This is a genomic window from Streptomyces sp. NPDC055239 (assembly GCF_053606205.1).
In genome coordinates this window covers 165,102-216,144 of the sequence record NZ_JBSGRD010000015.1, presented here as the reverse complement: position 1 = coordinate 216,144, position 51,043 = coordinate 165,102, and the positions used below count along the sequence as shown (strand labels likewise).

At 71.0% G+C, this 51,043-nt stretch carries 45 protein-coding genes (1 of these 45 running past the window's edge); 24 read left to right on the top strand and 21 right to left on the bottom strand.

What is annotated here, in order from left to right; all coding sequences use genetic code 11:
- The first annotated feature begins 62 nt into the window (after positions 1-62).
- The 3 genes from ACWFRJ_RS37230 to ACWFRJ_RS37220 all read left to right on the top strand — a co-directional run bounded on the left by ACWFRJ_RS37230 (position 63) and on the right by ACWFRJ_RS37220 (position 4,562).
- Positions 63-1,451 (top strand): NAD(P)/FAD-dependent oxidoreductase, encoded by a 1,389-nt coding sequence (locus ACWFRJ_RS37230; protein ID WP_453541466.1) that lies wholly within the window; start codon positions 63-65, stop codon positions 1,449-1,451.
- A gap of 416 nt (positions 1,452-1,867) precedes the next feature.
- The gene (locus ACWFRJ_RS37225; protein WP_453541463.1) at positions 1,868-3,448 is read left to right on the top strand and encodes a hydantoinase/oxoprolinase N-terminal domain-containing protein; all 1,581 of its coding nucleotides are present in this window, start codon (positions 1,868-1,870) and stop codon (positions 3,446-3,448) included.
- Between the two features lie 34 nt (positions 3,449-3,482).
- On the top strand, positions 3,483-4,562 hold the full coding sequence (locus ACWFRJ_RS37220) for a DUF917 domain-containing protein (RefSeq protein ID WP_453541460.1): 1,080 nt from the start codon (positions 3,483-3,485) through the stop codon (positions 4,560-4,562).
- Here the strand turns inward: ACWFRJ_RS37220 and ACWFRJ_RS37215 are convergent.
- From ACWFRJ_RS37215 to ACWFRJ_RS37190, 6 genes are all read right to left on the bottom strand, one after another.
- The gene (locus ACWFRJ_RS37215; RefSeq protein WP_453541457.1) at positions 4,532-6,886 is read right to left on the bottom strand and encodes a penicillin acylase family protein; all 2,355 of its coding nucleotides are present in this window, start codon (positions 6,884-6,886) and stop codon (positions 4,532-4,534) included. The genes ACWFRJ_RS37220 and ACWFRJ_RS37215 overlap by 31 nt on opposite strands.
- Positions 6,886-8,427: a sodium:solute symporter family protein gene (locus ACWFRJ_RS37210; RefSeq protein WP_453541454.1), complete on the bottom strand. Its 1,542-nt coding sequence runs from the start codon at positions 8,425-8,427 to the stop codon at positions 6,886-6,888. Before ACWFRJ_RS37210 ends, ACWFRJ_RS37215 begins: the two co-directional genes overlap by 1 nt.
- Positions 8,424-8,813, bottom strand: coding sequence for a DUF3311 domain-containing protein (locus tag ACWFRJ_RS37205; RefSeq protein ID WP_453541451.1), 390 nt, complete (start codon positions 8,811-8,813; stop codon positions 8,424-8,426). The genes ACWFRJ_RS37210 and ACWFRJ_RS37205 overlap by 4 nt, the downstream gene beginning before the upstream one ends.
- A 30-nt stretch (positions 8,814-8,843) precedes the next feature.
- The gene (locus tag ACWFRJ_RS37200) at positions 8,844-9,647 is read right to left on the bottom strand and encodes an SDR family NAD(P)-dependent oxidoreductase (protein ID WP_453541448.1); all 804 of its coding nucleotides are present in this window, start codon (positions 9,645-9,647) and stop codon (positions 8,844-8,846) included.
- Between the two features lie 71 nt (positions 9,648-9,718).
- Positions 9,719-11,176, bottom strand: coding sequence for an aldehyde dehydrogenase family protein (locus tag ACWFRJ_RS37195; RefSeq protein WP_453541445.1), 1,458 nt, complete (start codon positions 11,174-11,176; stop codon positions 9,719-9,721).
- Positions 11,173-12,408: a M20 family metallopeptidase gene (locus tag ACWFRJ_RS37190; protein WP_453541442.1), complete on the bottom strand. Its 1,236-nt coding sequence runs from the start codon at positions 12,406-12,408 to the stop codon at positions 11,173-11,175. Before ACWFRJ_RS37190 ends, ACWFRJ_RS37195 begins: the two co-directional genes overlap by 4 nt.
- A gap of 194 nt (positions 12,409-12,602) precedes the next feature.
- Here ACWFRJ_RS37190 and ACWFRJ_RS37185 point away from each other — a divergent pair, with 194 nt between their 5' ends.
- Complete coding sequence (locus tag ACWFRJ_RS37185) at positions 12,603-13,391, top strand: FadR/GntR family transcriptional regulator (RefSeq protein WP_453541439.1); 789 nt, start codon at positions 12,603-12,605, stop codon at positions 13,389-13,391.
- Positions 13,392-13,409: 18 nt separating this feature from the next.
- Here the strand turns inward: ACWFRJ_RS37185 and ACWFRJ_RS37180 are convergent, their stop codons facing one another.
- Positions 13,410-14,045, bottom strand: a complete 636-nt coding sequence (locus tag ACWFRJ_RS37180) for a MarR family winged helix-turn-helix transcriptional regulator (RefSeq protein ID WP_453541436.1) — start codon at positions 14,043-14,045, stop codon at positions 13,410-13,412.
- Between the two features lie 37 nt (positions 14,046-14,082).
- Positions 14,083-15,810: an FUSC family protein gene (locus tag ACWFRJ_RS37175; RefSeq protein ID WP_453541433.1), complete on the bottom strand. Its 1,728-nt coding sequence runs from the start codon at positions 15,808-15,810 to the stop codon at positions 14,083-14,085.
- A 168-nt stretch (positions 15,811-15,978) separates the two neighbouring features.
- Between ACWFRJ_RS37175 and ACWFRJ_RS37170 the strand changes: the two genes are divergently transcribed.
- The 4 genes from ACWFRJ_RS37170 (at position 15,979) to ACWFRJ_RS37155 (ending at position 19,110) form a co-directional block, all read left to right on the top strand.
- Positions 15,979-16,566, top strand: a complete 588-nt coding sequence (locus tag ACWFRJ_RS37170; RefSeq protein WP_453541430.1) for a DUF5134 domain-containing protein — start codon at positions 15,979-15,981, stop codon at positions 16,564-16,566.
- Between the two features lie 103 nt (positions 16,567-16,669).
- Positions 16,670-17,605, top strand: a complete 936-nt coding sequence (locus ACWFRJ_RS37165; protein WP_453541427.1) for a M56 family metallopeptidase — start codon at positions 16,670-16,672, stop codon at positions 17,603-17,605.
- A 46-nt stretch (positions 17,606-17,651) separates the two neighbouring features.
- Positions 17,652-18,350 (top strand): phosphatase PAP2 family protein, encoded by a 699-nt coding sequence (locus tag ACWFRJ_RS37160; protein WP_453541424.1) that lies wholly within the window; start codon positions 17,652-17,654, stop codon positions 18,348-18,350.
- Between the two features lie 58 nt (positions 18,351-18,408).
- Positions 18,409-19,110, top strand: coding sequence for an HAD family hydrolase (locus tag ACWFRJ_RS37155; protein WP_453541422.1), 702 nt, complete (start codon positions 18,409-18,411; stop codon positions 19,108-19,110).
- A gap of 46 nt (positions 19,111-19,156) precedes the next feature.
- Here the strand turns inward: ACWFRJ_RS37155 and ACWFRJ_RS37150 are convergent, their stop codons facing one another.
- Entirely contained in the window at positions 19,157-19,402 is a 246-nt protein-coding gene (locus ACWFRJ_RS37150; protein ID WP_453541419.1) for a DUF2630 family protein, read from the bottom strand.
- A 193-nt stretch (positions 19,403-19,595) separates the two neighbouring features.
- Here ACWFRJ_RS37150 and ACWFRJ_RS37145 point away from each other — a divergent pair, with 193 nt between their 5' ends.
- On the top strand, positions 19,596-20,276 hold the full coding sequence (locus ACWFRJ_RS37145; RefSeq protein WP_453541416.1) for a TetR/AcrR family transcriptional regulator: 681 nt from the start codon (positions 19,596-19,598) through the stop codon (positions 20,274-20,276).
- 23 nt (positions 20,277-20,299) lie between these two features.
- Here ACWFRJ_RS37145 and ACWFRJ_RS37140 read toward each other — a convergent pair whose 3' ends face one another.
- On the bottom strand, positions 20,300-21,802 hold the full coding sequence (locus ACWFRJ_RS37140) for an LVIVD repeat-containing protein (protein WP_453541413.1): 1,503 nt from the start codon (positions 21,800-21,802) through the stop codon (positions 20,300-20,302).
- A gap of 186 nt (positions 21,803-21,988) precedes the next feature.
- Between ACWFRJ_RS37140 and ACWFRJ_RS37135 the strand changes: the two genes are divergently transcribed.
- Positions 21,989-22,651: a DUF305 domain-containing protein gene (locus ACWFRJ_RS37135; RefSeq protein ID WP_453541410.1), complete on the top strand. Its 663-nt coding sequence runs from the start codon at positions 21,989-21,991 to the stop codon at positions 22,649-22,651.
- 32 nt (positions 22,652-22,683) lie between these two features.
- Here ACWFRJ_RS37135 and ACWFRJ_RS37130 read toward each other — a convergent pair whose 3' ends face one another.
- Positions 22,684-23,970, bottom strand: a complete 1,287-nt coding sequence (locus ACWFRJ_RS37130) for an MFS transporter (protein WP_453541407.1) — start codon at positions 23,968-23,970, stop codon at positions 22,684-22,686.
- A gap of 178 nt (positions 23,971-24,148) precedes the next feature.
- Between ACWFRJ_RS37130 and ACWFRJ_RS37125 the strand changes: the two genes are divergently transcribed.
- From ACWFRJ_RS37125 to ACWFRJ_RS37115, 3 genes are all read left to right on the top strand, one after another.
- Complete coding sequence (locus ACWFRJ_RS37125; RefSeq protein WP_453541404.1) at positions 24,149-24,580, top strand: Rrf2 family transcriptional regulator; 432 nt, start codon at positions 24,149-24,151, stop codon at positions 24,578-24,580.
- An 84-nt stretch (positions 24,581-24,664) separates the two neighbouring features.
- Positions 24,665-25,426, top strand: coding sequence for an SDR family NAD(P)-dependent oxidoreductase (locus tag ACWFRJ_RS37120; protein WP_453541401.1), 762 nt, complete (start codon positions 24,665-24,667; stop codon positions 25,424-25,426).
- Between the two features lie 105 nt (positions 25,427-25,531).
- Positions 25,532-25,960, top strand: coding sequence for a nuclear transport factor 2 family protein (locus tag ACWFRJ_RS37115; RefSeq protein WP_453541398.1), 429 nt, complete (start codon positions 25,532-25,534; stop codon positions 25,958-25,960).
- 88 nt (positions 25,961-26,048) lie between these two features.
- Here ACWFRJ_RS37115 and ACWFRJ_RS37110 read toward each other — a convergent pair whose 3' ends face one another.
- Complete coding sequence (locus tag ACWFRJ_RS37110; protein WP_453541396.1) at positions 26,049-26,495, bottom strand: DUF6214 family protein; 447 nt, start codon at positions 26,493-26,495, stop codon at positions 26,049-26,051.
- A 179-nt stretch (positions 26,496-26,674) separates the two neighbouring features.
- On the opposite strand from ACWFRJ_RS37110, the gene ACWFRJ_RS37105 reads away from it, so the two are divergent.
- A complete protein-coding gene (locus ACWFRJ_RS37105) occupies positions 26,675-28,021 on the top strand; it encodes an FAD-dependent oxidoreductase (RefSeq protein ID WP_453541393.1) in 1,347 nt (448 codons plus the stop codon).
- Between the two features lie 97 nt (positions 28,022-28,118).
- Here the strand turns inward: ACWFRJ_RS37105 and ACWFRJ_RS37100 are convergent, their stop codons facing one another.
- On the bottom strand, positions 28,119-28,484 hold the full coding sequence (locus ACWFRJ_RS37100) for an ArsR/SmtB family transcription factor (protein WP_453541390.1): 366 nt from the start codon (positions 28,482-28,484) through the stop codon (positions 28,119-28,121).
- A 156-nt stretch (positions 28,485-28,640) separates the two neighbouring features.
- On the opposite strand from ACWFRJ_RS37100, the gene ACWFRJ_RS37095 reads away from it, so the two are divergent.
- Entirely contained in the window at positions 28,641-29,738 is a 1,098-nt protein-coding gene (locus ACWFRJ_RS37095; protein WP_453541387.1) for an NADH:flavin oxidoreductase/NADH oxidase, read from the top strand.
- Positions 29,739-29,774: 36 nt separating this feature from the next.
- Here the strand turns inward: ACWFRJ_RS37095 and ACWFRJ_RS37090 are convergent, their stop codons facing one another.
- Both ACWFRJ_RS37090 and ACWFRJ_RS37085 read right to left on the bottom strand, forming a co-directional pair.
- Positions 29,775-30,770 (bottom strand): transporter substrate-binding domain-containing protein, encoded by a 996-nt coding sequence (locus tag ACWFRJ_RS37090; protein ID WP_453541384.1) that lies wholly within the window; start codon positions 30,768-30,770, stop codon positions 29,775-29,777.
- A 15-nt stretch (positions 30,771-30,785) separates the two neighbouring features.
- Positions 30,786-31,508 carry a hypothetical protein gene (locus ACWFRJ_RS37085; protein WP_453541381.1) on the bottom strand — a complete coding sequence of 241 codons (723 nt, stop codon included), beginning with the start codon at positions 31,506-31,508 and terminating at the stop codon, positions 30,786-30,788.
- 243 nt (positions 31,509-31,751) lie between these two features.
- Here ACWFRJ_RS37085 and ACWFRJ_RS37080 point away from each other — a divergent pair, with 243 nt between their 5' ends.
- From ACWFRJ_RS37080 to ACWFRJ_RS37070, 3 genes are all read left to right on the top strand, one after another.
- Positions 31,752-31,961: a hypothetical protein gene (locus ACWFRJ_RS37080; RefSeq protein ID WP_453541379.1), complete on the top strand. Its 210-nt coding sequence runs from the start codon at positions 31,752-31,754 to the stop codon at positions 31,959-31,961.
- Positions 31,962-32,116: 155 nt separating this feature from the next.
- Positions 32,117-34,948 (top strand): helix-turn-helix transcriptional regulator, encoded by a 2,832-nt coding sequence (locus tag ACWFRJ_RS37075; protein ID WP_453541376.1) that lies wholly within the window; start codon positions 32,117-32,119, stop codon positions 34,946-34,948.
- A 127-nt stretch (positions 34,949-35,075) separates the two neighbouring features.
- Positions 35,076-35,822, top strand: a complete 747-nt coding sequence (locus ACWFRJ_RS37070; protein WP_453541374.1) for an AfsR/SARP family transcriptional regulator — start codon at positions 35,076-35,078, stop codon at positions 35,820-35,822.
- 324 nt (positions 35,823-36,146) lie between these two features.
- On the opposite strand, the gene ACWFRJ_RS37065 is transcribed toward ACWFRJ_RS37070, so the two are convergent.
- The 6 genes from ACWFRJ_RS37065 to ACWFRJ_RS37040 all read right to left on the bottom strand — a co-directional run bounded on the left by ACWFRJ_RS37065 (position 36,147) and on the right by ACWFRJ_RS37040 (position 43,887).
- Positions 36,147-37,496, bottom strand: coding sequence for a hypothetical protein (locus ACWFRJ_RS37065; RefSeq protein WP_453541371.1), 1,350 nt, complete (start codon positions 37,494-37,496; stop codon positions 36,147-36,149).
- The gene (locus ACWFRJ_RS37060; protein ID WP_453541368.1) at positions 37,480-38,550 is read right to left on the bottom strand and encodes a hypothetical protein; all 1,071 of its coding nucleotides are present in this window, start codon (positions 38,548-38,550) and stop codon (positions 37,480-37,482) included. Before ACWFRJ_RS37060 ends, ACWFRJ_RS37065 begins: the two co-directional genes overlap by 17 nt.
- A gap of 40 nt (positions 38,551-38,590) precedes the next feature.
- Positions 38,591-40,096: a hypothetical protein gene (locus ACWFRJ_RS37055; protein ID WP_453541365.1), complete on the bottom strand. Its 1,506-nt coding sequence runs from the start codon at positions 40,094-40,096 to the stop codon at positions 38,591-38,593.
- 82 nt (positions 40,097-40,178) lie between these two features.
- Positions 40,179-41,009: a transporter substrate-binding domain-containing protein gene (locus ACWFRJ_RS37050; protein ID WP_453541362.1), complete on the bottom strand. Its 831-nt coding sequence runs from the start codon at positions 41,007-41,009 to the stop codon at positions 40,179-40,181.
- Between the two features lie 89 nt (positions 41,010-41,098).
- The gene (locus tag ACWFRJ_RS37045) at positions 41,099-42,673 is read right to left on the bottom strand and encodes a M81 family metallopeptidase (protein ID WP_453541360.1); all 1,575 of its coding nucleotides are present in this window, start codon (positions 42,671-42,673) and stop codon (positions 41,099-41,101) included.
- Positions 42,670-43,887, bottom strand: coding sequence for an ROK family protein (locus tag ACWFRJ_RS37040; protein ID WP_453541357.1), 1,218 nt, complete (start codon positions 43,885-43,887; stop codon positions 42,670-42,672). Before ACWFRJ_RS37040 ends, ACWFRJ_RS37045 begins: the two co-directional genes overlap by 4 nt.
- Positions 43,888-44,056: 169 nt before the next feature.
- On the opposite strand from ACWFRJ_RS37040, the gene ACWFRJ_RS37035 reads away from it, so the two are divergent.
- From ACWFRJ_RS37035 to ACWFRJ_RS37010, 6 genes are all read left to right on the top strand, one after another.
- The gene (locus ACWFRJ_RS37035) at positions 44,057-45,928 is read left to right on the top strand and encodes a peptide ABC transporter substrate-binding protein (protein ID WP_453541354.1); all 1,872 of its coding nucleotides are present in this window, start codon (positions 44,057-44,059) and stop codon (positions 45,926-45,928) included.
- Positions 45,925-46,875 carry an ABC transporter permease gene (locus tag ACWFRJ_RS37030; RefSeq protein ID WP_453541351.1) on the top strand — a complete coding sequence of 317 codons (951 nt, stop codon included), beginning with the start codon at positions 45,925-45,927 and terminating at the stop codon, positions 46,873-46,875. The genes ACWFRJ_RS37035 and ACWFRJ_RS37030 overlap by 4 nt, the downstream gene beginning before the upstream one ends.
- Positions 46,872-47,786 (top strand): ABC transporter permease, encoded by a 915-nt coding sequence (locus ACWFRJ_RS37025; protein ID WP_453541348.1) that lies wholly within the window; start codon positions 46,872-46,874, stop codon positions 47,784-47,786. Before ACWFRJ_RS37030 ends, ACWFRJ_RS37025 begins: the two co-directional genes overlap by 4 nt.
- A gap of 15 nt (positions 47,787-47,801) precedes the next feature.
- Complete coding sequence (locus tag ACWFRJ_RS37020) at positions 47,802-49,844, top strand: ABC transporter ATP-binding protein (protein ID WP_453541345.1); 2,043 nt, start codon at positions 47,802-47,804, stop codon at positions 49,842-49,844.
- A complete protein-coding gene (gene mmuM / locus ACWFRJ_RS37015) occupies positions 49,841-50,761 on the top strand; it encodes a homocysteine S-methyltransferase (RefSeq protein ID WP_453541343.1) in 921 nt (306 codons plus the stop codon). The genes ACWFRJ_RS37020 and mmuM overlap by 4 nt, the downstream gene beginning before the upstream one ends.
- A 132-nt stretch (positions 50,762-50,893) precedes the next feature.
- Positions 50,894-51,043: the beginning of a WD40/YVTN/BNR-like repeat-containing protein gene (locus tag ACWFRJ_RS37010; RefSeq protein ID WP_453541340.1), read on the top strand. The gene runs 942 nt beyond the window's last position; the window shows 150 of its 1,092 coding nt (coding positions 1-150); it begins with the start codon at positions 50,894-50,896; its stop codon lies off the right edge, out of view.

Genomic DNA, 51,043 nt, shown 5'->3' with positions numbered 1-51,043 from the left:
GCCGGGCAGCCCTTCGTCGGAGGATTGACCGGACCCCTCGCCCAACCCTGGAGCGATCTCTTATGCAACGTCCCCGGATTCTGATCATCGGCGGTGGCTTCGCCGGTATGGAGTGCGCGCACAAGCTGGAGCGGACGCTCAAGGCGCAGGACGCCGAACTGCGGCTGATCAGCCCGCAGGACCATCAGCTGTATCTCCCGCTGCTCCCCCATGTCGCGTCCGGCGTGCTCACCCCGCAGTCGGTCGCGGTGCCGCTGCGCCGCATGCTGCGCCGTACGGCGATCGTGCCGGGCGGGGCCATCGGGGTGGATCCGCATGCGAAGGCCGTGGTCGTACGGAAGATCAACGGTGACGAGGTCATCGAGCGCTACGACTACCTCGTCCTGACCCCGGGCAGCGTGACCCGGCAGTTCGACATCCCCGGTGTCGACCTGCATGCCGTGGGCGTGAAGACGCTGGCCGAGGCCGCCTGGATCCGCGATCACGTGATCTCCCAGCTCGATCTGGCCGCCGCGAGCTCGGACCGGGCCGAGCGGGAGGCCCGGCTGCAGTTCGTGGTCGTCGGCGGCGGGTACGCAGGTACGGAGACGGCGGCGTATCTGCACCGCCTGACGAGTAACGCCGTCAAGCGCTACCCCGGGCTCGATCCGTCGCAGATCAAGTGGCATCTGGTCGATGTGGCACCGAAGTTGATGCCCGAGCTGGGCGACCGGCTCGGCGAGAAGGCCCTCGCCATAGTGCAGCGGCGCGGGATTCATGTGTCGCTCGGAGTGACGGTGGAGAAGGCGACCGAGGACACCGTCACGCTGACCGGCGGGCGTACGCTGCCCTGCCACACCCTTATCTGGACCGCCGGTGTGGCGCCGAGCCCGCTCATCGCCACGCTGGGCGCCGAGACCAACAGGGGCCGCCTGGTCGTCGGGCCGAATCTGACGGTGCCGGGGCTCGACGGCGTGTTCGCGCTCGGCGACGCGGCGGCCGTGCCCGACCTCGTCAAGGGCGGCGACGCGATCTGCCCGCCGACCGCGCAGCACGCGATGCGCCAGGGATGGGCCGCCGCGAAGAACGTCACCGCGGCCCTGAAGGGGCAGCCGCTCACCGCCTACCGGCACAAGGACATGGGCCTGGTCGTCGACCTCGGCGGCATTCAGGCCGTATCGAAGCCGATGGGCGTGGAGTTGACGGGGCTGCCCGCTCAAGTCGTGGCACGCGGCTATCACTTGGGGGCACTGCGCACCCTCACCGCACGCTTCCGCACGGCCGCCAACTGGGGGCTCAACGCGCTCGCGGGCGACGACTACGTACGGACCGGGTTCCAGAGGCAACGTCCTGCCACGCTCAACGACTTCGAGATGACGGACGTCTATCTCTCGCCGGAGGAGATTCACGCGCGGGTGGCGGCGGAAGTGGCGGGGCGCTCGATGGCTCCGGAGAAGCCGCGGTTCCCGTAGCGGCGGCGGCCTGAGAAGACTGAGGGGACTGAGAGAGCGACGCAGGTGGTGACCGGGGTGGCTTCGGCCACCCCGGCATGGGGCCGATACGCGCCAACGGGGGACGCGCGCACGCCGGAGGGGCCGCTTCCGCCCTGTTGTACGGCTCGGGGGCGGCTGACAGTGGTGGAGTAGGCGCCGCTTCGATTTCCCGGAGTCCTCGCTGCGGCGACGCGAGGGGGTGGCCCGACGGCCGGCACGGAGGCCGGGCCGACACAGAGGGCTCCGAACAGCCGCGGCCGCCGTCCGACAGTCGATGCCGCCGTCAGACGGCCGGAAGACGCCCTTGACGGCGGTCTCGCGCCGCCCGGTTGATCGCGGCGTGCGTCACGTCCGTACTACGCATCATCCGTCGTCACACGAAGGACTCCACCACTATGCGTATCGGCATCGATGTCGGTGGGACCAACACCGACGCCGCCCTCCTCGGGCACGACGACCGCGTGCTCGCGGCCGCCAAGTCACCGACCACCCCCGACATCACCTCCGGCATCACCGCCGCGGTCCGGGCCCTCGCACCGCCCGTCGAATCCGTCACCGCCGTGATGATCGGCACCACGCACTTCCTCAACGCACTCGTCGAGGGCGCCCGGCTCACCCCCGTGGCGGCCGTACGTCTCGGTCTCCCCGCCACCGCGGCCCTGCCGCCCATGGCGGACTGGCCCGCCCGGCAGCGTGCCGCCGTCGGCGGGCACGGCTATCTCTGCCACGGCGGGCGGGAGTTCGACGGACGGCCGCTCTCGCCGCTCGACCCGGCGGAACTGCGGCGCACGGCCGCCGACATCGCCGCGCGCGGGCTCACCTCGGTCGCCGTGTCGTCGGTGTTCTCGCCGGTCGCGGAGGAGGACGAGCGGCGTGCCGCCGAGATCCTGGGGGCCGAGCTGGGTGAGGGCACGCACATCTCGCTCTCGCACGGTCTCGGCCGGGTCGGGCTGCTCGCGCGCGAGAACGCCACGATCATCAACGCGTCGCTGCGCGATCTGGCGACCGTCGTCGTCGAGTCGTTCGGGAAGGCGCTGGCCGAGCTGTCGATCACGGCGCCGTTCTTCCTGTCGCAGAACGACGGGACGCTGATGGACGTCGACTTCGCGCGTACCTGCCCCGTCGCCACGTTCGCGTCGGGGCCGACCAACTCGATGCGGGGCGCGGCCCTCCTCTCCGGGCTCGGGGACTGCGCGGTCGTCGACGTGGGCGGCACGACGGCCGACATCGGCATCCTCGCAGGGGGCTTTCCGCGTGAGACGGCGGGCGAGAGCGAGGCAGCGGGCATCCGCACCAACTTCCGCATCCCTGACGTGCTCTCCCTAGGGATCGGTGGCGGGTCCCTGGTGTCGAGCGACGGCGGGACGGGCCCGCGGTCGGTCGGCTATCTGCTCACGGAGGAAGCACTCGTCTTCGGCGGTACGCGACTGACGGCGACGGATCTCGCGGTGGCCGCGGGCCGGGCGGACATCGGAGACAGCGCCCAAGTCGCCCACTTGGACCCGGAGTTCACCGAGCGCGCCCTTGCCCGCATCGCCGAGCGGCTCGCTGAGGGCGTCGACCGGATGCGGACCTCGGCGGCGGCCCTTCCGGTGGTCGCCGTCGGCGGCGGCTCCGTGCTCGTGCCCGACGCGCTGCCCGGCTTCGCCGATGTGCGCAGGCCGGGGCAGTTCGACGTGGCCAACGCGGTGGGCGCGGCGATCGCGCAGGTCGGCGGGGAGGTCGACCGGGTCTTCCGCGTGCCCGAAGGACGCAGGGACGCGGTGCTCGCCGAGGCCCGCGACGAGGCCGTCGGGCGGGCGCGGGACGCCGGGGCACGCCCCGGCAGCGTACGCGTCGTCGACATCGAGGAGGTGCCGCTCGCCTATCTGCCCGGCGGCGCCACGCGCGTCCGCGTCAAGGCGGTGGGCGATCTCGACCTGGGGCGGATCGGCGAGACGACGGGGTCGGGCGCCGGGGTCGTCTCCGATGCGTGAGGTCCCCCTTGCGGTGGGTGAGACATCCCTTCCGATGCGTGAGATCACGCTCGACAACCTCGACGACATCGCCCGGGGCTCGGGCATCCTCGGTACGGGCGGCGGGGGCGATCCCTACATCGGCAAACTGCTCGCCCGTGAGGCGATCCGGGCGCACGGCCCGGTGCGGATCGTCGGCATCGACGAGGTCGACGCCGACGCGACCGTCGTCCCCATCTCGGGCATGGGCGCCCCCACCGTCCTCCTGGAGCGCGTACCCAACGGCAACGAGCATCTGGCCGCGCTGCGCGCCCTGGAGAAGCACATCGGACGCCGGGCCACTCACCTCACGCCGCTGGAGGTCGGCGGGGTCAACTCGATGCTGCCGATCGCGTGCGCGGCACGGGCCGGGCTTCCCCTCGTGGACGGGGACGCGATGGGTCGGGCGTTTCCCGAGGCGCAGATGGTGCTGCCCGGCCTTGCCGGGATCGCCAACTCGCCGATGGCGCTCGCCGACGACAAGGGCAACACGGTCATCGTGGAGGCCGTCGACAATCACGCGGCCGAACGGATCGCCCGCGCGGTGTGCGTGGAGCTCGGCTGCCAGATCAGCTGCGCGGACACGGTGCTGCGCGGCGATCAGCTCGCCGACGGCCTGGTTCCCGCGACGCTGACGCTCGCGCGGCGGCTCGGCGCGGTGGTGCGTGAGGCGCGGGCCGCGCACGGTGATCCGGTGGCGGCGGCGCGGGCGATGCTGGCCGGCATCCCCCTCCTGACGGGCAAGGTGGTCGACGTGGTCCGTCGTACGGAGGGCGGCTTCGCGCGCGGGCACGCCCGTATCGAGGGAACGCGAGACGACGCCGAGCGGGTGCTCGAACTCGGCTTCCAGAACGAGCACCTGCTCGCCACGCTCGACGGGGTGACCGTCGCGACCGCGCCCGACCTGATCTGCGTCCTGGACAGCGAGACCGGTGACCCGGTGACCACGGAGGGCCTGCGCTACGGCCTGCGTGTCAGCGTCATCGCCGCGCGCTGCGACCCCCGCTGGATCACTCCGGGCGGGCTCGCGCTCGCCGGTCCACGCTGCTTCGGGTACGAGGTGGACTACCTGCCCTTCGGTTCGGCCACCCCCTGAGTTTTCGCGGCGGCGGACGGTCGCAGTGTGATCGTCCGCCGTGTGTGCTTCTCCACCGCGTCGCGGGAGTAGAGGAGCGGGAAGGAACCGTCGGCGGCCCAGCTCGCGAACAGGTCGTCGTAGTGCGGGCTGCCCGGAACGCCGGACTGCCCCGGCGAGTTCATCGCCACGGAGTCGTCCCAGGAGCCGACGTCCACGACGATCCGGAAGGTGGCTCCGGCGGTCTGCCGGAACCCGGGCCCGTAGGCGGCGGCTCCCACGGTGTCGCCGCTGCCGCCGCGCGGTACGGGCCCCACGGAGGCCCACTCCGGGGCGGGACCGTCGAGCAGGGCGGCGATGGGGTGGTGCGGGTGGGCGTGGTGAAGGGCGCCCCAGGACCAGCCGCCCGGGTCGGCGCCCAGGAGCCCGCTGAGTTCGTCGATCGCCTCGGCGAGCGTGCCGAGCAGCAACCCGGGATCCGGGTCGCCCTCCAGGAGCTCCAGATCGATGCGGGCGTCCGCTGCCGCGTCCTCGACGGGCAGGACCCGCGCCAGGGCCCGCTCACGCTGCCCCTCGCCCACTACCCCGTCGAGGGCCCGCGCCAGCAGGGCGGGTCGCAGATGCCGCCGGTACCAGACCTCGAAGAGGGCGGCGGCCGGGGAGTCGACGGTGAGCCGGGCGTCCCAGTCACGGAGGAGGGCGAGGGCGGTGGCGAGGGGGTCGCCGGGGGCGGAACCCTCGGCCACCGCGTCCTCGCCCCGCAACCCCGCGAGGAGCGCCCGCACCCGTCGCCCCGGCAGGCTCACGTAATCCGTCTGCAGTCGTACGCAGTCCTCGACCGTCCAGGCCGCGTGCGCGCTCAGTTCCTCCGTGATGCGGTCGTGGCGTGTCGGTGCGTACCAGTCGTACGTCACCGTCTTCTCCGCGTTCGGATACGTGGGCGGCAGGTTCAGCTGGTTGGCCGTGGCGAACCAGCCCTGGGCCGGGTCGCGGACCGAGGGGAGTTCCTCCACGTCCAGGAAGCCGTCCCATTCGTAGCGGCCGTCGCCCGGCACGGGCAGGGTGCCGTCCCAGCCGGGGCGGACGGGGACACGGCCCGCGGGGCGCCAGCCGATCGTGCCGTCGGGGGACGCGTAGACCTGGTTCTCGCCGGGTGCTCCCCAGCGGCGCATCGCCGTGACGAACGCGTCGGGGTCGGCCGCCCGCATGTAGTCCATGCTGCCCAGGTAGGGGGCCATACCGGGGCCGAGCCAGGCCGCGCGGACTGCGAACGCGGTTTCCTGGTCGGTCAGTTCGCGGATTACCGGGCCGTGGCGTGTGAACCACAGGTCGGCCGGGACCGCGTCGCCGCCGCGTACCGGGATCGACTCCCTGACGTGCGTCATCGGCTCCCAGCGGTCCTGGTACCAGTACTCGTACGGGTTCGCCGGGTTCGTGCGGTAGACGTACAGGTCCTCCTGGTCGATCGGGAAGATCGTCAGGCCGAAGGCGACCTGGCCGTTGTGGCCGATGGAGATGCCGGGCAGGGCCGGTTCGCCCGCCCCGATGGCGTCGATGCCGGGCGCCGAGAGGTGCGTGAGGTAGCGCAGGGCGGGCAGGGCGATCCCGCGGTGCGGGTCGTTGGCCAGGAGAGGGCGGCCGGTGGCGGTCCGGGAGGGGGCGATGACCCAGTTGTTGGAGCCGTCCAGGCCCTGCCGGGGTGCCGCGCCCGCCGCCCATGGGGGCGTGGTGGCCATGTCGTACACGCGCAGGACGTCGGAGGGGATGACGGAGAGGTCGAGCCCTTCGGGGACCCGCAGCCGGTGCGGGGCGGGCTCGCGGCGGCGGCGCAGCTCCTCCGCTTCGGGGCCGTGCTCGCGCAGGGTGAGGGCGCGAGCGACCTCGTCGCGGAGGTTGTACTGCAGGCCGTGGCTGCGGATGCGGGCTACGTCGGAGGGGTGCCAGTACGCCGGTTCGTACTTCAAAAGGGCGAATTCTGGAGGGAGTTGGTCAGCATCCGTGCGGCACAGCGCCACGTACGCGTTGATGCCGTCGACGAACGCCGTCGTCACCCGTTCCGCGTCGTCCCCGTACGCACGCCACTCCTCTGCCATGTCACCGCGGTAGAGGAACAGCCGCGCCGCCCGGTCGTGTTCGGCGTACCGCTCCCCCAGCACCTCGGCGAGCAGACCGAGTCCGCGGCGGCGCCACAGGTCCAGCTGGAAGAGGCGGTCGCGGGCGGCGTTGAATCCCTGGGCCAGGAAGAGGTCGTCCTGCGACGCGGCGTACAGATGCGGGACGCCCCACTGGTCGATCCGGATCTCCACGGGCTCCTGGAGGCCGGGCACCTCGTAGACATCGCTCATCAGCTCTCCTTCAAGGCGGCTTTCGCCGCGCTCTCGTCCGGGACGGCCGGGGTCGCGGACGAGACCGCGGCAGGCCCCGGCCCCGGTGCGAGCCAGACGACCGCGAGGAGCACGACGAGGTTGGCGGCGAGCGCGATGATGCCGCCGTTCACCCCGTGGTACGGGTCGTTGTCGGTGGCCCACAGCAAGGTCATCACCGCGAGCCCGGTGAGCATTCCGGCAACAGCGGCCCGCGCGGTCAACCGCCGCCAGAACAGGGCGAGCAGCACGACAGGAACGAGCTGCGCCAGACCCTCGTACGACAGGACGGAGAGCTCCACGAGGGTGTTGGGATAGAAGAGGCTTCCCGCGAGGGCGATCAACCCGGCGATGACGCACACCAGTTGGGAGAGCCGCTTGGCCCGCATGTCATGGGCGTCACCGGACGTGCCGAGCGCACGGCGGCGCGCCCGCGGGTCGGCGCCGTTGCCGCCGCCGAGAATCGTGCGGCCCCACAGCGTGCCGATGGAGAGCATGAAGACGCTCATCGGCACGATCGCCGAGAGGGCGCCCGCGACGCCGATGAGCGCGACGACGGGTGAGGGCAGGGAGTCGGTGACGAGGCTGAAGAGGGCCAGGTCGGGGTTGCCCAGGGTCGGCATCACGAACAGCGCCGTGGCGCCGACCACCATCGGGACGAAGAGAAGCAGCTGGTACCAGGGGAGGAGCAGCGCGTTGCGGCGCAGGGCGTTGGGGCTCTTGGCGCTGAGGTAACCGGCGACGGTGGTCGGGAAGATGGTGATCGTCACCGCGTTCAGGACGACGGTGCTCAGGAACCACATGGCGTTGCGCCCGCCGGACTCGTGCCCGGGGAAGGTCAGCCACTCGGGCTTCTCGGTCACCATGCGCTGCATGAAGTCGCTGAACCCGCCGAGGTAGTGCATCGGGATGTACACGGCGAGGAACACGACGGCGACGATCACCAGCATGTCCTTGAGCGCGCTCACCCACGCCGAGCCGCGAAGACCGGACACGAGGATGAACACCTCGGCCACGACGAAGGAGATGACGGCCGCGACCTTGAGATCGACACTGCCGTACGTCATCGCGTTCACGACGACGCCCATGCCCTGAATCTGGACCTGGATGTAGGGGACGATGAAGACCGTCGCGACGACGGCGACGAGAATCCCCACCGGGCGTGAGCGGAACCGGAATTCGGCGATGTCCGCGATGGAGATGAGGCCGTGCCGGGACGCGTACGTCCACAGGGCGGGGCCGACGACGTACGCGACGGCGAATCCGACGGTCAGGTAGGCGACCAGGTAGAGGATCGGCGCGCCGAAGGAGTACGACCAGCCCGCGGTGCCGAGGAACGAGAAGCTCGTGTACGTCTCGCCCGCCATGAGCAGCCAGATGAACAGGACACCGAGTCCGCGGCTGGAGACGGACCACTCGGCGAGGCCCTTGGACCGGCCGCGGGCGCTCCATACGCCGATCCCGATGGTGGCGACCATGGCAAGGCCGAAGATGGTGGTCGCGACGGCTGCGGAGCCGTTCATCGGCGGCCTCCTTCGGTGTCGGTGCCTTCGGGGGCGCCCACGTGGTCGTCGGCCGGGATGGGCTCGACGGCGTTCGCGCGGTACGCCGGGTCGAGCCGGGCGGCGAGCCAGATGACCAGGGGGCTGATCACCGTGGCGGCGATGACCCAGGCCAGGAGGAAGGGGATGCCGAGGATGCGCGGCTCGATGCGGTTGGCCACGAACGGGGCGGCGCCGTAGAGCAGGACGGGGACGAGAAGCAGCCAGAGGGAGGGGCGGGCCACGCCGCGGAGGGTGGGAAGGCCGTCCAGGGGCGAGGCCGCGGGGTCGGGTGGGGCCGACGTGTCCGATGGGGCCGATGTGTCCGGTGGACGCTGCTCGCCGCTGTCTTCGTCTTTCGGGGGCATGGGGGGCTCCTTGGGGAGGGGCAGGGGAGGTCAGACCGAGGGGTCGTAACGCCCGTCGACCGCCGTCCAGCCGCCGTCCACGCTCAGCACGGTGCCGGTGACGAAGGTGGAGGCGTCCGACACGAGATAGGCGACGGCTCCGGCGAGTTCGTCGGCACGGGCCCACCGCTTGAGCGCGGAGGCTTGGGCGTAGGCATCGAACCATGCGGGGTCGGCGGCGATCTGATCGGTGAGCGGAGTACGGACGACGCCGGGCGCGACCGCGTTGAACCGCACGCCCTGCGGCCCCCATTCTGCGGCGGCGGTCCGCAACAACTGGACGAGGCCCGCCTTGGACGCGGCGTAAGGACCCTGCCCCGGCTCCACCTGGAAGGCCCGCATCGAGGCGAACCCGACCACGCTCCCCCGGCCGCGCTCGGCCATGCCGGGGGCGACGGCCTGGATGAGGGTGAGGTAGGAACGCAGGTTCAGCGCGATGACGCGGTCGAACTCGTCGAGGCCGTAGTCGGCGATGCGCTTGCGCACGTTGGCCCCGACGGTGACGACGAGCCCGTCGAGCGCTCCCCACGCGGCGACGGCGGAACGCACGGCGTCGGGGTCCAGGACGTCCAGGGAGTGCGTGACGGCGGTACCGGTGACCCGGCCCGACGCCGCCTCGCCATCGCCCACCGCGAGGGCCGCCGTCTCAGCGGCCCCCTCCGTGTCCCGGTCGGCGACGATGACGTGCGCGCCCTGGGCGACCAGCGCGCGGGCGGCCTCGCGACCGATGCCGCTCGCGCCGCCCACGACCGCGACGCGGCGGCCGTCGAGCCGGAACAGATTGCCGTAATCCATGGTGGTGATGCCTCTCTTGCCGGGGGCGTCGGCTGACCGACCGTTGTCTGCTGAAGGCCGAGGGCGAAGGCCTAGGGCCTGATGACCGCCATCCGCGTCACCGTCAGTTCCTCGATCGCGAACCTGGGGCCCTCGCGGCCGATGCCCGAGTCCTTGACGCCGCCGTAGGGGGCGATGTCGCTGCGGTAGCCGGGAACTTCGTTCACCACGACACCGCCGACCTCAAGGCGGTCCACGGCCTCGAGGGCGGCCCGCAGACCGTTCGTGTAGACGGCCGCGTGCAGGCCGTAGCGGCTCGCGTTGACCACGTCGTACGCGGTGTCCAGGTCCGGCACCGTGCGCAGACAGACGACCGGGCCGAAGATCTCCTCGTCCCAGGCGGGTTCGCCGTCCGGGACCTCCGCGAGCAGGGTCGGGGCGATGCACCTGCCGCCCGCGTCGCGGACTCCCCCGGCCACGAGGCGCGCGCCGGCCGCCCGTGCCCGTACGACCCGGTCGAGCACCCGCTCCGTCGCCGTCTCGTCGATGAGCGCCGATACGCGGGTCTCAGCGTCGCGGGGATCGCCGACCACCACGTCCGGCAGCCGCTCCGTGAGCCGCTTCTCGAATGCCTCCGCGACCGCGTCCACCACGATGACCCGCTGTACGGAGATGCAGGCCTGGCCCGACGCGTAGAACCCGCCCCGCACCACCGCGTCCGCGGCCGCGTCGAGATCGGCGTCGGCGGCAACGACGAGCGCCGCGTTGGAGCCGAGTTCGAGGACCACCTTGCGGGGCGCCGCGTCCCGCGCGATGTGGTGGCCGACGGCGGCGGACCCGGTGAAGGAGACCGCCGCGACCTCCGGATGCGTGGTGAGCGTACGGCCGACCTCCGCGTCCCCCGTGACGAGCTGTACCGCTCCGGCGGGCGCACCGGCCGCAACGAGCTGCTCCCGTACGAGATGGACGAGCCGCAGGGTGGCCAGCGGAGTCGCCGGGGCGGGCTTGACGATCACCGGGCAGCCCGCGGCGAGCGCCGGTGCGATCTTGTGGGAGGCGAGCAGGACCGGGTAGTTGAAGCCCGCGATGCCGACCACGACGCCCACGGGCCGCCGCGTCCAGAAACCGAAGAGGCCCTCCCCGGACTGCTGGAGGTCCAGTGGCACGGTCTCGCCGTGCAGATGGGCCACCTCGTCCGCGGCGGCCTGCCACGTGGCCACGGTCCGCTGCATCTCCACCCCGCAGTCGACCCGCGGCTTCCCGGTCTCCAGGACGAGCAGGTCCACCAACTCAGGCACCGCGTCGGCAAGCGCCGCCGCGACCCCGGCGAGCACCTGCCTCCGCACCCCCGCGGTCAGCCTGCCGACCCGCACCCGGATCGCCGCGGCATGCTCGACGGCCCGCCCCGCGAGGTCTTCGTCGCCGACCGGCGCCGCGGCGATCTCACTGCCGTCGTACGGGAAGAGGACGGGCCGGCTCTCCGGCGCGGACACCCAGCCGTCCCCGATGGGCAGCCCTTCAGGACAGGTCGTCCCTTCGAGACCCGTCATCGCGCACCTCCGTTGGTGCCGTTCAGGAACGAGCGCGCCGCGGCGGCGTACACCCGGGTGTACTCGACGATCTCGCGCACCTCGACGAACTCGTCCTTCTGGTGCGCGATCCACTTCCCGCCGGGTCCGTAGACGACGGTCGGCAGACCGGCGTCGCGGGTGAGGATGGTGCCGTCCGTGGTGCCGGGCACGGCTCCGAACGGCGGTGCGGAGCCGTGCACTTGGCGGTGCCCGTCGACGAGGGCGGTGACCACCGGATGGTCCTCGGCGATCTCGATGGCGGGCCGGTCGTCGACGACGGTGAGCCCGACGCCCACCCCCACACTTCCGGCCGCGTCGAGCGCGCACTGCCTGACGCGCTCGATGAGTTCCGTGTGATCGGTGCCGGGAATCGTCCGTACGTCGATGCCGACGAGCCCGTGTGCGGGGATGACGTTGAGCTGGTCCGGGTCGCCGCCGTGCAGCACGGTCGGCGTGACCGTCACGCTCCCTGCGTGCGGATGGGTGCCGTACCGCTTCTGGGCCCAGGTCTGTACGTCACCGAGGGCTTCGACGATGCGCGCCCCGGCGACGATCGGGCTCTTGGCCTCCTGCGGCATGGCGCCGTGGGCCATCACCCCGTCGAGATCGAGCCGGAGCCGGATGCCGCCACGGGCGGAGGTGCAGACCTCGTACCCCTCCGGCTCGCAGACGATGACCCCGTCCACCTCACGTGCGAGCGGCGTAGCCGCGAACGCCTTCGCGCCGAGCATCAGCCCTTCCTCGTCGCACAGCACTCCGATGACGACGCGACCCGGGAAGGGCCCGGCGAGTTGCAGGGCCCGTACGCCGTAGATCATCGCCGCGACACCGGACTTCATGTCCGCGGAGCCGCGCCCCCACAGCCTGCCGTCCCGGATCTCGGCGCCGTAGGGATCGACGCTCCAGTCCGCCGGATCCCCCTCCGTGACGACGTCGATGTGCCCTTCGAACATCAGGGTCGGCCCTTCGCCTCCCCCGCCCTCGATGACGGCGACGGTGTTGGGCCGCCCTGGCGCGACCTCCACCACGTCGTACGTCCAGCCGAACTCGGTGAAGAGCCGGGCGACGAGTTCGGCCGCGGGCCGCTCGACCTCGGTGGCCCCGGCAGCGTTGACGGTACGCAGCCGGACCAGATCCTGGGTGAAGGCGACGACGGCGGCCTCGTCGGCCGTGGGCTCGCCTGAGCTGGTGCGACGTGAGCTGGTGTGCATGGAACCTCCAAGTCGGTCGGCCACGAGGCCAGTCGACTGGTCAGACCAGTTGAGTTCCCGTACTCTGCCTCCACGTTCATGGCCGGGTCAACCACCAGATCTTGGTTTTCCCGCGCCGATGTCCGCATCGACTTCCGTATCGGCGTTCGCGCCGATATCGCGTGTCAGTTACGTACCGTGGAGGGGGCGGGCCGATGGCCGCCGACGACACCGACCTGTTCCGGCCGGTCACACCGGTCCGGGCCTATCAGCGGGTGGCGGAGCAGATCGAGGAGCGCATCCTCAGCGGTGATCTGCCTCCCGGCGCACGGCTGCCCGCCGAGCGCGAGCTGGTCAACCGCTTCGGCGTGGGCCGCTCCACGGTCCGCGAGGCGCTGCGCGTCCTGCAGTCGGCGGGCCTGATCCGCTCCCGCCCCGGCGACCCGCTGGGCGCCGAGGTGCTCGGCGTCTCCCCCGACAACCTCAGCCAGGCCCTGGGCCGCCTCACCCGCTCCAGCGTGGCGAAGCTCGGCGAACTGGTGCAGTTCCGCATGGTGTTGGACGCCGAGAGCAACCGTCTGGCGGCGCGCCTGCACGGCGAGGAAGATCTCGCCCGGATGCGCGAGCAGATCACCCGCATGGAATCACTCAGCGGCGGCAGCAGCGGCAGCGGCCCATCGCCTCTGCACGCGTTCAGCGAGGCCGACGCGCTCTTCCACCGCGCGATCGCGGAGGCGAGCGGCAATTCTCTGCTCGGCCTGTGCGCACGCGCCGTGCACGAGGCCGTGGTCGAGGTCATCGAGAAGAAGATCGCGGGCGTCACGGACACCACGGCCTGGATGGAGCGCTCCATAGCCCACCACCGCGAGGTCCTGGCGGCGATCACCGCGGGCGACGGGCCGCTGGCGGCCCGTCTGGGCCGTTCAGCGCTGCACGAGTACTACGCGGATCATGTGGAGCCGGAGACAAGGGAGTTGCTGGCGGCGTCCGCCGAGGACCACTGACCACCTCGTGCGGTCCCGTCAGCCTCTGAACCCCGGCGAGAGCCCGAGCCGCCCCTCCAGCTGCCCAAGCAACTCACCCAACAGCGCGCTCAGTTGGCCCTGGCCGTCCCCGTCGAGACCGGCCAGGACAACCGTCTCGTAGGCGAGCTGGTCGGGCAGGATCGAGTCGACCAGGGCGCGGCCCGTGTCGGTCAGGCTGACGTGTGACACACGGCGGTCACGGGTGTCGGCGCGCCGGTCGACCAGGTCGCGCTCCTGGAGCTGCTTGAGGCGCTTGGTGACGGCGGCGCCCGATGAGAAGGTCTCGCGGGCCAGCTCGCCGGGGGTCAGTTCGTGACCGGTGCGGCGCAGCGCGCCGAGGAGGTCGAACTCGGGGCGGGTCAGACCGACCCGGCGCAGCGGCGCGTCCTCGGCCTGTTGCAGGAGGGCCGCGCAACGGTTGATGCGGCCGATGACCTCCATCGGGCCCGTGTCGATGTCGGGGCGCACCGTCTGCCACTGCCGCACGACGGCGGCCACGGTGTCGCGGGGCGCGCCGACGCCAGAGGCCCTGTCCTTCGCGGCACCGCCCGCGCCGCCGTCTCCCGCGCCGCCGCCTCCCGCACGGGCGCCCACGGCTTCCGCCGTCGCGTCCCGTTCGCTCCCGTTCCTCATGCGCCCCTGTCCTCGCCCTTCCGCCCGGCCCGGCCCGTCATGCCCGTACGCGCTGTACCCGTACGCGCTCGCCGTGCTCCATGCCTCGTACCGTCGCCGCGAGCGTACGGTGTCCCGCCTGCTCGGCGAGCATCACCCGCTGGTCCGGCAGGGCGCGCTGCCACCATTCGCCCGCCGCCGCGTCGTGGGCGGTGCGCAGGTCGACGAGGGCGGCGGTCAGGCCGCGGCGCGCCGGGCGCAGGGTGCCGGGGGTGGGCAGCGGGGCCGCCAGGGCCTGTTCGGCGCGGGCGCGGGCCCGGTCGGCTGCGTCGATGGCCAGCTCGATGTGGTCGGCGGCGCGCCGGTTGGTGACGGCGATCGCCGCGAGGATGCCGAGCAGCGCGCCCACGAACGTGTCCACGATCCGGTCGACGATGAGGCCTCCGGGCTGCTGGATCCGTGCGAACTCGGTGACGAGGAGGGCCATCGGCGTGACGCACACGCTGCCGAGCCAGTAGTTGCGGCCCATCAGCGCCTCCGCCCCGAAGGCGAGCGCCAGGCAGCAGATGACGAGCGCGGCCTGACTGAGGTGGGCAAGCGGGGCGATCGCGGCGAAGGCGAGCACTCCGACGAGGTTGCCGACCACGCGCTGGACTCCCCTGTTCCAGGTGAGCGTGACGTTGGCCTGGTAGAGCGAGGCCGCCGTGACAAGGGCCCAGTAGGGGCGGCCGACGCCGAGCGCCAGTGACGCGTACCCCGCGAGCGCGCAGCCGACGGCCGTCCGCAGCGCGATGGGCAGCAGCGGCGATCCGGGACCGAGGCGCCGCCACAGGGCACCCTTCGCGGCTCCGGCCGCCAACTCTGCTTCCACTCCGAGGAGTTCGTCGTCCGCTTCGGGGCGTACGTCGTGGGGGCGCGGCACCGCACCCGTGCCGCGCAGCCCCGCCGCCCAGGAGCGCAGCTGGGCGGGGTCCGCCGCCGACGGTGCCGCCAGGGCCTCCTCGGCGCGGATCACCAGGCGCTCCAGGGCGCGGCGGGCCGCCGTGCGGGCGCCGGTGGCGAGCAGCGACTGCCAGGCGGCGTGCACGGCCGCCGCGGCGCCAGGACGGGCCCGCTCGCGTCCTGGACCCGATGCCTCGGCGTACGCGGCTGCCGCGTGCAGGGCCCGCGCGGTGGCCCGGCGCTCGGGGCCGTGCGGCCGCACCAGGGCGGGGGCCATGCCGACCAGCCAGGCCACGGCGCCCGCGCCGAGCGTCAGGGCGAGGTGTCCTGGGACCTGTCCGATGGCCTGCGGCGCGAACAGGGTGGCGGAGCTGATGAACGTGAAGATGAGGTGGCCCGGCGGGCCGATGCGGGTCGCGTCGCAGAGCGTCTTCTGCGCCGCGGCGAGCAGGGCGCCGACCGCCACGAGCACGGCCGCCGATGTGGTGAGCGAGGCGGCGACCATGGCGACGCCGACGCTGGCCAGCATCCCGAGGACGACCCCGGCGAGGGCACGGGCCCGCGCCGCGTAGGGGAGGTTGTGGGCGTAGAGGGCGCAGAACGATCCGGCCATCGTGTACATGACGAGGTCGAGGCGGCCGATCGCGAGGAGCGTCAGATTCGGTATCGCGGTGGCGACGACGACGCTCGACGCGGGTTTGAACCAGATGTCGGACGGCTTGCCCGGACGCAGCACACCGGCGAGCGGGAGTCGGCGGACACGGAAGCGGTCCCGGAAGCGGACACGGGAGGAGTCACGCGAGGGGTCGGACGAGCGAGGTGAGGGTGGCGGTGTACTGCTCATACCTAGAACATTAGCAAGTGTTTTACTCGGAAACGATTCACTCCGTGAGTCACCTCCGTCACGGCCCGTCCGCTCCCTCCGCGCTCCCCGCGTACACCCGTGCGCTCGCATACGACGCCCCGTGCGAGGGCATCGACCCGACGACACCGTCGATCGGGGAGGTGTGCGGTGCACGGACCGGCGCAGGCCGGCTGGCTGCTCGTCGCGCTGTGCGCGGCGACCGGGTCCTACTGTCTGCTGCGGATGCGCAGCAGGATCGAGGAACAGCGCCGGGCGGCCGGCGGCGAGGCGCTCATGGGGTTCGGGATGGCACTGATGGCCCTGCCCGCGGCCGTGCTGACCCCACCGCGGTGGGCCTGGCTCGGGTACGCGGCCGTGTTCGGCGTGGCGGCGCTCAGGGCTCTGTGGGCGGCGCGACGCACTCGGCACCACCTGCATCACCTCGTCGGCGCCTGCGCCATGGTCTACATGGCGGTGGCCATGACCACGACCCCCACCGCGCACGCGGGACACGGCGGCGGGGGCGCACCGGCGCTCACCGGCGTCATGCTGCTGTACTTCGCCGGGTACGTGCTCTGGTCGGGGGTCCGCCTCCTGCCGGTAACGACGCCCGTACCGACATCCGTACCGACGCTCGCGGCCACGGAGGGAGGCGGCGGAGGTGCGGTCATGGGGTGGGGCGACCGTACGGAACTGGCGATGGCGTGCCGCCTCTCCATGGGCATCGCCATGATCGCGATGCTCCTCACGCTGTAGCCGGGGGGCCGTAAGGGGTGATATCCCGCGATCGGCCGTGGCGTGCGTCACCTTCGGCGATAGGTCGTACCCTCCGACAGCGCCACCCTCATAGTCTTGACGCATGTTGCTCCCCGTTGCGCTGTTGCTGCTGGGCGCCCTCACCGCCGTCGTCGCCCCGCGCCTCCTCGCACGCGCCGACTGGCCGGAGCGCGAACCGGTGGTCGCGCTGTGGGCATGGCAGTGCGTCGTGGCGGGTGTGCTGATGTGCTGCGCCCTGTCGATGACCCTGAGTGCCGCCGCCGCATGGCAGGCCGTCCGCGGCCATGTCTTCGCGCCCGCACCGCACGACGTGGTCGAGGCGTACGCGCTGGGGGCCGGCGGCTCCTGGGCGCCCGCGACAGCCGTGGCCCTGGCCCTGGGCGCCGTGTGGACCGCCGCGATGCTGACCCGGGAGATCGCCAGGGCACGCACAAGGCGTCGCAAGCGGCGCGGTGAACTCCTCCTGCGCGCGCCGCTGTTGCCCGGCGAGGAGCCCGGCGCCGACCGTCTCGTCGTCCTGGAGGGCGAGCGCCCCGACGCCTGGTGGCTGCCGGGGGCCGCACCCCAACTGGTCATCACCACCGCCGCGTTGCGCCGCCTCAAGGGCCGTCAGCTCGATGCCGTGCTCGCCCACGAGCAGGGGCACGCCCAGGCGCGGCACGACTGGCTCCTGCACTGTTCGGGCGCGCTGGCCACGGGGTTCCCGCAGGTGCCGGTGTTCGCCGCGTTCCGGGGCGAGATGCACCGCCTGGTCGAGCTGGCCGCCGACGACGTGGCCTCGCGGCGCTTCGGACGCCTGACGATCGCTCTCGCACTGGTCGAGCTCAACGAGGACCGGGGCGTGTTCGGCCCCTGCCCGACCCCGCACGCGCACGTGCCGCAGCGGGTGCACCGGCTCCTCTCCGCACGGCCGCGGCTCACCGCCGGGCGGCGGCTGCGCCTCACGGCGGCCGCGGCCCTTGTGCCGGTGATTCCGCTCCTCGTGACGTTCGTGCCGGGGCTGCGCGCGCTGGGATAGCGCCCCGGGATGGCCCTCGGCGCCGCCCGTCGGCGAGGATCTCCCCATGCACCCCGCCGCACCGCTCGACTCACCGCCCGGTACGACCCGCCCGCGAACATCCCGCGCCACGCTCACCGCCGCGCTCCTGTGCGTCCCATCGGCCCTGCTGATCCTCCTGGTCGAGCTGGAGTGGCGCCCGCTGCGCACCCTCGACGGTGACGTCGCGCGCACCACGCACCGCTGGGCCGTCGCGCACGACGGCCTCACCCACGCGAGCCGCGTCCTGACCGACTGGGTGTGGGACCCGTGGACGATGCGCGCGCTGATCGCCGTGGCCGTGGTGTGGCTCGCCTTCCGCGGCGCGTACTGGCTCGGGCTGTGGCTCGCTGTCACCTGCGCGGTGGGCACCGCGGTGCAGCAGGGGCTCAAAGCTGCGGTCGACAAACCGCGCCCGGTCTGGCCGGACCCGGTGGACTCCGCGCACTTCGCGGCCTTCCCCTCGGGGCACGCCCTGACGGCGACGGTCGTCTGCGGGCTGCTCCTGTGGCTGCTCCGCATGTACGGTGCCGGGCCCGCCCTGTGGCGCACGGGTGTGACGATCGCCGTGGTCAGTGTCGTCGGGGTCGGCGTGACCCGGATCTGGAACGGCGTGCACTGGCCGTCGGACGTCGTCGGCGGCTGGCTGCTCGGCGCGCTCATGGTGGCGCTCGCGATCGCCACGTACGCGTACCGGCCGGGAGCCCGTGCCGCGAGCCCCGCGTAACGGGCCTGCCTCGCAGCCCACTTGACCGCCCGACGACCGGTCACGGAGGATCCTTGCCATGGTGATCAAGGGTGCGCTCTTCGACTTCTCCGGAACCCTGTTCCGCATCGAGTCCACCGGTGCCTGGCTGCGCGCGGTGCTCCAGGAGGCCCGGCTTCCGCTCCCCGAAGCGGAGTTCGAGCGCCTGACGGCCGCCCTGGAGCGGGCGGGCGCGCTGCCCGGCGGGCCGCACCCCACGGCGGTGCCCGACCATCTCGCCGAGCTGTGGGCCCGGCGCGACCGCAGCGCCGCGGAGCACCGCGCCGCGTTCACCGGCCTGTCCCGCGAGGTCCCGCTGCCCGCACCGCAGCTGCACGACGCCCTGTACGACCGCCAAATGACGCCGGAGGCCTGGCGTCCCTACGCGGACGCCGCCGAGGTGCTCGCCGGGCTCCGGGAGCGGGGCGTCCCCGTCGCGGTGGTCAGCAACATCGGCTGGGATCTGCGCCCCGTCTTCCGCGCCCACGGTCTCGCCCCGTACGTCGACGCGTACGCCCTGTCGTACGAGCACGAGGTCCAGAAGCCCGACCCGCGCCTGTTCGCGCGCGCCTGTGAGGCCATCGGCGTGGATCCGGCGGACGCGCTGATGGTCGGTGACGACCGGCACGCGGACGCGGGCGCCGCCGCGCTCGGCTGCGCCGTGCACTTCGTGGACCATCTGCCCGTGGACCGGCGGCCGGACGGACTGCGTCCCGTCATCAGTCTCGTCGACGGGGGCTGAGGCGTCTCCGGTCGTCGCCGGACAGCGGTCCTACGACCAAGCGGGCCTACGACCAGTAGCCCTCGACCTCGGCGACGGGCCGCACCCGCGCCTCCTCCGGGTTCCCGCCGAACTCGGCCTTCGCGCGCCGCTGGCGCAGCAGGTCCCAGCACCGGTCCAGTTCCCGTTCGATGGCGCCGAGTCTCGCGCGCTCCGTCGACTCGTCGATCGCGCCCGACGCTAGGGAGTCCCGCAGCGTCCGCTCGTCGTCGACCATCGACGAGATCCGGGACAGAATCTGCTCTTGATCCATCTCAGTACGCCTCCTCGGCCCCCCCCGGCCCACTGTAAGGAGGGTTCGGCCGATCGGCACCCGTGAGCAGGCAACACTCCCCCGCGGTGTTGCCTGCCCCAGGTCGCACCGGACCGCGAAAGACCCGCTTTGGCGTCCTGGTCCGAGACGCTGAGTATACTGGCTGAGAGCCAGTCAACGCAGGAGTTACAGGATGTCCCCGCGTAGCGCATCGGTCAATGAAGAGTTGCGAAGGCGTTCCAGGGAACGGCTCCTCCAGGCCACGGTCGAGCTGGTGAGCGAGCGCGGCTATGAGGCGACGACGCTCGGGGACATCGCCGACCGCGCGGGCTCGGCCCGCGGCCTCGTGTCGTACTACTTCCCCGGCAAGCGGCAGCTCCTGCAGTCGGCGGTGCACCGCCTGATGCACCACACCCTTGAGGCCGCGCTCGAACGCGAGCCCCGGGCCACGGACGGGGACGAGCTCCTGGCCCGCGCCATCGACGCGATCCTGGGCCTTGCCAGGGACCGGCCCGTCCTCATGCGCACCCACATGGCGGGGATCCTGCAGGCCGACGGGTTCGTGCGCTGCCCGGAGCAGCAGCAACTCGCCGAACTGCTCCGCGACACCGTCGTACGCAATGGGTCGCTCGATGTGGACACCGACTATCCGCTGCTGCGCGCGCTGCTGATGGGCGCGGTCTTCGCGGTGCTGCTCCCGGGGGCGCCGATGCCGGAGGGCGCGCTGCGCTCCGAGCTGTTCCAGCGGTACGGGCTCGCGTGGGAACTGGGCGTCCCGCCGGGCGATGAACCACCCGGCGGGACGCATGCACGAGTCGACGATCAGTCCGCGCAGGAGACGCGGTCTGCTCAGCGGCCCGCTCAGTCGAAGTAGTCGACTGCGGAGAACTGGTCCGGTCAGTCGAAGTAGTCCGGCTGGGTCTGGACGTTGAGCTCACGGACGCGGACCCGCTCGGCGGGATCCGTCCGCTTGTCGTCGATCTTCAGGACGTCGAAGCCCTTGGCGATGTCGTTCGAGTAGATGTAGCCGTTGTAGTAGTACGCCGACCACGAGCCGCCCAGCTGGATCGCGTCGGTGGAGAGCGGACCGCGCTCGAAGTAGCCGATCTCCTTCGGCTTCGAGGAGTTCGTGAAGTCCCAGACGGAGACGCCGCCCTGGTACCACGCCTGGACCATCAGGTCCTTGCCCTTGACCGGGATCAGCGAGCCGTTGTGGGCGACACAGTTCTCGGTCGCGGCCTGGTGGCGCGGGATCTTGTAGTAGCTCTTGAAGACGAGCTTGCGGTGATCGCCCTTGCCCTTGATGTCGTAGATGCCGTTGGCGCCGCGCTCCGGGCCTGTCGCCTCGTCGCAGGTGGCGCCGCCACCGCCGCCGAGCTCATCGGTGAAGACGACCTTGTTCGCCTTCTGGTTGAAGGTCGCCGAGTGCCAGAACGCGAAGTTCTTGTTGTCCTGGACCTGGTCGATGACCTCGGGCTTCTCCGGGTTCTTGATGGAGAAGAGGATTCCGTCGCCCATGCAGGCACCGGCGGCGAGGTCCTCGGAGGGCAGCACGGTGATGTCGTGGCAGCCGGTGGTCTTGGACACGCCCGGGTTGGTGGGCCCGCCGGGGTTGCCGCCGCCGTCGGGGCCTTCACCCGGGAAGAGCACGGGGAAGTCGACGACCGCCGCCTTCTGCGGGGCCTTGCGGGGCACCTTGATGATGGAGATGCCGTCGTGCGGCGGCTGGCAGTCCGGGAACGTCGCGCTCGGGGAGTACGAAGAGACGTACACGTAGACGTTCTTCTTCTCCGGCACCAGGGTGTGCGTGTGCGAGCCGCAGGCGGTCTCGACGGCCGAGACGTACTTCGGGTTCGACTTGTCGCTGATGTCGAAGACCTTCATGCCCTCCCACGAGGACTTCTCGGTCGCGGGCTGCGTGGTGCTGTTGCAGGAGTTGTCGCTGCGCGAGGAGTCGGTGGAGAGGAAGAGCAGGTTCCCCGAGACGGAGATGTCGTTCTGCGATCCGGGGCACAGGACCTGGGACACGGTCCGCGGCTTCTTCGGGTTGCTGATGTCGTAGATGCGGAAACCGTCGTAATTGCCCGCGAAGGCGTACTTCCCCTGGAAGGCGAGGTCGGTGTTGAACCCCGGCAGCGCGTCCTTGGGGATGTTCGCGAGATGTTTGATGTTGTCCGAGTGCACGATCTCGTCGGGCGCGGGTATCTCGCCGTCCTTGATGGCCGCCTTCGCGTCGGCGGCGTCGCTCTTCGACACGCCCTTGGGCGCGGCGGGCGAGTCACCCGGGTCGGGCGTCGCTCCGGCGGGCGCCGCGCTGAACAGCGCGGCAATCAGACCGAGCGCGGCCACGCCGACGCCCATGCGTCTGCGCCGTGTTCGGGGGTTGTTCAACAGCGTCACTGCGTCCTCCCTAGTCGCCCTGGTCGCCGTTCGCAGTCGAACGGTTCACGGACACCCCGCAGTATCGTTCTCCTCATGCACAGATCAACAGATGGCAACGCATCTGTAACGAAAGTTTTTGATCACTCACGCACGTAAGCGTGCTAGGACGGTCCTCAACTCCCCCGCGCGCCACAGGAGGCAGCCGTGCCCAACCGTCGTACGCCCGCCGTAGCCGTGTTCCTCACGGCCGCCGTTCTGACGCTCGGCGCCTGTGATTCAGGAGGTTCCGAAGGTTCCGACGCCGGTTCGAAGCCGACCGGGAAAGCCGCACCGGGTCCCTCGGTCATCGCTCCGGGCAAGCCGGGCGAGACTGCCGCGACCATGTCCGCCAAGGACGCGGCCAAGAAGAGAACCGACGACGACACCCCCAATTCGGCGGACTTCACCTACGTACAGATGATGATCACGCACCACGGCCAGGCCCTGACGATGACCGAACTCGCCCCCAAGCGTGCCGATTCCAAGAAGGTCAAGCGCCTCGCCGACCGCATCGCGGCAGCGCAGCGTCCGGAGATCGGCGCCATGAAGGGCTGGTTGAAGAGTCACGGCGGCGCGAAGAAGCACGCGGGGCACGACCACGGGACGATGCCGGGCATGGCCACGGAGGGGCAGCTGAAGCAGTTGCGCGCCGCGAAGGGGAAGACGTTCGACGAGCTCTTCCTGAAGCTGATGATCACTCACCACAACGGCGCGGTCACGATGGCGACGGATCTGCTCTCCGACGGGAACAACATCCAGGCCGAGGAGATGGCGAACGACGTGATCGCGCAGCAGACGGCGGAGATCGGCCGGATGCGCGAGATGTGAGGCCGTGGCGCCCGGCACGGGTGCGGTGCCTCTCATGTGCGGCTCTCTTCGGTCAACTCCCTCTCGTGCGGCGGCACGTGGTCGCGTCGCGGGAGGAGCAGCGGAGTGGCCAGGATGAGGATCCCGGCGATGCCGATCGCGGTGCGCGGCCCTGTGATGCCCGCAAGCAGACCCCACAGCCCGGTCAGGGCCGCGATGCTGAGCTTGCTGGTGACCGACCAGGCGGACAGGGTGCGGGCGACGCGGTCCTTCGGCGTGTGGTCGAGCCGGTAGGTGGCGAACACCGGGTTGAAGACGCCCGAGCACGTGATCAGGCCGAGCTCGACGACGATGACGAGCACGAGCCCGGCGGCACCGGGGCCGATGAAAGCAAGGCCGAGCAGCCAGCACGCCCGCAGCGCCCCTGCGGTGAGCAGGATCCGGTGCCTCCCGAACCGTTCGACGAGGGGCTGGGCGAGCCGCGAGCCGATCAGGCCGCCGACGCAGGGTACGGCGAAGGCCAGGCCGTACTGCCAGGGCGCGAAGCCCAGTTCGCCGACCATCAGGACGACGAGGAGCGGCGACGTCGCCATGATCAGACCGTTGTTGAGGATCATGTTGAAGAACAGCGGGCGCAGCATCGGGCCCGCGAGGATGTACCGCCATCCGTCGAGCAGATCGCCCGCCCGGAACCGGGACGGCTGCCCGGTGCGATCGGGGTGCGGCTCCTTGCCGTGATCGGGGTGCGGCTCCTTGCCGCCGATCGCGCGGATCCCCAGGGCCGAGAGCAGGAAGCTGACCGCGTCGGCCACCACGGTCATCACCGGGCCGAAGAGCCCGATCGCGGCTCCGCCCAGCGGCGGCCCGAGCATCAGTGCGGTCCAACTGGTGGACTCCAGGCGGCCGTTCGCGACGAGCAGGTCCTGCGGCCGTACGAGCGCCTTGAGGCTCGCACCGCTCGCCGCGCCGAAGGCGATGTCGGCCGCGCCGACGACGACCGCCACGAACAGGAGCTGCCCGAAGCCGAGCAGACCGAGCGCGAACGCGGCGGGGACGCTGAGCAGCGCCGCGCATCGGACCAGGTCCATCGCGATCATCACCGCCCGCTTGCGGCGGAACTCCACCCACGGTCCGAGCGGCACCGCGACCACCGCGCCCACCGCGAACCCGGCCGCCGCGAGGACCGACACCTGCGTCGGACCGGCGTCCAGGGCGAGGATCGCGATCAAAGGGAAGGCGTCGAACGCGAGCCGCGTGCCGAACGCGCTGACCGCGTAGGCCGCCCACAGCCATCCGAACTGCCGCCCCAAGGACCGTCTGCCTTCCTTAGTCACTGCCACCCCTGCCCCTTGGACAACCGCTCCTTGACCTGCGGTATCCAATCCGGCCGCGGGCGCACAGGGCAAACAACCGCATCGGCGGTCATCCACAACCATGGGTTGTGTGAGAGCGCTGCGGCTTGCCCGCGACTGTCGTAACGTTTACTGTTACGACAAGTGAGTGAGGAGAGGAGATGCCGTGAGCGCCAACAGCAGGTTGACCGTCGCCGTGCACGCTCTGGCGTGGGTGGGTCTCTATCAGAGCCGCGGATTCGAGGTCGCCACCTCGGAGCAGATCGCGGACAGCGCGAACACCAATCCCGTGGTGATCCGACGCCTGCTCGGTGAGCTCCGAACGGCAGGCCTGGTGCACGCCCAGCGCGGCGCGGGAGCGGGATGGATGCTCAGCCGCGAACTCGCCACGATCACCCTGCTGGACGTGTACGAGGCCATCGGGTCGGGCCCACTGTTCGGCATGCATCGCGCGGAGCCCAACAAGGAATGCGTCGTGGGCGCGGGTATCCAGCCGGCGCTGGGCGGCGTCTACGACCGGCTCGACCAGGCCGTTCGGGCGGAGTTGGCGCGGACGACGGTGGCCGACGTACTGAACGACACGCTTTCCCCTCACTGACCGTTGTGCGGCCGACATGGCCGCTTCTTTCAGGTCCTCAATGTAACTACAAAAGTTACGTCAATTAGTCAGGAGTGGAATTCCATGGAGAACAAGGGACAGATGACCGGCAGGACCGCCTTGGTGACCGGAGCCTCCAGCGGCATCGGGCGAGCCGTGGCCAGACGCTTCGCCGACGACGGAGCCACCGTGTATCTGGCCGGACGGCGGGCCGCGGAGCTTGAGGCCGTCGCGGCGGAAGCCGGGCCCACCGCGGTGGCCGTGCCGTGCGACGTGGCGCGGGCCGACGACCTGGACCGGCTCTTCGGCACCATCGAGCGGGACGGCCGCCGCCTGGACGTCGTGGTGGCCAACGCCGGAATCGGGGAGTACGCCCGCCTGGAGGACGCCACCGAGGATCAGTTCGCCCGGACCTTCGACGTCAACGTCAAGGGAAGCCTGCTGACCGTGCAGAAGTCGCTGCCTCTCCTTGCACCGGGGGCATCCGTCATTCTGCTGTCCTCCACCAGCGCGGGACAGGGCGGCGAGGGGCTCGGGGTCTACGCGGCGTCCAAGGCCGCCATCCGGAGCCTGACGCGCACTTGGGCCTCCGAGCTGGCGCCACGGGGAGTGCGGGTGAACGCGATCACGCCCGGCCCCATCGCGACGCCGGGCATCGACGGCATCGCGGCGGGGGCGGGACAGGACACCGCACAGTTCCACGCTGCGGCTGCCTCCCAACTTCCCCTGGGGCGTATGGGACGGCCTGAGGAAGTGGCCGCTCTGGCGGCCTTCCTGGCGAGCGAGCAGAGCTCTTTCAGCACCGGAGCCGAGTTCTTCGTCGACGGAGGACTGGTCCAGGTCTGACCTGGCCTGCCCGGCCCGACCGGCGCGCGGCACCGCCGCCAGGACTGCCCGCCCCCGACGCGCGGTCCTCTCACCAGCACGTACGTCACCGCACAAGGAGTCACCATGCCCGCACCCCAGCAGCCCCTCAGCGTTCAGGACACGATCAGCCGCTTCCTCCATCTGCTGGCGGCGGCGGACGCGGACGGCCTTGCCGATCTGTTCGCCGACGACATCGACTGGTTCGTCCCCGGCGACAGCAGCCTGCCGTGGACCGGCCGACGTACCCGCCGTGAGCAGGTGTCCGCCTACTTCCGCACGATGTGGCCCGTCTTCGTCGAGGGCGAGAGCGAGTCACAGGTCGATCAGATCCTGGTGGACGGCGACGAGGCGGCCCTGTTCGGCCGGTTCACCCACACCGTCAAGTCCACCGGCCGCCGGTTCACCACCCCCGTGGCCTTCCGCCTCACGGTCCGCGGCGGGCGCATCGAACGCCTCCACCTGTTCGAGGACACCCTGGCCGTCGCCCGGGCCATGCCCCGGACGGACAGCTGACCGGGGCGTACGTAGAACCGATCAGCAGCCGCTCACGGCGGCGGTGTCGCGCCGCTCGTGTGCCCGTGTACTGGTGCGCTCGTCTGTCTCAACGGCGGTTGTGGCGCGGGGGCAGGGCGCCCGCGTCCCGCGCCGAGGCGATGAGCTTGAGGGACCTGCGGCGACTGCGGCCCGTCGCGTGCATCACCGCCAGCACGGGGTCACGCCCCTCGGCCTGTGCCGTGCGGTACTCCTGAGCCACCATCAGCCGCCCCTCGCGCCCGCGCGGCCACGACGGGCGGGCGCGGTGTGCGTGTACGGCGGGCGGCTCCGGATGCAACTGCGGGAGCGGGAGCGGGTACGGGTACGACGGGGCGTCGGACGGACGCGGTGGCTGGGCGTACAGGCCCTCCAGGGTGATCCGCCCTTCCGAGACCACGGCCCGTGCGTCGATGGCGGCGCCGTCACCGAAGGTCAGTCGTACGTGAAATGAAGGCGAAGCGTCAGCATTCGGTCGATAGTGATCAGAAACACCAAGAAAGGGGCTCTCAAGCACAATCAAAAGGTAGCCGTGCGATCGCATTAGGTCACGAACGGCACGCCCTGGAGCGAGCGTCCGGATCCTGGAGCGGGTGCCCGGATCAACGCGCCCCGCACCACATCTCCCCCTCGACGCACCGGGGTGCGATGCTGAGTTCACCCCCCCCGAGGCCACCTCGCGGAAGGAGCACCGCCGTGCTGCAGGTCGCCGTCGTCGGATCAGGCCCGAGCGGGGTCTACGCCGCGCAGTCCCTCATCCAGCAGGATCGCGTGCCGGGGGTGCGTGTCGACGTCATCGACCGGCTCCCCTGCCCCTACGGCCTCGTCCGTTACGGCGTCGCACCCGACCACGAGAAGATCAAGTCCCTCCAGGGGAACCTGCGTACGGTCCTCGAACACGACCGTGTCCGCTTCCTCGGCGGCATCGAGATCGGCCCCGGCGGATTCCCCACCGCGCGGCTGCTCGACCTCTACCACGCGGTGGTCTACTGCGTGGGCGCGGCAGCCGACCGCAAGCTGGGCGTGCCGGGCGAGGATCTGCCGGGGAGCCACTCGGCCACGGAGTTCGTGTCCTGGTACAGCGCGCACCCTGACGCGGCGGCCGACGGCTTCGTACGGGGCGTGGAGTCCGCCGTGGTCATCGGCGTCGGGAACGTCGCGGTGGACGTCGCGCGGATGCTGGCGCGCGGCGCGGCCGAGCTGCGGCCCACCGACATTCCGCAGGCGGCGCTCGGGGTCCTCGCCGAGAGCCGGGTGCGCGAGGTCCACATGGTGGGGCGGCGCGGCCCCTCGCAGGCGCGCTTCACCACCAAGGAACTGCGCGAGCTCGGCTCGCTCCCGGACACCGACGTGATCGTGGATCCCGAGGAGCTGGCGCTCGATCCGGCGTACGTGGACCCCTCGGGGCTGCCCGCGGCGGGTCGCCGCAATGTCGAAGTGATGCGCGCCTGGGCCGAGCGCCCGGCGCGGCACCTTCCGCGCCGCATCCGGCTCCGGTTCTTCCTGCGCCCCGTGGCCGTGACGGAGGCGGCGGGGCGGGTCGGCGGGGTGCGGTTCGAGCGGACGCTGCCGGACGGGCTCGGCGGCGTGAGGGGTTCCGGGCGGTACGAGGACATCGCGGGGCAGCTGGTCCTGCGCTCGGTCGGCTACCGCGGGGTGCCCATCGACGGGCTGCCGTTCGATGCGGGGCTCGGCACTGTGCCGCATGCGGCGGGGCGGGTGCTGCGGGGTGGCGTCGCGTCCCCCGGGGAGTATGTGGCGGGCTGGATCAAGCGGGGGCCGACGGGCGTCATCGGGACCAACCGCCCGTGCGCCAAGGAGACGGTGCTCTCCCTGCTCGATGACGCCAGCGCCCTCTTACGAAGAGGGGTGGCCGAGGATCCTCTGCCCGCTCTCCGTGACGCGGGCCTTGACCCCGTCGAGTGGCAGGGCTGGCTGGCGATCGAGCGCGCGGAGGCGGCACTCGGCGTCTCGCTGGGACGCGGGCCCGTGAAGATCCCTGACTGGGCCGGGCTGCTGGGGGCGGCGGGCGCTGAGCGCTGAGCTGGGGCGGCGAGCGCTGAGCTGGGGCCGTGTGGATGTGCGGGTCGGTGGGGGGGGACGGGCGCGCAGTTCCTCGCGCCCCTTACGGGGCGCTCACCTACGGCGTACCCGTGCGCTCTGCCTGTGTCCTCGCCGCCGCCAGGACGCTGTCCAGGAGGCCGGGGAAGAGTGCGTCCAGGTCCTCTCGGCGCAAGCCGTTGAGCTTGGCCGTGCCTCGGTAGATCTGTTGGATCACGCCGCTCTCGCGCAACACCCTGAAGTGGTGGGTGCTCGTGGACTTCGTGACGGGGAGATCGATCTGCGAACAGGAGAGCCCGTCGAGCCCCGCCTCGTCCCTGGCCAGCTGCCGTACGACCCGTAGGCGCATGGGGTCCGACAGTGCGTGGAGCACGCCCTCGAGCCGGATCTCCGTACGCGCCGGATGGTCGAGCGCACGGCTGCTGATCGGTGCGGCGGTCGTCATGACGGCTCCACTTCGTCGGGGCTTCACGTCCGGGCTTCGCGTCTTCTCTGAGGCTCCATAGTACGAGAGTCATCGTAGTTTGACATCTGCCGTACTACGAGGTCTATCGTACGACCAGTTCCGAAGTCCGAAGTCCGTGACGAATGGAGTCCCGCCGTGAGCGCGCTGTTCGAGCCCTACACCCTGCGATCGCTGACCATCCCCAACCGCGTGTGGATGGCACCGATGTGCCAGTACTCGACCGAGGTGTTCGGGCCGAACGCGGGCGTCGCCAACGACTGGCACTTCGCCCACTACGCGGCGCGTGCCGCCGGCGGCACCGGACTGATCCTCGTCGAGGCGTCGGCCGTGAGCCCCGAGGGCCGCATCAGCCCCGCCGACCTCGGAATATGGAACGACACGCAGGTCGAGGCGTTCCGCCGTATCACCGGCTTCCTGAAGACCCACGGCACCACTCCGGGCATCCAGATCGCCCACGCGGGCCGCAAGGCCTCGACCGACCGCCCCTGGAAGGGCGGTGGACCCCTTGGCCAGGAGGAGCACGGCTGGCAGCCGGTGGCGCCCAGCCCGCTCCCCTTCGACGAGGGCGATCCCCTGCCGCACGAACTCACCACGGAAGAGATCCGCGACGTCGTCGGCCAGTTCGCGGACGCGGCCCGGCGCGCGCTCGACGCGGGCTTCGAGGTCGTCGAGATCCACGGCGCCCACGGCTACCTCATCGGCGAGTTCCTCTCGCCGTTCACCAATCACCGCACGGACGAGTACGGCGGCTCCTTCGAGAACCGCTCCCGGCTCGCCCTCGAAGTCGTCGACGCCGTCCGCGCGGTCTGGCCCGAGGAGCTGCCCCTCTTCTTCCGGATCTCCGCGACCGACTGGCTGACGGAGAACCCCGAGGACGAGCGTGAGGGCTGGACGGCCGACGACACGGTCCGCCTCGCGAAGGAACTGCACGCCCACGGCGTGGACCTCCTGGACGTCTCCAGCGGAGGCAACGCCCCCAAGGCCCGCATCAAGACCGGCCCCGGCTATCAGGTGCCCTTCGCGGCGCGGGTGAAGGCGGAGACTTCGCTCCCCGTGGCGGCCGTCGGCATGATCACCGATGCCGAGCAGGCGGAGAAGATCCTCGCCAACGGCGAGGCGGACGCCGTGCTCCTGGGCCGCGAGCTGCTGCGCAACCCCTCGTGGGCCCGGCACGCCGCGAACGAGCTCGGCGGCGAGGTCGCCGCCCCCCAGCAGTACCACCGGATGGTGTGAGTCCCGCCGCGGACACCCATGTGCCGCCGCGCAGGGCTACTTGCCGCCGCACGACGTCTTCTTGAGTTTCGTGAACTCGACGTCGGTGGGCTTGTAGTCCTGCTCGAAGGCGCTCGACCGGGCTGTGACCTTGGGGAAGTACGTCTGGAAGGCCAGGGACCAGTTGGTCTGGAGGAAGTCCTCGAGGACGTCGTTCAGCCGGTGGCAGTCCGCGGTCTGGCCCTCGCGCAGGCCGATCCCGTAGAACTGCCGGTTCTTGACCGTGATGTTCCGCGCCACCTCGACCTTGTCGGCGTACCGCGGGTCCTGGGCGAAGCCCTCAAGGATGATCTTGTCCGTCCAGACGGCTTCGAAGTTGCCGTTGATGAGCTCCTTGACGCACGTCTTGTAGCTGTTGCGGAGCTCGGCCACCACCTCCTGCCCCAGGGCGGCACGGATGGCCTTCTTCGCCTTGAGATCCTGCTCGCTGTCCGGGTCGCCGGTGGAGCCGCGCACGCTGCACACCCTCTTGCCGTCGACGTCCGCCAGCCTCGCGATGCCGTTGTAGCCCTTGCGGATGAGCACCCCCTGGTAGGTCTTGAAGTACGGAGCGGTGAAGTCGACCGTCTTGTCCCGCTGATCGGTGATGGAGTACGTGGCCACCACCAGGTCCATGCTCTTGTCGCTCAGGACGTTCTCGCGGTCGCGTGACTGGACGTCCCAGTCCGCGGCCTTGAAGTCGAGCTTCGAGCTGAGGAACTCCACCAACTGCGCCTCGAATCCGGCGAAGTCGTCCTCCTCCTCGCTGCGGGTGCTGAAGCCGGGCTGCCCCTTCTTCACCGCGATGTTCACCGTCTCCTTGAGGAAGATCGAGGACGGTGCGTCGCTCTTCTTGGTGTTGGCGCCCGGCGGCCGGGCATCGTCGGAGCCGTTCCCCGACCCGCCCTCGCTGCATGCGGCGGTCAGGCTGAGGGCGAGGAGACATGCGGCGGTGACGAGTCGCGGGCGCCGCGCTCTGAAGGATCTGGAGGTTCTGGAGGACCTGAAGGACATGGACTCTCCCTTGGGCTAGCGGCGGTACTCCGCCTTCTCGAGCGTGAGGCTGACCCGGCAGTCGTTGTTGTCGGCGCCGTCGGCGCTGTCGGCACTGTCGGCACTGTCGGCACTGTCGGCCAGTTGTATGTCGACCGAGACCTCCGGTCCCGTGTCGTTCACCAGGTCGAGCGTGGTGGTGAGGGTGCGTTCCAGGTCGACGGGGCCCTTCGCGTCGATGTCCGCACCCTGGAACCGGAGGCTGCTCAGGGCCAGGCAGGGGGAGCCCCCAGCCACCCCGTCCCGCGCCGCGAGGGTCACCCTCAGTTCGGTACTGTCGCCCGGATCGGTCTTCACGGTGAGCCTCGCCGTTCCGTCCGCGTCGAGAGTGGCGTCCGTCAGCTTCGCCTGGGGCGTCACGTCGACCGGCTGCCCCGCGAGCACCCACGAGCGGATGCCCCAGATGACGACGCCGACAAGCAGCGCGACGAACATCGCGCCGAGGAAGGCCCGCAGATGCTGCGCCGCCTCGGGCCGTTCGCTCTTGGCCGCGCGCCCCGTCATGGTCGAGGCGTACGCGATGAAGAGGGTGGCCGCGGTGACGGCGGCCGCCGTGCCGCCCCAGATCGCGACGGCCACGAGGACGAGCATCGCCACGAGATGAAGGGTGAACTGCTGCCCGAGGAAGCGTTTCTCCTTGGGGTCAGGTGTACGTGCCTCGCCGCCGCCCTCCGGGGCGCGCTCAGTCGGCGCAATCATGTGACACCCCCGCGTGCAACTGATGCGTGTGGAGGGCAAGGATGCCACAGAGAGTGACGTGAAACACCACAACCCGCGTTATTTCAGGAGGCGTTCGGGGTGTCACATTCTTGGCCAAGGGTCGGCGACTGGGGACATCCCTAGGTGACTCCCTGACGCGACGGGCGAACCGGGATTCGTACCGTGGATCCCCGTCGCGATGTGTCACGGTTCGGGGCCTTCACCGGCCCTCGGGAGGGCGTTGTGCGTTACGTCATCGAGGTGTTCCGCTCGCCTGGGGGCGTGCACGGGAACGTGGTGGATGAGGGAGACCAGCAAGGAGACACGGGCCACTGCACTCAGTTCCACGGCTGGCTCGAACTGCTCTCGCTGCTCGAACCGCCCCCGGACGCCGCCTCCGTCGAGAACGGAGAACCGGCCTCCGCGGCGGATGGTGACTCCTGTGACGCCTGATCCCGCGGCACGGCAATCAGCTCTCCGGGAGCCGGGAATCTGCTTGTACCGACACCGGTTTCGGCATCATCGTGGACGTTCAGGGCCATGCGCCCGGCACGGTTCGCCGTCACAGTCCCGGCGTCCGTACCGGGTGCCGACATGTGGGGGCGGTGATGACGTCCGGCGACATACTGAACGGCCATGCCCACGCACCGGCGACGCATGAGGCGTTCTCCGGACGCGGGCGCGAACTGGCCGCGCTACAGGACGAGTTCCGCAGTGTGTGCGAGGGGGTGCCGCGCCTCGTCCTGATCGACGGGCCCGGCGGCATCGGCAAGACCGCACTGGTGCGCAGGTTCCTGGACACGGCGGGCGAGGCCTGCGTACTGCAGGCGAGCGGCGAGGAGAACGAGAGCGCGCTGCCCTGCGGGGTGCTCGCCCAGTTCGTCGGGCAGAGCCCGATCCCGCTGCCGGACTGCCTGGGTTCTCTGGTCCGCACGCCCCGCTCGGCGCCCGGCACCCTGCCACCCCTCGCGGCCGGCTTCGGGCTGCTCGACCTGCTGAGCGAGCTGCAGGACAAGGGGCCCGTCATCCTGGTGCTCGACGACGCCCATTGGGCCGACTCCGCGTCCCTGAACGCGCTGACCTTCGCGCTGCGCCGGCTGCGCTTCGACAAGGTCCTGGCGATCGTGACGGCGCGCGACCCACAGGCACCTCAGCTGCCGGACGGAATCCGCAGGCTGCTCGCCGACGTCCGCACCCGCCGGATCCCGCTGCATGGACTCAGTCCGGACGAACTGGGTCACCTCAGCGCACAGTTGTGGACCGACCGGCTTCCGCACTCCGCCTCCGTACGCCTCCACGACCACACGCACGGCAATCCGCTGCACGCCCGCGCTCTGCTCGATCAGGTGCCCTCGCACGTCCTGCGGGACGTCACCACACCGCTGCCCGCGCCCCGTTCGTACGCCATGCTGGTGCTCGCCAACCTCGCGGAGTGCGGGTCCCAGGCGCTGCGGCTCGTCCAGGCGGTGAGTGTGCTCGGGCTCTCCTGCCCGCTGAGCCTGGCCGCCTCGCTCGCCCGCGTCACCGCCCCCCTGCCCGCGCTCGAACGCGCCGTCAAGGCAGGCCTGTTGAAGGAGACGCACCCGGGCGCCGCACCCGAGATCTCCTTCCCGCATCCGCTCGTCCATGCCGCCGTCTACCAGGACATCGGCCCCGCGCACCGGGCCGACCTGCACACGCGGGCCGCCACCCTGGTCGGCGACGACTACGCGAGTCTGCGGCACCGCGTGCTCGCCTCCACCGGACCCGACGAGCAGCTCGCCGCCGCGCTGGCCGCCTGCGCCCGGCGCGAGGCGGCCACCGGGCAGTGGGCGGTCGCGGGCACCCACCTGCGGCACGCGTCCCGCGTGGCGACGACCGACCCGGAACGCGACCGGCTCGCGGTCGAGGCCGTCGAGGCGCTGCTCCTCGACGGCCGTGTGCACGAGTCGGCCGAGCTCGCGGCCGGTCTCTCGGCCGACGCCGATCCGGCGCTGCGCGGCTACGTACGTGGATATGTGGCGCGCGTCCAGGGGCGCATGGAGCAGGCGCAGACGCTGCTCGTCGACGCCTGGAACCAGTGCGACCAGGAGAGCGATCCCTCACTGGCCGCGCGGGCGGCCGAGCAGCTGAGCTACGCCGCCGTGATGCGGGGGCGCTCCGCCGACGCCGCCCAGTGGGCCGAGCGCGCGCAGCGACTCTCCACCCTCCAGGGGCCGAGCCGGATGCTGCGCTTCAACCACCTTCTCGCGCTGGGCCTCAGCGGGTTCGCCAAGAAGGGGATCGAACTCGCCGGTGAACTTCCCGATCCGCTCCTCGTTCCGCCCGCGAAGATCGACCTGCTGCTCGCACGCGGGCAGTTGAGGCTCTGGTCGGACGATCTTTCCGGCGCACGAAGGGACTTGTCGGGGGCGGTGGCCAACTGCCGCAAGGGATCGGTGCCGTTGCGGCTGCTCTCGGCATCGGCGCTCGCGCAGACCCTGCACCGGCTCGGCGACTGGGACGAGGCGCTGATCCACGCCGAGGCCTCCGCGTCGATCGCCGACGACTCCGAGCAGTCGTGGCTCAAGCCCGTCACGCACGCCATCGCCAGCTGGATCCTCTCCGCGCGCGGCAGCTGGGACCGCGCGTCGGCGCACCTGCGGCTCGCCCTGGACGCGCCGGGCTGCGACGAGAGCGCCCTCGCCTACGCCTACGCGGCCTCGGCGCACGGGGCCTTCGCCGAGGCGCGCGCGGAGCCGGAGCGGGTCGTCGAGGCCCTTCGGCCGCTCCTCGACTTCGCCACGCACGACGGGGTGAACGAACCGGGCGTGGTGTCCTGGCGTGAGCTCCTGGTCGACGCGCTCATCCAGCTCGGCGAGTTCGACGAGGCGGAAGCGGTGCTTCTCCCCTACGAGGAGCGGGCGGCGGCGCGCGGGCAGCACGCGGCGCTGTCGGCGGCGGCCCGGGTGCGCGGGAATCTGCACGCTGCGCGCCGCGAGACGGACCGCGCCCAGGCGTCGTTCCTGCGCGCCCACGACCAGGCGGCGCAGGTCCCCTCGCCCTTCGGCCGCGCCCGCGTCGAGCTCGACCACGGGGCGTTCCTGCGCAGGATCGGCCGCCGCTCGGTGGCGGTGACCCAGCTGCAGGCGGCGTACACGACGATGAGTGACCTTGGCGCCGCGCCCTACCTGGCGCGGAGCGAACGGGAGCTCGACGCCTGCGGGCGTGCGGCGCCCCCACGGCCCGCGCACGACCCGGCGGACCTCGAATCGGCAGCCGAAGGGCTCACCCCGCAGGAGCTGGCCGTCGCGCGGCTCGCCTCCCAGGGTTTCACCAACCGGCAGATCGCCACCGCCCTCGCACTGAGCGTCAAGACCATCGAGTACCACTTGGGCCACACCTATACGAAGCTCGGAATCAATTCGCGTATCGGGCTCGTGCACCACTTCGCCCCCCAGGACCGGCGCACGTCCTCCTAGCCCGTCCCCTGGCCGGAGCCCTGGCACACCGGGGTTATCCCTGGGCGATTCCCTGAGGCAACCTGCCCCTGCCCGGCGTAGGTTCTTGGCTGGTCAGGGGACGGCACGCACAATCGGGGGTGCACAGATGGCTGTCACGGAATGTCCGGCGGTACGCGACGACGCGCCACCGGCCCTGCGTCTGCGGCTGCTCGGGGGATTCTGCCTCAGCCGTGGCGAGGGGGACGGCGGCGGGCAGGTCGAGGTGTCCGCCAGCGGGCAGCAGTTGCTCGCCCTGCTCGGTCTTCGTGGACCCGCGACGCGTTCGGCGCTCGCGGGGACGCTGTGGCCCGATGTCACGGAGGAGCGTGCGCGCGCCTGCCTCCGTACCGCCATCTGGCGCCTCAACGCGGCGAGTTCGGCCGTCACCGACCCAGGGCCAGGGGTGCTCGCGCTCAGCGGGCGGGTCCGGATGGACATCCAGGACTTCACCGTCACGGCCCACCGCATACTCGCGGCCTCGGCAGAGGGGACCGGGCCCGCGTGCGCCTCGCTGATGGGGATGGGCGAGCTGCTGCCCGGCTGGTACCAGGACTGGGTGGTGTTCGAGCGCGAGCGGCTGCACCAGCTGCGGCTGCACGCGCTCGAGGCCCTTTCGGCGCGGCTCGTCGTGCGGGAGCAGTACGCCCCCGCGCTTGAGGCCGCGTTGGAGTGCACCCGGATCGATCCCCTGCGCGAGAGCGCGCACCGGGCGGTCGTGACGGTGCACCTCGCCGAGAACAACCTCGCGGAGGCGGTGCGCCACTTCAAGATGTTCCGCGCCCTGCTCCGCTCGGAGCTCGGCATCGAACCCTCGGAGCAGTTCCGCACGATGGTGCGCCACGCACTCACCTGACGGAGGCAGCCATGGTGACCGGGAACGCGGCAGGGGTCCATCGAGAACGGGTGACGCGCCATCACGTCACCGTCGGCCTGTCTGTCCGTGCGCGCTCGGGGGCGCACGGGCCGCAGGTCGTCCCACCTGCCCCTGCCGGCCGTGTCGAGGGACGCGGCCGGCAGGCCACCGACGCTCCGCCACGCACGGACACGGGGGTGCCGCGCGCGGCGAAGGAGGCGTCGGGAGCGGCGACGGCCGGGGGCACAGCCTCCCGGCCGTCGCGGCCGCACTGCCTCTCTACGGGCCTCGCAGGCACTGCCTCTACGGGCCTCGCTGAGGCCCTCACGGGCGCCTGAGCTCCTCGACGGCCGAGTCGACCGTGCTGTGGGGCAGCCCGGTCCTGCGGCACAGTTCCTCCCGGTCCAGGCTGCTCAGGACTTCGTCGACGGTCTTGCCCTCGACGCTCACGATCTCCTGTACGTAGCGCTGGACGCGGTCGCCCGGATCGACCGCCGTCGGGCGCGCCGTCCCCGCGGTGCCACGCGGCGCGACACCCGCTCGCTGCTCCTGCTCCAGCCAGGTGGTCCAGACACCGCGCCCCACGAGATGCTCCGCCACGCTCTCCACCACCGAGCCGTCCGGCAGGATCCCGGGGGCGACCGCGTCCGCCCGGACGAGCAGACGGCAGGACGCGGCGAGCATGGGCGGCGACACGACGGGCGCCACCGGCTCACCGAGCAGGGTGCACAGGGCGGCGATGTCCGGCTGGTCGGGCGCGTAGTGGACGAGCCTCTCCACGACCGTGCCGATCTGCCGCAGATCGGGACGGGGGTGCAGCAGCAGGGCGTGGGCGCCGACGATGCCCAGGAAGGGGTTGACGTCCTCGGCCCTGGCCAGCTGCATGAGCTGCCGGTTCGACACGAGGTCGATGCCCTGTCGCAGTCCGGAGAGCGCGGCCTCCAGGGCGAGCCCGAGCGTGCGGTCCGCGGGCTGCCAGCCCGCGCCACGGCGCACCATCTGGATCGAGGCGAACTGCGGCTGCGGTCCCTGCGGGCCGTTGCTCACGAACACCAGGGTGGTCCATCCGTCGAGCACGTGCAGCGCCTGTGCGAGGGGCGGCCCGTCGGCGGGCTTCCTGCGGGGACGCAACCGGTAGCCGCCCGGCGGCAGTTCACAGCTCCAGGCCGACCATTCCTCGCCGCCCGAAGGCTCCCATCCACTGGCTCCGCCGTCGACGGGCCTGCCGTCAAGGCCGGCGATCTCCAGTGCGAACGGGTCCAGTTGCCAGCCTCGGCGCAGATTGCGGATCAGCACCATCAGGGTCGGCGAGCCTTCGCCGTACGTCGTCCGTGTGCTCCAGCGTGCAGCCGCCGCCCGGTGGTCCTCACGGGTCGTGGGAGTGCCCTCGACGGGTGTGGGCGTGGGCATGTCGGGCAGCGCGAGCCGCTCGGTGAACGGTTCGGGGCCGACCTCGACGAACCGGCTCTCCACCTCACCGCCGAACCGCTGCTCGATGCGGTAGATACCGGGCCGCAGCTCGGTGTCGACGGTCCCCATCGCGTGCGCCACCTCGCGGAACGCGGAGTCCGTGACGGTGACGAGTACCGATGGGGTGTCCGGTATGACGACGAACGGCACCCGGTCCTTCGCGTCCTGTTCTGTATGCCGCCGGTCCTCAGAGCTGGACACCATTGCCACCACCTGTCAGTACCTCGAAGAATCCACCGTTGCGGAAGTCGGGCGCGGTCCAGCTCTCCGGAGTGGCGCGGTAGTACCCGGGGGCGAGCTTCTCGACGCTCTCCTCCGCTTCGACGTGCAGCCGCAGCGGCGACTCGTCGAGGTCACCGCCGCGCAGCTGCACCCAGCCCCGGAATCCCGCCGGGAACCGCAGGGTCACAGGGGCCGGAGGACGCTCAAGACCTTCCGCGAAGATCATCGGCGTGCTGGTGCCCTTGATGAACTTGGCCTTCTGCGGGATCAGCGCGTCTTCTGTGCGGGCACGCACAGAAGGGCCGACGAAGTCGGCGAGGCTGTCCGATGTGACCGTGCCCTCGGGCGTGGGCTTCGCGCCGCGCAGCCCTTCCAGGAGGGCGGTCGTGAAGTGTCCCCGGGCCCGGTCGCGGTCGGGGTTCTGCTCCTCGTAGGCGGGGTCGCCGAGCGAGGTCGCGAACCCGACGAAGTAGTCGACGTCCTCCGGCGCCTCGGTGCTCCCGGTGAACGGCGGGGCGAAGACCTCGACGCCGCCGAAGCGGGTGCGGCAGCAGTCGGCCAGGAAGACCACCTCGTGGAACGGCGACGCCGACTCGTACCAGTTCAGGTACTGCCGTACCGCGACATGACTGCCCATGTAGTCCCTGGCGGCGTTGGCCATGAGCAGCGCCGCGTCGCTGTTGTTGGACGGCGAGAACCCGTGCCCCGCGAGGAAGACGTAGAGCCGGGTCGCCCGCCACGCGTCGGGCCGCTCCTCCTCGGGCCTCGCTCTGACGGCGTCCCCCGCCGCCGTGTGCGCCCGGTAGAGCGCCTTGTCGACGTACTCCTTGGTCGGCACGGCGTTGAGGAAGTCGTCGGTGAGCTCGTCCTCCTTGGTGGCGGTGACCAGGTGGACGTTGGCCTCGGGCAGGGCACCTGCCCCGGGTTCGACGAGCCAGTCGCGGAACCGGCACGCATCACCCCGCGCCCCCTGTAGGTCACCGATGGCCGGGTATCGGTTGATGCCGACGACCACGGCGTAGTGCAGGTCGTTCATCGGTCTCTCTCCCCCCGTCGGTCGCGATCGGTCGGTCGCGTCAGTCGGCGAGCATGGTGACCACGCTCGCGAGCACGTCCGGGTCGTGGTCGAAGGCCACGTGGCTGCGCGCCCCCGAGCGCAGGCCCGGCCCGCCGTCACCGGGCGACCACACGGTGCGTGCGGAATCGGCGCGCAGGAAGCCGCGCAGGTCGTCCGAGTCGGGTCCCACCGCGGCGGCGTCGAGGAACCAGTGCTGCATTCCCGCGATCGGCATGACGGCGGACTGCTGGGAGGGTCCGCGCTCAAGGACCCCGGAGATGAAGTAGAGGAGCGACCTCGGGTACAGGAACGGCACGAGTTGGTCGGCCCGTTCCGCAGGGTCGGTCATGGTGAACATCCGGAACCGGTCGAAGAGTTCGGCCTGGCGGCGGATCGCGGGCGCGAGCTGCGCCACCGTGCAGGCGGGCGCGAGGAGCACCACGTCCCGCAGCCGGAAGTCGGCGGGCACCGGGTCGTCGACCGCGGCGCGCCTGCGCGCGAGGTCGTCGAGCAGGTTGCCGATGAACACGGCGCCCGCGCTGTGGCCGACCACGGTCACCTGGGGGCGGGTGCCGGTCGCGAGCAGCTCGGCGAACCGGTCGAGGAAGTACCGCCCCGCGCGGACCTCGTCGCCCGCGGCGGCGAAGGTGTCCAGGGTCTGCCGCTTCATGGCGTCCCAGATCGCGGCGCCCACACTGGCGAGGTAGAACTCGCGGAGGATCTCCTCGACGACCGTCGGATAGAGCCCGTGGTCGTTGCGCTGCCGGAAGCGGTCGACGACGGCGGCCACCACCCGCACGGTCTTGCGCACCATCAACGCGGTGCTCACCAGGGCGCGTTCCCCCGTGCCGGCCCTGTCCGCGAGATCGGTCACGACATCCGGTGACATCAGGGTGACCGCCGCGGCACGCCCCCCGATTACCTCTCGCGCCGCGGCGGCCGGCTCGTTGGTCTGCGGAGTGTCCTGGGGCACAGCCGAGTTCACGATCTCCCGGGTGCGCTCGGCAAGTTCGGTGTCCGCCGAGAGCTCGGCGGCGATCTGCGTCTGCTCGGACTCGCTCAGCGACGGCACGTCCTTCGGCACCATCATCCGCGCATAGGGCTCCTGCCCCGTCCGCACCTGGGCGAGTTCGGCTGCTACCGACCTAGAGGTGGGGACGGTGACAAGACCTCGCTGTCCCGGCTCCTTGAACACGGTGCCGGTGGCGTACCGGGTGACCCTGTTGAGCAGCGTACGAAAGACGCTCTCGTTCAGGATCTGCGGCAGATTGCCCCGCAAGGTCTCGAGCAGCCCGCTGCTCCACACGAAGAAGACGGGATCGACGCCCGCCCCTTCGTACACGGGCGCGAGCCGCTCGGCCGTGGCGAAACCCAGGTGGTCGTCGATGAGTCCGCCGTGGAAGTGCAGCACGACGCGCGGCCGGTCCTTGAGCCCGGCGACGAGCCCGTCGATGTCGGCGGTGGTGGTCGAGGCGAGCCGACCACCCTGCCTGCTGTGGATGCACCGATCGCGGAAGGAAGCCATGCCCAGGAAGGTAGGGCGGCCCGGCCGTCCCGACATCGGGGACCGCCTCAGGGATATCCCCGGACCGGCGGGACCGGGACGACTAGGAACCCGAGGGGGCGCCCATCCACTCGGCCTCGTATCCCGCGTACGTCCCGTCGTGCGTCGCCAGATGCGTGAACTGGTCGACGTACTCCTTGAACTCCTCGTCCCCGCGCGGCAGGGCGTAGGCCTTCTCGGAGAAGGTGAAGGGCTTCTCGGGGTGCAGCGAGCAGAGCTCGGGGTGGATCTTGGCCTGGTAGCGGGTCTCGCTCGCGTCCGTCATCATCACGTCCGCACGGCCCTCGACGATCTCCTTGAAGATCGTGGTGTTCTCCGGGTGCAGCTTGATGGTGGCCTGCTTGATGCTCGCCCGCGCGAACTGCTCGTTCGTGCCACCGGGGTTCACGATGACGGTGGTGCCCGCCTTGTCGATGTCCTTGAGCGTGCCCTCGCCGAACTTCTCCTTGTCGGCGCAGCGCACGATCGGCGTCTTGCCGTCCTCGCGGGTCGGTTCGCTGAAGTAGACCTGGCGGGCGCGCGGCAGGGTGATGGAGACGCCGCCGACCGCGATGTCGCAGCGGCCCGCCGCGACGTCCTTGGTCAGGTTCGCCCAGGTCGTGGCCACGTACGAGGGCTTGGCATCGAGGCTCTTCGCCAGGTCCTCCGCCATCTTGATGTCCACGCCGCTGTACGTTCCCTCGACGGGGTCGAGGTGGGTGAACGGGCGGTAGTCGCCCGTCGTGCACACCTTCAGGACGCCCGACTTCGGCACGGAGTCCAGGAGGCTGCCGTGATGGCGGTCCTTGCCGCGCCCGGCGTCGGGCGACGCGGGCGCGGCAGCCGTGAGGGCGAGCAGACAGACCAGGGCGGACAGGGTGGCGGCGCGCTTCACGGGGGCTCCTCCGGACGGGTTTCAGCGGCTCGAAGGGATCACCTTCGCAGAAGCGTTACGGCAGGTGAAGCCCCTTCTCATCAGACGAGTCAGGCGAGCGGCACCAGCTGGATCGCGGTCAGACCGGGGCCCGCACCCGCGTCGTACGCGTCCTCGTCGAACGGGTACAGCGGGCGCTCCACACGGTGGTGACCGAGCCGCAGCAGGTCCTGGTCGACGCCGCCCGGGGTGAGGGCGAGGAGCCAGTCGGCGGCCATGTCGTAGAGCTCCGGCTCCAGGTAGCCGATCTTGACGACCACCAGGTCGAAGGTGCGCGGGTCGATGCCGAGGCCGCCGTCCGCCGGACCCATGAAGTCCGCGAGGGTGTGGAAGGGCTTGCGGCGCTCGACCAGGATCACCGTCACGCCGCCGGTCCGCACCGCCGCCATGTCGACACCACGGTCGTACGCACCGCCTTCCGCCCGGTCCTTCTGCTCGGCGGCTCGCTGCAACGCCACTACGGTGCCGGTGAGTTCATAGGGGCCGCCGTGGTTCGCGTCGACCTTGCCGCCCACGCTCAGGGTGACATCGGCGCCCACTCCGGCCTCGAAGCAGCGGGCGACGGCGACCGGGTCGGTGATGCCGGGGTGGACCGCGGTGACCTGCCCGGAGCGGATCGCGTCGTTCTCCAGGAGCTTGCCGAGCATGTACGCCAGGTCACCGGCGCCGCCCGCCGTGGGGTTGTCGCCGGAGTCGCTGATGAGGAAGGGCCGCTTGTCCGAGGCGACCGCCTTCTCGATGCATTCATCGGCGCCGCCCGTGGGCCCTACGAAGACGAAGTCGCGGCGCGCGTCCCAGTAGCGGCGGGCCAGCTTCTCGGCCTCAGCGGCGGCCAGTTCGGCGTCGTCCCCGGTGACGACGATCGCGGCCTTGCAGCGCGGCTCGTCCGCCCACGCGTAACCGACCCACATCGCGGCGTCGAGGATGCCGGGCAGCTTCTCGATGTCGGCGAGCGAGGCGTAGAGCGACTTGGCGGGCTCCAGGCGGGTGCTGGTCTTCTCGCCGGGCAGCAGCACCGGCACCTGCACCCAGGCGCGGTGCGGCCGGGTGCCCTCGCGCAGGCAGCGTACGAGGTTGCGCGCGGCGCGCTCGCGGGTCTCCCAGGCGTCCTCGTGCGGGGCGAGGCGGTGGGCGGTGAGCAGGTCGATGGGCTCGGCGAACCGGCGCGAGACGTTGCCGTGCAGGTCCATGGCGGTCGACATCATCGGGCGCCCGCCGTCGGGGGTGCCGACGGCGTCGAGGGCGGCGCGGACCGCTTCGGTCAGGTCGGCTTCGGCGTCGGTCAGGCCGATGACGCTCATCGCGCCGTGGATGTCGTAGACGAGGCCGTCCAGGGGGCCCGCCTCCCGTATGCGCGTGACCAGTTCGTCCTTGAGGATCAGATACGACTCCGCCTCCACCGGGCCGCCGGGCAGCGAGGTCGCGTGCAGGAGAGGCACCCACTCGACCGTGTAAGCGAGGTCCGATTCCGGGCGGGTCCAGGTGTAGCGGTCCAGGAGGTCCTGGCCGCGGGTCTGGCGGAAGTCGTCCGTGGTGGAGCGGTGCGGGCAGAAGGTGGAGGACTCGATGCCGATGCCGCCGATGCCGATACGGAGGCGACGCTGGTTCGTTGCAGGCGCAGTCATGCGGGGGCGCTCTCTTCCTGGGGAGCCGGTGTGGTCGGGAGGTTCTGGCGCAGGGCGGTGAGTCCGGCGCCGAGGAGGCCCGCGTCGCGGCCCGTCACGGTGGTGGTGATCTCCAGGTCCGCGGTGGCCAGGGGCAGGCAGCGCTCGTAGAGGACACCTCGTACGGCGGCGACGAGCGGTTCGGCGGTGGCGAGGACACCGCCGAGGGCGACGGCCTGGGGGTTGAAGAAGTTCACGACGACGGACAGGACCGTGCCGATGTGCCGTCCCGCCGTGCGGACCAGGGTGGTGGCCTGCGGGTCGCCGTCGGAGACGAGCCGCAGGAGTTCGGTGGTGTCCTCCACCTCCATGCCCTGCGCGGCGAGTTCGCGGATGAGGGCGGCGCCGCTCGCCACGGTCTCCAGGCAGCCGATGTTGCCGCAGCTGCACGGGCGGTCGCCCGCCGCCTCGATGCGTACGTGACTGATGTCGCCCGCCGAGCCGTTGGCGCCGTCGTGCGGGCGGCCCGCCACGATGACACCGCTGCCGATGCCGCGGCCCGCCTTGACGACGACCATGTGGTCGAGCCCGGGGCGTGCGGTGCGGTGCTCGCCGACGGCCATCATCGTGGCGTCGTTGTCGACGGTGACGGGCATGCCGAGGCGCTCCGCGAGGACGTCCCGCAGCGGGTAGCGGTGCCAGCCCGGCATGCGGGACGGGCTCAGGACGCGGCCCTCGGCGGGCTGTACGGGGCCGGGGAAGGCGACGCCGATGGCGCGGACGGTGCGGCCCGCGTCGCGCTGGCGTGCGCCGAGGTCGGCGACCTGGCCGCAGAGCCAGTCGACGGCGGACTCGGGCCCCGCGGTGATGTCGTGCGGCAGGTCGACGGCGTCAAGGACCGTGCCGCCGAGGTCGACGACACCGATGCGCGCGTGGTGGCTGCCGAGGTCGGCGGCGAGGGCGACGCCGCCCTGCGCGCGGACGCGGAGCAGCCGGGGGCGGCGGCCACCGCGCGATGCTCCCTCGCCGGACTCGGTGAGAACTCCGGCGCTGACGAGTTCCTGCACGCGCAGCGACACGGTGGAGGGGGCGAGCCCCAGTTCCCGTACGAGATCGGCACGGGAGGAGGCAGCGCCCGAGGAGACCAGCTGCAGTATGTGCTGCGCCGAACCCGGTTCGCCGTGCGGTGTTCCGGCCATGGCGCCCCCAGTTGCTTCGATCAGTTCGTTCGACATCAGGAGGAACACTAAGTCTCATCAAAGCAAGTTGGCCAGACCCTCCCGATTTTAAGACTTCTTGCCGAACGAAGCTCTTGACTTGATTTTGTCGCCAGATCTAGCGTTCAGGCGCCGCCCGTCGATCTCCGGCACGGTCCGGCTCCCGCATCCTTGGAGGCCCTTCGCCATGCGCTCAAGGCGATCACGTCCCCGCGCGCGGCGCCGCGCTCTGATAGCCGCGGCGGCTTCCGTCGCCGCGCTCGCCCTCACGGCAGTCACCGGCTGCACGCAGGAGGGCGGACGCGTCGACATGGGTCCCACCGGCGGTACTCCGGTCGAGGGCGGCACCGCCACGATGGCGCTCCCGCCCGCCGCGACACCGAACTGGATCTTCCCGATCGGCGCCCCCGGCTACGGCGCCTCGTACAACTACGGGATCCAGTCGCTGCTCTTCATGCCGGTGTACGACGCCGTGCAGGAGAAGGGCGAGCTGACCACGCACGGCCCGAGCACGCTCGGCCAGGAACCGAAGTTCAGCGACGGCAACAAGACCGTGACGGTGCCGCTGCGCGAGGGCGTGAAGTGGTCCGACGGAAAGCCGGTCACGGCACGCGACATCGAGTTCTGGTTCAACCTCGTCAAGGCCAACAAGGCGAGCTGGGGCAACTACTCGGTCGGCACGATGCCCGACAACGTCAAGCGTTTCGAGACCGTCGACGACCACACCGTGCGCCTGCACCTGAGCCGCGCGTACAACCCCGACTGGTTCACCGCCAACCAGCTCACCCTGATGCGGGCCCTGCCCCAGCACGCCTGGGACGCCAGGACGGACGGCGGCGAGGTCGGCGACTGGGACCGTACGAAGGGAGGCGCCAAGACCGTCTTCGCACGGCTCACGCGGCACGCCAAGAGCCTTGGCTCGTACGGCTCCGATCCGCTCTGGAAGACGGTCAACGGCCCGTGGAAGCTGGCGGGCTGGCGTGACAGCGGCCAGGTGACCATCGTGCCGAACGAGAAGTACACCGGTCCCAAATCGCAGCGCCCGCACCTCGACAAGGTCGTCTTCAAGCCCTTCACCACGGCCGACTCCGAGTACAACGTCCTGCGTTCGGGGGGCGTCGACTACGGCTACATCCCGCCGTCGGTGATGGCGCAGAAGGAGAAGTTCCAGGAGAAGGGCTACCGCGTCGATCCGTGGGAGGGCTGGGCGGCGACGTACATCGTCTACAACTTCAACTCCACGCACGCGGGCCCGATGATGGACCAGCTCTACATCAGGCAGGCGATGCAGCACCTCGTCGACCAGAAGGCGATGAGCGACGTCATCTGGCAGGGCAGCGCGACATCGACGCTGGGCCCGGTGCCGGTGACGCCGAAGAGCCAGTACCTGTCCGACGCCATGGAGAAGAACCAGTACCCCTTCGACGTGAAGAAGGCCCAGCGGCTCCTCACCGCGCACGGCTGGAAGACGGTCGACGGCACGGCACGCTGCGTACGCCCGGGAACGGGCGCCGACTCGTGCGGCAAGGGCATCGCGAAGAACACCCCGCTCGAACTCACCCTGCTCTCCCAGTCAGGATCCACCGAGACGACGAACATGATGCAGGAGCTCAAGTCCTCGCTCTCCAAGGCCGGGATCGACCTCTCCGTGCGCCAGCAGCCGCTGAACTCGGTGCTCGGCAACTCCGTGCCCTGCAAGGCGAAGGAACCCGGATGCGACTGGGACATGTCGTTCTTCGGTACGGCGGGCAGTTGGTACTACCCGCTCAACCCCAGCGGTGAGCAGCTCTTCTCCACCGGCGCCTCCGCCAACTTCGGCAACTACAGCGACAAGAAGGCCGACCGGATCATTCGCGCCGTGCAGTACTCGCCCGACATGAAGGCGATGCACGCGTACGGCGAATACCTCGCCGAGCAGCTGCCGGTGATGTGGATGCCCAACCCGGCCTACCAAGTCTCCGTGATCCGCAACGACTTGCGGGGCGTCGGTCAGAACCCGACCGTCACCTTCGCGCCGCAGGACTGGTACTACGTCAAGAAGAAGGGAGCCGACAAGTGACCGGCTTTCTGGTCAAGCGCTTCCTTCAGGCGCTCGTCGTGCTGTTCCTGGTCTCGCTCATCGTCTTCACGCTGCTCCACCTGCTGCCCGGCGGCCCCGCGCGCGCCATCCTCGGCCCGAAGGGCACACCGCAGCAGATCGAGCACTTCAACCACGAGCAGGGGTACGACCGTTCACTGCCCGCGCAGTACGTGATGTATCTGAAGCGGCTCTTCACCGGCGACCTGGGTGAGTCCTTCAAGCTCAACTCGCCGGTCTTCGACCTGCTCAAGCAGCGGCTGCCGAAGACGCTGCTCCTGACGGTGCTGTCCACCGCGCTCGCGGTCGTCATCGCCGTACCGCTCGGCCTGCTGCAGGCCGTACGGCGCGGCAAGGCCTCGGACTACGCGCTGACGGGCCTCGCCTTCCTGCTCTACGCGACGCCCGTGTTCTTCCTCGGCCTCATCATGATCATCCTGTTCGCGCAGGTGATGCCGATCCTCCCGGCGGAGGCGCCGCAGGGCGAGAGCGTCGGTGAACTCCTGAAGGACTTCACGGGGTTGGTGCTTCCTGTCGTCACCATGGCGTTCGGCATCGTGGCGATGTTCAGCCGCTACATGCGCTCGGCGGTCCTTGACAACCTCACCGAGGAATACGTCCGTACAGCGATGGCCAAGGGCCAGTCGAGCCGCCGGATCATGGTCCGGCACGTCCTGCGCAACGCGCTGATCCCCTTGGCGACCCTGCTCGGCCTGTATCTGCCGACGCTCTTCAGCGGCGCGCTCGTCGTCGAGTCGATGTTCAACTACCCCGGCATGGGGCTGCTGTTCTGGAACGCGGCGCAGGGCTCCGACTTCCCGGTGCTCCTCGGCGTGACGCTCGTCGTCGGCATCGCCACCGTCATCGGCTCGCTGCTCACCGACATCCTGTACGCCGTCCTCGACCCCCGGATCCGGAGCGTGGCATGAGTACCGCGACCGCAGACGTCACCCCCGAGGCCGCTCCGGGGAACGAGGCGGCGGCGCAGGCCACTCCCTCGCTCGCCCGCCGCACGCTCCAGGTCTTCACCGGCAACAAGCTCGCCCTGACGGGCGTGGTGGTCCTGGTCCTGCTCCTGGCCTTCAGCTACCTCGGCCCGCTGCTCCACTCGACCGAACAGGAGCACACCGACCTGTCGCAGGCCAACCTCGCGCCCGGCAGCTCCGGCCATCTCCTGGGCACCACCGACCTCGGCTACGACATGGTCGGCCGCCTGATGGTCGCCGGGCAGACATCGCTGGAGATCGGATTGGCGGCGGGCCTCCTCGCCACGCTCTTCGGGACCGTGTACGGCGCGGTCGCGGGGTACTTCGGCGGCTGGGTGGACGCGGCCATGATGCGGATCACGGACGCCGCGCTCGCGATCCCGGCGATGTTCCTGCTCGTCGTGGTCGCCGCGATCATCACGCCCAGCAAGGGCGTCCTCATCGTCATCATCGCGTCGGTCGCCTGGCTCTCCCCCGCCCGCCTGGTGCGCGGCGAGGCGCTCTCGCTGCGCGACCGCGAGTACGTACAGGCGATGCGGATGATGGGCGGCGGCGGCGCGCGTGCCGTGTTCAAGCACATCGTGCCGAACGCGATCGGCACGGTCATCGTCAACTGCACCTTCCAGATCGCCGACGCCATCCTCTACGTCAGCTATCTGGCCTTCCTGGGCCTGAGCATCCCGCCCCCGTCGGCCGACTGGGGCTCGATGCTCTCGGCCGGCATCACCTACACCCAGAACGGCTACTGGTGGCTGATCTTCCCGCCGGGCATCGCGATCGTCCTTGTCGTCGCCGCGTTCAACTTCATCGGTGACGGGCTGCGGGACGCGTTCGAAGTACGGCTGCGGAAGTAAGGGAGAACCGACGACATGACCGAGCCACTTCTCACACTTGAAGACCTGCGCGTCGACATCGCCTCGCGCGAGCGCACCGTCCACGCCCTCGACGGCGTCTGTCTCGAACTCGCCCCGGGTGAGGCCCTTGGCATCGTGGGCGAGTCGGGCTGCGGCAAGACGATGACCGCGCTCAGCGTCCTGGGGCTGCTTCCGCCCGGCGGCGACATCACCGGCGGACGTGTCCTGTTCGACGGCCGCGACCTGGCCACGGCCCCCGATCCGGTCCTTCAGGACGTACGGGGCAACACCATCGGCATGGTCTTCCAGGACCCGCTGACCTCCCTGAACCCGACGATGACGATCGGGGCGCAGGTGGCCGAGCCGCTCGTCCTGCACCGCCCCGAGCTGAGCAGGAAAGAGGCGTGGGCGCGGGCCGAGGAGATGCTGCGCCTGGTCGGCATGCCGCAGCCCGCGGAGCGCATGAAGGCCTATCCGCACCAGCTGTCGGGCGGCATGCGCCAGCGCGTGGCGATCGCCATGGCCCTGGTCTGCGAGCCGAAGCTGCTCATCGCGGACGAGCCGACCACCGCCCTCGACGTGACGACACAGCACCAGATCCTGGAGCTGATCGACGGCCTGCGCGAGCGCCTGGGCATGGCGATGATCCTGGTCACGCACGACTTGGGCGTCATCGCCAACCGGGTCGACCGGGTCGCGGTGATGTACGCGGGCAAGGTCGCCGAACAGTCGGACGTACGCGGCCTGTTCGCGAGACCCCGGCACCGCTACACCGAGGCACTGTTCGCCTCGCTCCCCGAACGGGCCGTGGACAGCGGCTCCGCGCTCCACACGATCCCGGGCCTTCCGCCGAACCTGGCGGTGCGGCCGACGGGGTGCAGGTTCGCACCGCGCTGCACCTTCGCCACGGACGAGTGCCGTACCGAGGAGCCGCAGCTCGCGGACGACGAACTGCGCGGCGGTGAGCACCGGTTCGCCTGTTTCCATCCTGTGCCGGACAACGCCACGGAGGCGGAGGTCGTGACTCCGGCGACCGTGCCCGCGCCGCGCGCACCCGGTGACGTTCTCGTCGAACTCGACGGCCTGGTCAAGGACTTCCCCCTCAAGGGCGGGGCCTTCTCACGCAGCCGGGGCACGGTGAGCGCGGTCGGCGGGGTGTCCCTGGAGATCCGCAAGGGCGAGACGTTCGGCATGGTCGGCGAGTCCGGGTGCGGCAAGACGACGCTCGGCCGGATCGTCGCAGGCCTGGAGGAGCCGACGGCCGGTCAGGTGCGCTTCGAGGGGCACGACCCGGCACAGATGTCGCGGGCCGAACGGCGTGCGCACCGGCGGCGCGTGCAGCTGATGTTCCAGGACTCCACGGCCGCCATGGACCCCCGGATGCGGGTCGGCGAGATCCTGCGGGAGCCGCTGGTCATCCAGGGCGTGGGCAGCCGCGCCGACCAGGAGAAGCTGATCGCCGAGCTCCTGGACGCGGTGGGCCTGCCGCGCGGCGCCGTGCACCGCTACCCGCACGAGTTCTCCGGCGGTCAGCGTCAACGCCTGGGTCTGGCAAGGGCATTGGCCCTCTCGCCCGATCTGGTGGTCGCGGACGAGCCGGTCTCCGCGCTCGACGTCTCCGTACAGGCGCAGATCCTGAACCTGATGCGGGAGCTCCAGCGGGAGCGCGGTCTGACGTATCTGTTCATCTCGCACGACCTGGCGGTGGTGCGCCATCTCGCGGACACCGTCGGCGTGATGTACCTGGGCAAGCTGGTCGAGTCGGGCCCTGCCGCGCAGGTGTACGCCCATCCGCTGCACCCGTACACGCGAGGGCTCCTCGACACGGTCAACCTGCCGGACCCCGAGGCCGCGGGCGGCCTGGACCGCACTCCCCTGGAGGGCGAGACTCCGTCGGCCGCGAAACCCCCGTCGGGCTGCCGCTTCCGCACCCGGTGCCCCATGGCCCAGGAGGTGTGCGCCACCACGGAGCCGCCGGTGTCCACACCGAACAGCGCGGGACACCAGGTCGCGTGCCACTTCCCTCTGTCCGCGCCTCGGCTAGCGTCAGCAGTGTGAAAGTCGGCAGTGTGAATCTCGCGGATGCCCTGACCCGCCGCCCGCTCGTGCTCGACGGCGGCCTCTCCAACCGGCTGGAGGCCGCCGGGCACGACCTGAGCGACGCCCTGTGGTCGGCGAGGCTGCTCGCCGACGAACCGGGGGCCCTCACGGCGGCGCACCGCGCGTACTACGAAGCGGGCGCGGACATCGCCATCACGGCGAGCTATCAGGCGACGTTCGAGGGCTTCGCCAAGCACGGCATCGACGCGGTGAGCACCGCTGAACTGTTGCGCCTGAGCGTCGAGTTGGCGCGCGAAGCGGGAGCCGATACGGGCCGCGAGGTGTGGGTGGCCGCTTCCGCGGGTCCGTACGGGGCGATGCTCGCGGACGGCTCCGAGTACCGGGGGCGGTACGGCCTGACGGTGGCCGAGCTCGAACGCTTCCACCGCCCGCGCCTTGAGGTGCTCGCCGACGCGCAGCCGGACGTCTTCGCCCTGGAGACGGTCCCGGACACGGACGAGGCGCGGGCCCTGCTGCGGGCGGTGCGGGGCCTCGGGGTCCCCGCCTGGCTCTCGTACTCCGTCTCCGGCGGCTACACGCGGGCGGGCCAGCCCCTGACGGAGGCCTTCGCCCTGGCCGCCGACGCCGAGGAGATCATCGCGGTCGGCGTCAACTGCTGCGACCCCAAGGACGCGGACGCGGCGGTGCGTCTTGCCGCGCGGATCACGGGAAAGCCGGTGGTGGTCTACCCCAACAGCGGCGAGACGTGGGACGCGGGTGCCAGGGCGTGGCGGGGTCCGGCCCACTTCAGCGCGGACCGGGTCGTGGGGTGGCGTGACGCGGGGGCGCGGCTGATCGGGGGGTGCTGCCGGGTGGGGCCGGAAACGATCACACGGGTGGCCGCGGAACTGTCCGGGAGCGACCGGCCCGAGTGAAGCCCTGAGGGCGCGCGCCACCTCCGCCACACCCGGCCCGAGCTGCGGAAACGTCCTGTCCAGGGGTGACTGTCAGTGCCGAGGTGCAGACTGAGCCATACCTGAGACAACGACGTCCCGGAGGTGGCCACGATGGCCGAGATCATTCTGACCGTAGGCACGCGCAAGGGCCTGTTCATCGGCCGCAGGCGCGGCGGTGCGAGCACCTGGCAGTTCGACGAAAGTCCGTACTTCAACGCCCAGGCCATCTACTCCGTGGCCATCGACACGCGGGGCAGCACG

Coding starts and splice junctions, on each gene's coding strand:
- ACWFRJ_RS37230 (WP_453541466.1), top strand. CDS start 63: ATGCAACGTCCCCGGATTCTGATCATCGGCGGTGGCTTCGCCGGTATG.
- ACWFRJ_RS37225 (WP_453541463.1), top strand. CDS start 1,868: ATGCGTATCGGCATCGATGTCGGTGGGACCAACACCGACGCCGCCCTC.
- ACWFRJ_RS37220 (WP_453541460.1), top strand. CDS start 3,483: ATGCGTGAGATCACGCTCGACAACCTCGACGACATCGCCCGGGGCTCG.
- ACWFRJ_RS37215 (WP_453541457.1), bottom strand. CDS start 6,886: ATGAGCGATGTCTACGAGGTGCCCGGCCTCCAGGAGCCCGTGGAGATC.
- ACWFRJ_RS37210 (WP_453541454.1), bottom strand. CDS start 8,427: ATGAACGGCTCCGCAGCCGTCGCGACCACCATCTTCGGCCTTGCCATG.
- ACWFRJ_RS37205 (WP_453541451.1), bottom strand. CDS start 8,813: ATGCCCCCGAAAGACGAAGACAGCGGCGAGCAGCGTCCACCGGACACA.
- ACWFRJ_RS37200 (WP_453541448.1), bottom strand. CDS start 9,647: ATGGATTACGGCAATCTGTTCCGGCTCGACGGCCGCCGCGTCGCGGTC.
- ACWFRJ_RS37195 (WP_453541445.1), bottom strand. CDS start 11,176: ATGACGGGTCTCGAAGGGACGACCTGTCCTGAAGGGCTGCCCATCGGG.
- ACWFRJ_RS37190 (WP_453541442.1), bottom strand. CDS start 12,408: ATGCACACCAGCTCACGTCGCACCAGCTCAGGCGAGCCCACGGCCGAC.
- ACWFRJ_RS37185 (WP_453541439.1), top strand. CDS start 12,603: ATGGCCGCCGACGACACCGACCTGTTCCGGCCGGTCACACCGGTCCGG.
- ACWFRJ_RS37180 (WP_453541436.1), bottom strand. CDS start 14,045: ATGAGGAACGGGAGCGAACGGGACGCGACGGCGGAAGCCGTGGGCGCC.
- ACWFRJ_RS37175 (WP_453541433.1), bottom strand. CDS start 15,810: ATGAGCAGTACACCGCCACCCTCACCTCGCTCGTCCGACCCCTCGCGT.
- ACWFRJ_RS37165 (WP_453541427.1), top strand. CDS start 16,670: ATGTTGCTCCCCGTTGCGCTGTTGCTGCTGGGCGCCCTCACCGCCGTC.
- ACWFRJ_RS37160 (WP_453541424.1), top strand. CDS start 17,652: ATGCACCCCGCCGCACCGCTCGACTCACCGCCCGGTACGACCCGCCCG.
- ACWFRJ_RS37155 (WP_453541422.1), top strand. CDS start 18,409: ATGGTGATCAAGGGTGCGCTCTTCGACTTCTCCGGAACCCTGTTCCGC.
- ACWFRJ_RS37150 (WP_453541419.1), bottom strand. CDS start 19,402: ATGGATCAAGAGCAGATTCTGTCCCGGATCTCGTCGATGGTCGACGAC.
- ACWFRJ_RS37145 (WP_453541416.1), top strand. CDS start 19,596: ATGTCCCCGCGTAGCGCATCGGTCAATGAAGAGTTGCGAAGGCGTTCC.
- ACWFRJ_RS37120 (WP_453541401.1), top strand. CDS start 24,665: ATGGAGAACAAGGGACAGATGACCGGCAGGACCGCCTTGGTGACCGGA.
- ACWFRJ_RS37115 (WP_453541398.1), top strand. CDS start 25,532: ATGCCCGCACCCCAGCAGCCCCTCAGCGTTCAGGACACGATCAGCCGC.
- ACWFRJ_RS37100 (WP_453541390.1), bottom strand. CDS start 28,484: ATGACGACCGCCGCACCGATCAGCAGCCGTGCGCTCGACCATCCGGCG.
- ACWFRJ_RS37090 (WP_453541384.1), bottom strand. CDS start 30,770: ATGTCCTTCAGGTCCTCCAGAACCTCCAGATCCTTCAGAGCGCGGCGC.
- ACWFRJ_RS37085 (WP_453541381.1), bottom strand. CDS start 31,508: ATGATTGCGCCGACTGAGCGCGCCCCGGAGGGCGGCGGCGAGGCACGT.
- ACWFRJ_RS37075 (WP_453541376.1), top strand. CDS start 32,117: ATGACGTCCGGCGACATACTGAACGGCCATGCCCACGCACCGGCGACG.
- ACWFRJ_RS37070 (WP_453541374.1), top strand. CDS start 35,076: ATGGCTGTCACGGAATGTCCGGCGGTACGCGACGACGCGCCACCGGCC.
- ACWFRJ_RS37065 (WP_453541371.1), bottom strand. CDS start 37,496: ATGGTGTCCAGCTCTGAGGACCGGCGGCATACAGAACAGGACGCGAAG.
- ACWFRJ_RS37060 (WP_453541368.1), bottom strand. CDS start 38,550: ATGAACGACCTGCACTACGCCGTGGTCGTCGGCATCAACCGATACCCG.
- ACWFRJ_RS37055 (WP_453541365.1), bottom strand. CDS start 40,096: ATGGCTTCCTTCCGCGATCGGTGCATCCACAGCAGGCAGGGTGGTCGG.
- ACWFRJ_RS37045 (WP_453541360.1), bottom strand. CDS start 42,673: ATGACTGCGCCTGCAACGAACCAGCGTCGCCTCCGTATCGGCATCGGC.
- ACWFRJ_RS37040 (WP_453541357.1), bottom strand. CDS start 43,887: ATGTCGAACGAACTGATCGAAGCAACTGGGGGCGCCATGGCCGGAACA.
- ACWFRJ_RS37035 (WP_453541354.1), top strand. CDS start 44,057: ATGCGCTCAAGGCGATCACGTCCCCGCGCGCGGCGCCGCGCTCTGATA.
- ACWFRJ_RS37025 (WP_453541348.1), top strand. CDS start 46,872: ATGAGTACCGCGACCGCAGACGTCACCCCCGAGGCCGCTCCGGGGAAC.
- ACWFRJ_RS37020 (WP_453541345.1), top strand. CDS start 47,802: ATGACCGAGCCACTTCTCACACTTGAAGACCTGCGCGTCGACATCGCC.